Origin of the sequence: Chelativorans sp. YIM 93263 (assembly GCF_028767125.1) — a bacterium.
Taxonomy (GTDB): domain Bacteria; phylum Pseudomonadota; class Alphaproteobacteria; order Rhizobiales; family Rhizobiaceae; genus Chelativorans.
Window position 1 is genome coordinate 1 of record NZ_JAKCWP010000013.1, and the last position, 57,153, is coordinate 57,153.

Consider the following 57,153-nt stretch of genomic DNA (forward strand, 5'->3'; position numbering starts at 1 on the left):
TCGCCAGGCTCGGCCACACCTGCAATGGAACCGCTCTCGCCTGTCAGCGCCTTCGACGGCACAGCCGTGCCCGGCGTGGGGGTGACCACGCAGGCATCCGGATTGGCCGTGCAGTCGTCGGTCGCCGCGTTGCGGATCTCGCTCACCCCGGCGGGGATCGGGTTTGCCACCGTCACCTGATAGACAACAGCCACTGTGCCGTTCGCCGGCACCAAGATGTCGTCCCACACCAGCGGATCACTGCCCGCGGGCTCCCTCGCCGCGCCGGCGACACTCGCCGAACCGGCAACATAGGCGGTGTTGTCGTCGATATTGTCGGTGAGGTCGTAAAGCGCTGCCGCCGCGTCGCTGTTGGTCAGCATCACCGTATAGGTGAGCGTCTCGCCAGGCTCGGCCACACCTGCAATGGAACCGCTCTCGCCCGTCAGCGCCTTCGACGGTACAGCCGCCCCCGGCGTTGGCACCACCACGCAGCCGGCAGGCGGCGGCGTTACCGAGCAGTCCGGCTCCGGTTCGCCAACCTTGTAGGCCACGTTGCCGATCTCCGTCACACTGTCCGGTATCGTATCGGCCACCGTCACCTGGTATTCCACAGTGACAGAGCTGCTCGCGGGGATGGTGATGCCGCTCCAGATCAGGGGATCGCTGCCCGTGGGCTCCCCTGCCCCGGCCGTGCCGGCGGTCGAGCCGGCCACATAGCTGGTCAGGTCGTCGATATTGTCGGTGAGGTCATAAAGCGCCGGGCTGCCGCCATTGTTGGTGAGCGTCACCGTATAGGTGAGCGTCTCGCCGGGCTCGGCCACACCTGCAATGGACCCGCTCTCCGCCGTCAGTGCCTTTACTGGCGCGAAATCGTCGTTGGTGATCGTGCAGATGGCGTTCTGGCCATTGGCGAGCGTCAGTTCGTTGTGGGCCACGGGCGTGGCCGCCGCGCCGTCGATGGCGCAGCTGTAAAGGCTCGGCGCGTAACCCGGCAGAGTGTCCTCGCCAAGCGTGTAGGTGCCCGCCGGGATCGACGCGTTCGTCACCGCCGCATCGCCCATCGGGCCTTCGATCAGATCGGCGGGGGTGTCGTTATTGGTCGCGCGCAGCGTGAAGTCGGCGGCTACATTCGTCCCGCCATTGTCGTTCACAACCTGCTTGCGCAGCGTGATCTTCGGCTGGCAGATCGCATCCGTATTGATCTGCGCCATGAAGGCCTGGGCGCCCGGCCCGGACTTGATGTGCACAATGACCGTGTTGAGGCCGGCCTGCCAGTCGCCATTCATGGAGCCGTTGGCAACGCCCCCAGCCGAAAAGCCCGCATAAAAGTAAGGATCAGCGGTCCCGAAATTGGACTGAATGCCCTGAGGCTGGCCGTTCACCCAGACCTCGTAGACCGAGTTGTCCGCATAGAAGCTCATCTGCAGGTCGAGGCTGGAGGGATCGACCGCAGAATCGAGGTTGAACTGGTAGCGGTAGAAGATGTCGTAATTGACCGGAGTCGGATGCGTGGCCGTCGAGCTGTTCGATATCCAGCCCGCATTGCCGAAGGGCGATGAGATATATACGGCGGGCGGATTGGTGACGATTGTCGCACCACCCCAGGTCAGGCCCGCTGGCGGTGGGCCGTTAACCGGCGTCGGCGTCAGCGCCACCTGCCAGTAGTTGTCGAAGCCACTCGTCTTCCGGCCGCCAGCGCCATCATAAGCCGTGTTGAAATATGCGCCGGAGGTCGAACACGACATCGTGTCCGGCGGGTTCGGCGTATAGGGCGGCGCGGGCGTCGTCACCGAGCATTCGGTGCAGTCAGGCGGCACATCGCCACCGCTGATGCGGTTGGTGATTTCGGTGATGCCGAGCGGAATGGGAGCAGCCACCGTCAGGTCAATCTCGACCAGCGCCTCGCCGCCCACCGGCACCTCATCCACGGTGAGCTGAACCGTAGACGACCCTGCCACCGGGTTCGTGAAGCCGCTCGCGCCGTCGACGCGCGTCATGGTCGCGCCGTTCGGAATGTTCTCGATGAAATCGAAATCGTTAAAGGCAGAGCCGCCCTCGTGGGTGATCGTCACCCGGTAGGTGAGCACCTCGCCGGGCTCGGCGACATCATTGGTCGTGATGCTCTCGCCGATCAGCTCCTTCCGCACGCTCACAACCGGATCGGCCGGGGTGTCGGTGTCGGTGGCGGTGTTGTTGTCGGGAGTGGCGTCAACCACGCCGGCAGGCTCCGTGATCGTCGCCGTATTGACGAGATCGCCGGTAAAATCGGCCGGCACGCTCATGGTGAGCATGTAGGTGACGGAAGCGCCCGCTGGCAGGTCGGCCGTGGTCGCGATCGCGCCGGTCCCGCTCGCCGCGTCGCACACAGCGCCGCCCACCTCGCTGCCGCAGGTCCAGCTTGCCGTTGTGATGCCGGCCGGCAGCGGATCGCTGATCGCCGCATCGGTGACGTCGTCCGGACCGTTGTTCGTGGCAACGATGGTGTAGACCACATCCGTTCCCGGCGCATAGGTGGTCGCGCCGTCATCCTTGGTGATGGAAAGGTCGGCCGCGCGCTGTTCGTTGGTGAACACACACTGGATATCCGCCTCCGGCCTCACATTGGCGGCCGGAATGGTCGTGGCCGGCGAGGCGAAAGTGCCGATCACGGTCGGGTTGCCCGTACTGGCGGCGTTCTGATCGGTACAGACGGCAGTCCGGAGTGCCCAATCGGCCGGGACGACTTCGCTGAGCGTGACGTCCACCCGCGTGTCGCGTGCGAAGTACATGGGCGAGGACACGGCGGTGCCCGCCGCTGTCGTCGTCAGGGTCGTGCTGGGGACGGTGGCTCCGTCCGCCTGCACGAGATTTGTCATGTCGATCTGAAAGCTGCCAGTGCCGCCCTCGCTCACCTTCGAGATCGTCACGCAGGGTGGGCGGACGAAAAGCGAGTTGGCGATATTATCGCCACCGCTGACGTTGCTGGATGTAATGGTGATGGAAGTGACGGTGTCGGCGCTGGTTCCGTGCACGAAGCCCGACTGCCGGTACGGCCCACCCGGACTGTAGCGAACAGCACCGCCCGAATAGGTGAGATCGCCTGAGACGAGAGAGAAATCGGCTGTCGTAGCCGTGCTCCCGGCACCCAGGTCGACGGTGAAAACGGGCGGCACTGCATCGTAATCGGTTGTGCCGGTTTCATTGACATCAATGACGGCGAACTGGATCCAGTTCGCCGGAATGGGCTGCGAAAAGTTCCACTGGATCGTGTAGTTTCCACCGCCCTGCGTAGCCCAGGGTTGGTCGGTCTGCCATGCGCCGGCTGTCTTCTGAACCGTTCCAGTGACCGGGAAGGGAGCCAGTGTGAAGGTGTTGCCCGCTGTAACAACGCGCGGGGAGCACACGCCGGAGGTGGGCGGCGGCTCCATCGTGTCGGTGTCGCTGGCGGAATTGTTGGACGTGTCGGTGTCGGTGATGCCGTCCGGCGGCGCCACCGCCGCCGTGTTGGTGAGGTTGCCGCTGTAGCTACTCGGGATCCCCATAGTCAGCGTGTAGGTAACAGAGGCACCCGCAGGCAGGTCGGCCGTGGTGGCGATTCCGCCGCTGCCGCTCGTTGCCCCGCAGACGCCGCCACTGGTCTCTTCGCCGCAGGTCCAGCTTGCATTTGTGATGCCGGCGGGCAGCGGATCGGTGATCTCAGCACCCGTGGCGGGTTGGGGGCCGTTGTTAGTGACGGCGATCGTGTAGGTCGTATCTCCGCCCGGGATATAAGTCGCCTCGCCGTTATCCTTGGTGATCGAAAGATCGGCTTCGCAACCAGCAGTGTCGTAGGTGTATGAAGGCTCGAATTGTTCGGCGGTCCAGGATTTGCCGCCGGCATGATGAGTCTCGAGCCATAGTCCTACGACGATATCTCCGGCCTCAAGAGCAGCAGCCGATACATCTTCCGTAATGGTAAGGGTTTCCGTTGTTCCAACGGGAGTATAGCCGATGGAATACTCTGTGAGGGGTGTTGTGCTACCAGCAGAGAACAGAGCAAGGCGACCGACGTAGCCGGAACCGGCGGCCGGTCCGTTATTGGTTGCCTCAACAGTGACAGTGATAGAAGCCGTACCGCTGTCGCAAACTGGTCGGGGGGCCTGAAGGGCTGCCGCGACTCCTCTGTACAGCTGAGAACCGTCCCCGTCCGATGCGTCCGAGTCCACCGGAAAGTTCACGGAACCGCCCGTCCAAAGCGAACCACCGCCTCCCGCAAGTGGAACGTGCACCGCACTAAAATCAGGGGGCGTCGTTTCGGTTGCGGTTGGTGTGCCCGAAACCTGGGCCTGGGCGGCGCCGAGCCATGGGCCGAGTGCGGCAACGCAGAGCCAGAAGGCGACGGCACACGTAAGCGGATACCGCCTGCGAAACTTTCCACCATCAGAATTCGCGGGTCCACTCGTCGCGCGCACAAGATAGCTTAGTTGTCCGCGCACCATGTCGCGCAGCGAAATTGGCTTCCGCATGAGTGGCCCCCACAAAATGTCACCGTAGTGGAGGCTTATTCACCGCTTTTACCCCCACCCCGGCGTGTCCGAAAATGGACCGTACCGTGGCGAGAAGTAGACATAGCAGCGGAGGGCCTGTCTTTCAGGATCCGTTCGAGTTTTTCAGAATCCTATCGTTTTCGTCTTTTTTTTTGAGCACTAGAATTTTGCGCCGCTTTACGACGTTGCGCTTCAAATTTAGCGTTATCCAGAACCGGCCGTTTTCTGAGCGTAGAAATCCAGACGGTTTTCCAGACGCAGCGGCAAAAGCAGGACGCCATCGCATGCCCGTCCGAAGTAATGGTCAGGGAACCAGCGTTTTCGGCAGAGGGAAAGCCGCTATCCAACTGTCGTTTTTACAGAGTTCAGTGAGGCGTCCGTGGTCTTGACACAAGCGTTCGTCCCGGCGTTGCTCTGAAGCTGGCCTCGTTACTCGACTATCCCTGAAAGTTGCCGCCTTATCCAGTGCCGGAACGTTCTAAAAGCCGGGCTGTTCTTGCTGTCTGCCCAGCACAGGTAATAGTGGCGTGTACTCTGTGCTGGCCACCGGTCGTCGCTGAACAATTGCACCAAGCGCTCGCTGGCCAAATAAGGCGCAGCATAAACATGGGATAGCCATGCCACGCCATACCCATCTAGTGCCGCGACAAGCGTCAGCGCGCTAGGCAGCCTGGTAATCCGTGTGTGAGCTTGATGGGCTAAGCCATGATCATCGAACCAATTAGACATTTCAATGTCCCGGTCCTCATCCAGAATCCACGGTAGCTTGGTCAGATCCTGAGGTGTTTGAATGGAAACTGACTCCAGAACCGAAGGCGCCGCCACGACGACATCCCTACTTTCAAGAAGCCGTTCGCAGTTTATCCCTGGCCAGTGACCGTCACCATGCCGGACAGCGGCATCGAAGTCCCCTTGTGCAAGATCATGCACTTTCGCATCGGCATTGATGCGCAGATCTATTTCCGGGTGAAGCTGCAGAAACTCACGAAGGCGTGGCAGCAGCCAATATTGTGCGAAATGCGGCGTCACGGTGATATTGAGGATATTTTCGTCACGTCGAAATTGGTCGATATCAGCGGCAATCGCCCTGAAATTCCGGAGCAGATTGGCGGCCAAGTCTGCGGCTTCCGGCAACATGACCAGACGGTTGCCGGAACGGGTAAACAATTTGCGCTGCAAGCGGTCTTCCAAGCCTCGTAGATGCTGACTCACTGCGCCATGCGTCACCTTGAGCGTATCCGCAGCAGCACCGACAGAGCCGGTTTCATGGACCGCCGCGAAAGCACGAAGGGAATTCAGCGGCAACCAAGCGATATTTTTCCTTTCTGTCATGATAGAAGAACTAACAGTAACACAGCTTTTCTGACAAGCCTTAACCCCCATGAGCTGCTATGTTTTAGCGGTTGTATGAACGGAGGTAAAATCAGAATGGCATACATTTTTTCTAACAATTACGCTGAGAATATCTCCATCTGTCAGGTTCCTGCTTCCGGCATTGATCAGGAGGCAGTTCACCGAATTCGCCACCAGGGCCGGATCGAGCGGGCGAAAATTGTTCGTCAGTGCTTTGCAACACTCAAGCGCATTGCCACGGCAACTCACTCCGGCGGGGGCATCTCGTGACCCGTCCAACCAGCGACGTGCAAGCATTTGAAGCCCACGCAACTGACGCTGACCTCGACGATCTTCGCGCGCGATTGGCCGCTGCGCGGCTACCGGAGGCCGAGACGGTCTATCGCGCCGCGCCCGACCCTCGCCGATGGGAACAGGGCGTTCCTCTCGCCGACCTCGTCGATATCGTGAACTACTGGCGCACCGGGTATGATTGGCGCTCGTTCGAGGCGCGACTTAACCGGATCGGCCAGTTTCGCACGACCATCGACGATCTGGGAATCCATTTCCTGCACCGCCGATCCACCCGCGCAGACGCCACGCCTCTGATCCTGACACACGGCTGGCCAGGCAGCGTTGCCGAGTTCATCGATGTCATAGACGAACTGGCAGATCCGGAAAATCCGGACGCGCCAGCGTTCCACGTCGTGGTCCCGTCGCTGCCAGGCTTTGGTTACAGCGACAAGCCGGCCACCACTGGGTGGGGCATCGGAAAGATCGCGGCCGCTTGGGTGGAACTGATGGGAAAGCTCGGCTACAGCAAGTTCACAGCCCACGGCGGCGATTGGGGAGGTGTGATCACCACGACCCTCGGCGGCAGGTTTCCAAGTCACGTTCTCGGCATCCACACAACGCTCGCGCAGGCACCGCCAGGTTTGACAACGGAAGGGCTGACGGCTGTCGAGCGCAAATGGACCGAGGAAACCCGCGATTTCTGGCGTCAACGCGCAGCTTACGCGAAGCAGCAGGCGACCCGACCGCAGACTATCGGCTATTCGCTCGTCGACTCACCAGTCGGGCTTTTTGCCTGGATCCTCGACAAGTTCGCTGAGTGGACAGATACCGAAGATAGCCCGTTCGAGACGATTTCCAGAGATCGCGTTCTTGACAACGTCACCCTGTATTGGCTGACGCGAACCGGCGCATCGGCGGCCCGCATCTATTACGAAAGCCACGGCGGTGTTAACGCGCTCGACCCCGAGCTTCGTGTCGATGTCCCGTCAGCAATCAGTATCTATCCCCGCGACATCGAGAAGTGTCCCCGCGCCTGGGCACAGGAGCGGTACCGACAAATCGTCCGATGGAGGTCGCCTGAAACCGGAGGACATTTCCCGTCGCTGGAGGTTCCCGAGTTCTTCGTCAAGGATCTGCAAGAAGGCCTCGCGGCAGTACTGGCCGCTCGCGGTAGTCGGTCATAACATTGTCGACGCTGGCGTGGATGGCGAAGCGCCCTGGTGAGGCTGAGGACCCCAGGACATTTCTGCGGCCCACCAATGTGTCTCTTGAGTGCTCCAGTTTCGGTGAGTCGGCTGGTCTCAGGTGGTGCAACTTGGCAACGTGCCTGCAGGGAGCTCGCTTAGTGGAACGCACAACTGAAGGGTCCAAGGTAGGCAACAGCGGATTGGCTGCTTACCACTGACCTGGATTGGATCCGAACAGACCGCTATCGGCCCCGAGGCAAGACAGTTGTCAACGTGGGGATCGAGCCATAGGCAGAAGAGCTGTAACAGTCTGGGGGAAGCTACCGTTGTCACTACACACTCAACCGATGGAGTGAATCCTCGGTATCAGTGCGCCTTTTGCAATCTCTACCGTTGCCAGGCTCGCCGACAATTTGAAACGGCGCGGGCCAGCGCTGCCGGGGTTGAGATAAACGACGCCATCCAAAGTCTCGATGCTGGCACGATGAGAATGTCCCGATATGACAAGGCTTACGCCCGCTTCACTCGGCGGAAATCCGAGGTCTTTGCGATCGTGGATGATAAAGATCTTCTGATCGAACAACGTCACGTGGAGGGTCTCAGGATATGTCAGCGCCCATCCTTCAACATCGATATTTCCGCGGATCGCCGAAACTGGTGCGATCGCTTCCAGCCTTTCGATGATTGCTGGCCCCCCAATATCGCCCGCGTGGATGATGTGGTCGACACCATATAGCAGCTCGACGGCCTGATCGCGCAGGAGGCCGTGGGTGTCGGAGATAACGCCGATTGTATGCATCGCATTCTGGACTATCAGCTTTCGAGCGGTCGTGCGAGTGCGTTGCAGACGGACGGGCTGCGGCCCAAGACGGAAATCGATTTCCGCGTCACGATCAAGGCGTGGTGTCGGCCAGCTCAGGTGTTTGAAAGCCAGCCGGATCTCGCAAGTGAAATGCTCGCCAAGCCAGCCGGTGAAAGCGATCGGCTTGGCGGGCACGGGGCGTTTATCGAAGATAACCTGACTCGTTGGCCTCGGCGACTTCCTTCTTGAACTGCGTCAGCAGCCCGAGGGCGTCCTCGCCCAATTCCTTCTGGATGTGTTCCTCGAAAGGCGGCTGGGTGACCTCGCGCATCTGGTCGCGCTGCTCGGGCGTGAGCGCGGTTATTTCCATAGCATCGCCCAGACCAGCGACGCCGCGGTCCGATGCTTCTATTATGCGCGACAGTCCGCGTGAGGCGACGACGCAGGACTGCGCCGCATACCGCAGGATCTCCTGCTGACGCTCATCGAGGCCATCCCAGAACGCTTTCGATAGCAAGAAAATATAGGGCGAGAACAGGTGGTTCGTCAGGGTCATGTAGTCCTGGACCTCGCCGAAGTCCGAAAAGGAGATGATCGGAACCGGATTCATCTGTCCGTCGATCACGCCGGTCTGGAGGGCGGAATAGACCTCGCCCCAAGCCAAGGGATACGCCTGTGCGCCGAGCGCGTTGATGATCACCTGGTGTGATGGCACCGTCATTGTGCGCAGCCGAATGCCTTCAAAATCCGCAAGATCTTCGATCGCGCCTTTCGAATTGGTCACGGCGAAGAAGCCGCCGGTATCCGGGAAACCGAGCACCACCACATCGCCGAGGTCCTTTTCGATATCCTGCTTGAGCGCCTGCCCGAACGGGCCGTCGAAGACCTCGTAGGTCGCGGCGTTGTCGGTGAAGGCGAAGGGCAGGTTCAAGACGTCAATCTTGGGATAGTAGGATGCCAGGGCACCGGTCGAAGCGATCGTCGCCTGGATCACCCCGTCGCGCACCATCTGCACCTGCTCGGAGTTCGAGCCGAGCTGATCGTTTGGGTACATCTCGATCTCGATCGCACCGTTCGTATCGCTCTGGACGATGCTGGCGAAGACCTGCGCACAGGCGTGGCCCGGATTGTCGAACGGGTCGGGCGCGTTGTCGTGCGCCAGCTTGAGGACCTGCTCCTGCGCCGTAGCCGCAGTCGTCATGGCAAGCGCGCCGGCAAGGGCGTATGCGATTTTTCTTCTCATGTCGTGTTCCTCTCCTTCATTCTCGTTGTTGCAGGCAGTCGCCTTCAAATGTCCGCGTCAGGCGAAGCCGAGCCAGCGCGGGATCAACATCGCCATGTCCTCCCAGAAGGCGAACAGGATGAGGACGGCAACTTCGGCGATGAGGAAGGGCCAGAGCTTTAGCGCGATTTTTTCGAGCTTCTCTCCGGTGACGGAGGAAAGCACGAAGAGGCAGGCACCGACGGGCGGCGTCATCAGCGAGATATTGAGCGCGATGATGAAGATGAGCCCCGCGTGGATCGGCTCTAGGCCGATCTGCGCGCCGAGCGGCGCCAGCACCGGTGCCAGGATGATGAGGGTGGCTGTCACGTCCATGATCATGCCGATGGCGAGAAGAAGCCCGATGATCAGCAGAATGAGGACGTAGCGGTTTTCCGAGATCGACAACAGCGTTTCGGCGATGGCCTGCGGGACGCGGTTGAAGCTCATCCACCAGCCGAGCGTGCTGGCGAAGCCGATTATGACGAAGATCACGCCACTGATGATCGCCGTGCGAAGCAGCATGCGACAGAGCGCTGAAAAGCTGATGTTACGGTAGACAAAAAGTCCGAGCGCCAGGGCATAAGCAACGGCGACGGATGCCGCCTCCGTCGGCGTCACCACACCGCCGAGAATACCGCCGAGAATGATGACGGGCATCAAGAGGGCGGCGATCGACTTCGCGAAGGATCGTGCCAGGTCCATGAAGGAGGCGCGCGCCTCCGCCTTGGGAAGCTTGTTGCGGGCAGCACCGAGCGCGATAACCGCCATGCAGACAATGCAGATAAGCAGGCCGGGAAGAATGCCGGCGGCGAAGAGCCCTCCGATCGACACGCCCATGAGGGACCCGTAAACAACCATGATGCCCGATGGAGGGATCGTCGGCCCGATGATGGAGCCGGCGGCCGTGACAGCACAGGCATAGTCGCGCCTGTAGCCCTGGCGGACCATTTCCGGCACCAGCGTCTTGCCGAAGGCGGCAGCATCTGCGGTCGCCGCCCCCGTTAATCCCGCGAACATGATCGACGCAACCATGTTGGCGTGCGCCAGCCCGCCACGAAAGTGCCCAACCAGCACATGCGCGAAGCGCATGAGCTGCTGAGTGATGCCGACATGGTTCATGATCTCGCCGGCGAGAATGAAAAAGGGCATAGCCAGGAATGGGAAGATGTCCAGGCTGTTGAACATCCGGCTGGGACCCATGGCGAGGAACTGCCCGCCACCCATCTGCACGACCCCCACCATCCCGGCAATCCCGATCGAGAAGCCGATCGGCGTGCCTATGAGCAGAAGAATAACGAAAGCGAGTCCGACGAGCATGATCAGAGCTCCGCGTTTTCTTCGAGGTGATAGCCGCCGAGATCGCGGACCATGACCAGAGCCATTTGGAGCGCTGCGAGCCCTGCCGCCGCAGGAATCGCCGAATAGGCCGGCGCCAGCGTCATGCCGAAAATCATCGCCATGCGGGTAGAGCCGGACTGGGCAAAGCCGATTCCGAACCAGAAGAGATAGATGAATAGCAGCAGCGTGATGAAATCGGAAAGCATCAGCAGCGCACGGCGTGGCGTCTCCGGTAGCCGATCGGTGAGCATGGTGAGGCCGATATGCTCGCGACGGACGATACCGGTCGATATGGCGAGCAGCACGGTCCAGATCATCAGATAGCGGGCGAGCGGCTCGGGCCAGTTGAACTGCCAGTGAAAATAGTAGCGATCCATCACGCCGATCCATACGTCGATGACCAGCGCGGCCATGAGGACGATCAGGATGATCTCGACCAGCCGGTTCAATCGGTCGCTAATGATCGCCGCCACACGTCTCATCGGGCTGTTCCTCGTTGTTGCGGTCAGTCCACCCGCCCGCGTGCGGCCACCGGCACGCGTTCGACATGACAGTTGCCGCCGACGAAATGCACCTCGTCGAACAGGTTCGTGACGACGCAGGCATGGTTCGGAATGATCTCGATGCGATCGCCGATCGCAGGCCGTCTTCCGCAGGCGGAAACGTCGACAACGCCGTGCTCCTCGCTGAGCGAGATGATACGCGCTTCGGGGTAGGCCGGAATGTAACCGAACCCTTCGAGGCCGAGCGTGTCGCTGGAGAGCGTCTTGGAACCGGAATCGAGCACGACGCGGTCCGGCGCCGGCGCAGAGACCACGGTGGCCAGCACATGCAGCGCGCATTCGTCGAAAGTGCAGGCCTCACGCGCCACCTGCGACCGGTCCATGTAGATGTAGGTGCCGGGCCGGTATTCGGTGACGACACCTGCCTCGTGGGCGCGCCACATATCGGGCGTTCCGCCGCTGGTCACCACGGGTACGTCCAGCCCGGCTTCTTTTAGCTTGCGGGAAGCCTCGGCCAGCCACGTGGCCGCCTCTTCGGTTCTTCCGGCGGCGGGATACGTCATCAGCCCGCCGAAGCGAAGGCTTCGCGCGCCGTCGATCCGCCTTGCCAGCGCAAGTGCCTCGTCGATGCTCGGCACCCCGCAGCGCCCCATGCCGGTGTCGCATTCGACGAAGACGGTGAGCGGCGCATCTGCCCGGAATGTCTCTGCGTAGCCGTCGATCGTCTGGGTGCTGTCGGCGGTCACCGCCAACGTGACGCGTTCGGCGAGCGCCTTGAGGCGCTTCAGCTTTGCGGCGCCTACGATGTTGAAGGTCAGGAGGATGTCAGAGAGGCCGGCATCGGCCATGACCTCGGCCTCGCCCAGCTTCTGGCAGGTGATGCCGCAGGCGCCGAGTTCGATCTGTCGCGTGGCGAGGTGGGGCAGCTTGTGGGTCTTGATGTGCGGGCGCAGCTTCAGGCCGTGTTCGTCGGCGTAGGCCTGCGCCTTTTGCAGATTACGCTCGACGCGGTCGCGGTCGATCACGACGGCCGGGGTTTCGATATCGTCCAGGGTCAATTCGACGAACCTCCTAATCGCCTACCGGCCGGCCCGGGTCGCTCATGTTGAGGCCGGAGAGGCTGATGCGGATGCGGCGCAGACCTTCCAGGACGCTCGGCCCGATCATCTCCGCCGTGGTCATGGCGATCAGGTCGATGATGAAGAGCAGCGAGTAGCGGCCGGCGGTGGGCTTGTAGAGCTGGGTGTCGGGCGCGATGACGAAGGGAAGGCAGACTTCCGCCTCCTTCGCCAGATCGGATCCCGGGTTGGTGATGGCCACGGTGCGCGCGCCGTACTGGCGGGCGACGCGCACCGACTCAATGATCGAGGTCGCCTGTCCCGATGCGGAAATGGCAAAAACGAGGGATTTCTTGTCACAGACGGCCGACTGCATGCGTTGCATCTGCCCGTCAGTATGGGCGACGACCGACAGGCCGAGACGGAAGAGGCGGTTCTGCATCTCCACGGCACCAAGCGATGACACGCCGCCGGAGCCGAAGACGCAGATCTGGCCGGCGTTGACCGCCATCTCGGCGACGGCGTTGACGGTGCTCATGTCGGTGGTGTCGCGAGCACGCTGGATGGCTGCGGCCGCACCGTCGGCCACCGCATCGACGACACGCGCGTCGCGTTCGTCGCGCACCAGTGGCTCCGGGAAGAGATAGAGTCCCCCGATCGCCAGTACCTGGGCGAGCTTGAACTTGAACTCGCGCACACCCTCGCAGCCGAGGGAGCGGCAGAAGCGCGTGACCGTCGGTTCGCTAACGCCGGCGCGTAGGGCGAGATCAGCGATGGGTGCGCGCGAAGCGTACTCGATGTCGGACAGGATGATCTCGGCAAGGCGACGCTCGGCCTTGCTGCCGTCAGCCGCCCAGATACGCAGTCGATTGACGATATCCGTCGTGGTCAAGCGATGCTCCCGAAACTGTTCCCGTGGCGCCTTTGCGGCTGCTCATGAGGAAAGCTTGGCAGGCAAAATGTAAAAAAGCAACATAAAATTTTGTGGTTGTACCCTGCAGATGTGACGTTTAGAACAGATATGTAAGAAACTTAACTTCATAATTGACGGATGGCAAATGCCATATCTTTGCGAGAAAGGGTTCCTGAGATGACCAAGCAGACGTTCGGAAAGGCACATGTGCCACTGTCACCCGCAGTGCGTGCCGGCGACTTCGTTTTCATATCCGGGCAGGTGCCGGCGGACGCGAACGGCAGCATCGTCGTCGGCGGAATCGCGGAGCAGACGAAACAGGTGATGGAGAACGTGAAGGCGGCGCTCGCGCTTGCCGGCGCCGAGCTCTCGGACGTCGTGAAGACGACGGTCTGGTTGGAGGACGCCCGCGATTTCGGTGCCTTCAACAAGGTTTACGGGAGCTATTTCGAAAACGACCCGCCCGCGCGGACGACTGTGGAATCGCGGCTTATGGTCGACATCAAGATCGAGGTGGAAGCCGTCGCCTATAAACCCGCATAAGGCAGAAGGCCGAACCTGAACTGCAGCCCAGGAACACCAGATGACATTTGATCTCGTCCTCACCGGCGGCCGCGTGATCGATCCCTCGCAATCGATCGACGCCGTCACCGATGTCGGCTTTGCTGACGGCAAGGTGGTGGCCGTCGAGGACGGCCTCGCGCAGCGTACCAACACGATCCGGGACGTCACCGGGAAGATCGTTACGCCCGGCATCATTGACCTGCACACCCACGTCTATTGGGGCGGGACGTCGCTCGGCATCGATGCCGAGGAGTTCGCGCGCACCAGTGCGGTGACCACCAGCATCGACACCGGCAGCGCCGGGCCGGGCAATTTCGCCGGATTCCGCAAGCACGTGATAGAGCCGTGCGAGACGCGCATACTCGTCTACCTGCACGTGTCCTTCGCCGGCATCTACGGTTTCGATCCGGTGGTAATGGTGGGAGAAAGCCACGATTTCCGGCTTATGGCACCCAGCCATGCACGACGGGTAATCGAGGAAAACCGAGACGTCATCGTCGGCATCAAGGTGAGGATCGGGCGCCATGCCAGCGGACCGCAGGGCATTGCGCCTCTCGACGTGGCGCTCGGTCTGTCCGACGAGACCGGACTGCCGGTCATGTGCCACATCGACGAGCCGCCGCCGTCCTACGAAGCGGTCGTCTCCAAGCTGCGCAAGGGCGACGTGCTCACCCACTGCTACCGGCCGTTCCCGAATGCGCCGGTCAAGGGCGACGGGACGATCAAGGCCGAGGTGCTGGCGGCGCGCGAGCGAGGAGTCTATTTGGACATCGGACACGGCATGGGATCATTCTCCTACCGAACTGCCCGCGCCATGCTCGCCGGGGGCTTTCCGCCGGACACGATTTCTTCCGACGTCCATGCCTTCTGTCTGGAGGGCCCCGCCTACGACCAACTCACCACGATGAGCAAGTTTCTTGGCCTCGGCATGCCACTCGACGAGGTGATTGCACGCTCGACGGTGAAGGCCGCCGAGGCGATCAACCGGCCGGAACTCGGCACCTTGCGTAAGGGCGCGGTCGGTGACGCCTCCATCCTTTCGCTCGTTGAAGGCGAGGACCAACTTGAGGACGTGGAGGGCGAGGTGATGACGGTCAATGAGCGTCTGATGGCCGAAGGCGTCGTCGTTGGCGGAGAATGGTGGCACCCGAAATGATCTGGGACACGCTCACCACCACTGACTTTGCCGGCATCGACCGACGCACGCCCGTGATCCTGCCCATCGCAGCGGTCGAGCAGCACGGACCGCACCTGCCGCTTTCGGTGGACTGCGACATCGGCCGGCACTTTGTCCGCCAGGCGGAGACACAATTCGGTACGGAAATGCTTGTTCTGCCGCAGGTCCAGGTCGCCTGCTCGCAGCATCACATGGATTTCGCCGGAACGCTAACAGTTAGGCCGGAGACTTTCCTCACCTATGCGGCGGACCTGTTGGAATCGGTCATTGCTCATGGGTTCGACCGGATCGTGATCTTTAACAGCCATGGCGGCAATCAGGCGATCGGCCGAGTGCTGGCCGACAAGATGGGCACCAGTCACCGCCATTGTCATGTGGTCATGGCGACGTGGTGGACGCTCGCGGCAGCCGAGCTCACGCCACTCCAGGAGAGCGCGCGGGGCGGCATCAGCCATGCTTGCGAGTTCGAGACATCGGTGATGATGTTGGCGCATCCCGAAAAGGTCCGGACAGACCAGATCACCGGCATGTCGCACGTCACGACCCACGAATGGGCGCAGGAGGACATGCTGAACGGCGCGCGGGCCTCTCTCTTCCGCACCATGTACGAAAAGTCTGGCGGCACCGGCACGGTTGGCGACGCTTCTACGGCGAGCGCTAAGAAGGGCGAACGCATTACCGACGCCGTCGTCGGCGCGCTGGAGATTGTTGTCCGCGATCTGAAGTCAGCCGGGCCGCGTGTCGCGGCTGTGCCCGGAGGGCAGGCATGAGCGTGCCGGAGATCTTGCGCTGCACGACCTGCAGTGTGGAGACGTCGATTGCATCGGTGCCGTCCACCTGTCCGGAATGCCGCGGCATTCTTGATCTTCGCCTTGCCGCGCCGAAAGAGGGAATTACGGCCGAGGAGGCAGAAGGGATCTGGCGGTGGGCAAAGCATCTGCCCCATTGCGACCCGACGAACCGGGTTACGCTCGGTGAAGGCAAGTCGCCGCTGCTCTCCGCGCCGCGGATGGCAGAACAGACCGGGCTAACGGATCTCTGGATCAAGAACGACTCCATCATGCCGACGGGATCCTTCAAGGACCGCGCAATCGCCTTGGCGACATCGCTGGCGCGGCACTATGGAAGACCGGGACTGGTCCTTTCCTCCAGCGGCAATGCGGGTGCGTCGAGTGCAGCCTATGCAGCGCGCGCGGGCCTGCCGCTGGTTGTTTTCGTGCCGGCTACCGCGCCGGAGGCAAAACTGCGCCAGATCGCGGCGACCGGCGCGCGACTAGTTCCTATCGACGGCAACACCGCCGACTGCTGCCGCCTGGCCGACCGCCTTTCACGCGAAAAGGGATGGGTGAACCTGACGACCACCTATCACAATCCCTACGGCGTCGACGCCTATGCGACGATCGCCTATGAAATCGCAGAACTCGATCCGGACGTCATTCTTCTGCCGATCTCCAGCGGGCCGCTTCTCGCCGGCATCATGAAAGGCTATTGCCGGCTGATGGACGCCGGGAAGATTACGCGCATGCCGCGGCCGATAGCGGTTCAGGCCGAAGCCTGCGCCCCGATCGCCCGCGCATTCGCATGTAACGGCGACATTGAGCCTTGGCCACGCCGCCCGACGATCGCCTCCGCACTCAACGACACGCTGGAAGGATATGAGCGCGATGGCGACTATACGCTCTATTGGATTCGGCGCCACGACGGTGCGGCGTTCGCCGTAGACGACGATGCGATCCGCGCCGGCACCAGGCTACTCGCCACGACCGAGGGCATCCTCGTGGAACCAAGCGCCGCCGTTCCCGTGGCCGCCATCAGCCGATTGCTGGAACGCGGACTGATGCTGCCCGATGAGCGGGTTGTGGCTGTTACGACCGGCCATGGCTTGAAGGATATGTCCTGGGCGAACTTGTCTGCCGACCGAGCCGGCTTCCCCGCCGATGTCGATCTCGGCGCCATTGCGGATAAAGTACAGCTTGCCCGCTCTGACGGGTCTTACCAGTAGCGGCAGTTACTCTCTTCGTCCTGAAACCACAACGTCAGCTTTCGGCGCGTTTTAAAGGTTCATCACCGGCCGAGCCGGGTGGGTGAGGTGGAAATTCGGGCAGCCGGAGCCGGAAGCGCCGACTGCCTGTGTTCGTGCCGGCTCTGGCTTACCGGCGTCAGCGCGCAGCGGCGTCAGCGCCTTTCGCAGCTTGGTCGATGACGTCGGCAACCACCTTCGGCTGTGTCATGAAGACCGCGTGGCTGGCCTCGACTTCAGTGATCGTCGCGCCAATGCGCTCGGCCATACTGAATAGCATCTTTTGGTCGAACGCCTTGTCGTCGGTGGCGATGACCGCCCAGCTCGGCTTGGTCCGCCAGGCGGCGTGGCTGAGCTTGGTGGCGAAGACCCACATGTTGATCGGCACCTGCGAATCCCGCAGGAAGGCGGCGTCCGCATCGCTGGTATCGGCGGCAAAGCCGGCCTTAAATTGCTCCTGATTCACAAAGCCGAATCCGTCCTCCTGCGTCTCGATGACAAATTCAGGCGGGGTGGTGAACCCTTCATACTGTTCAGCCGTCGTCTCGCCGGCATCAGGCGAGAGTGCGGCGACATAGACGAGGCCCGCCACCTTCGGGTGGACGCCCGCCTCGGTGATGACGGTGCCACCCCAGGAATGGCCAACGAGGATGGTGGGACCGTCCTGGCGATCCAGAGCCCGGTTGGTCGCGGCGACATCGTCGGCGAGCGAGGTCAGCGGGTTCTGCACGATGCTGACGCGATATCCACGCTGAGTCAGCTCGTTATAGACCCCACGCCAGCCAGAGCCGTCGGCGAATGCGCCGTGCACCAGCACGACATTTCTGATGGCCTGCTCCTGAGGAATCCGATCGGCAGAATGCGCAAGCGTAGCGGCGGCGATGCCGGCGCTGGCAGCCGTTGCGGCCAGCAGGTTTCTCGTCTTCGTGTTCATGTGCGTCTCCTTTCAAATCGCGATAACCATTATCGCGATATATAATCGCTTACGCGAACTCTCGCCGCCTGTCCAGCATAATTTTTATCGCGATATTTATTTTTGCGATTTCACCGGCTATATGGGTGCCGAAGGAGATCGCCATGAAACGGAAACAAGAGAACAATCCCGTGCCGCTGGAGGACCAACTCTGCTACGCCATTTACTCGGCGGGCATCGCCATTCAGCGCGTCTACAAGCCATTGCTCGACGAATTGGAACTTACCTATCCGCAATATCTCGTGCTCAACGTGCTTTGGCGTGAGGACGAGCAGACGGTCGGCGGCATCGCCGAGAAGCTGGCGCTGGAATCGAGCACGCTCACGCCCTTGCTCAAACGGCTCGAAGCTGCCGGACTCCTGCGCCGCACGCGGAACCCGGAGAATGAACGGCAGGTGGTGGTCGCGTTGACCGGCCAGGGTCGTGAACTCAGGTCCAAAGCGGGCTGCCTCGGCGATGCATTGCTTTCCGCTTCCGGGCAAAGCCCTGCAAATTTAAGCGAACTGAATCGGGACGTCAGGACGCTTCGCGACAATATCTACAAACACATTGGAAGCTGGACCTCGCCGGACTGAACGCGCGGTTCCGGGCATGTGTAGCCTAGGCCGGCGCGATGGCCGCTGCATTGCGACTTCTCGGAGACCGGGCTACACAGTCGGAACGGTTCCGCCGTCGATTACATATTCCGTGCCGGTGATCGTCGCGGCGCGGTCGGAGGCGAGGAAAGCGACGAGATTGGCGACCTCGATGGGTTTTGATGGCCGGCCGATCGGAACGCCGCCGAGAGCATCCATGATGATCTTCTTGCCGCCCTCTATATCCGTTCCTGCTTCCTCCGCAAGCCGTTGCGCTAATTCGATGGACGATTCCGTTTCGATCCAGCCCGGCGAGACACGAACTACCCGCACACCCTTCGGCGACACCTCCTTTGACAGACTTTTGCTGTAGGCAGACAGCGCGGCCTTGGCCGCCGCGTAGGCAGTGGTCGCTTCCGGCAGCGGGAGCAATCTCTGGATCGAGGAGACGTGGATCACGACGCCGCTCCCCTGCGCGATCATGCCCGGCAGCAGCGCACGGTCGAGCCGGACCGCAGGCAACAAATTGAGGTCGATTTCCTTCCGCCATTCCTCATCCGTAAGCGCTGCGAAGCCACCGGCGGGAGCGGACGAGCCGCCGAGCATGTGAACGATGATGTCGACGCCGCCCAGCCGGTGGCGCGCAGCCTCGGCCACGGTCGTGCAGCCTTCGTCAAGAGTGAGATCGGCCGCAACGAAGAACTCTTCCGGCAGCATCTCCGGCGCTGACCGCGCCGTCGTCAGCACCTGCGCTCCAAGCTGACGGAACAGCTCTACCGTCGCGGCCCCGGCCCCCTTGGTGCCAGCGGTGATAAGGGCGCGCTTCCCTTTTAATGTGAAGAATTCGACCATCCTTGAATCCTCGGTTCGATGCTCGTTCAATGTTGTCTCCCCGACACTGTGGGGACTCCTCCGAATCCTATCAGGGCGCCCGGTCACGCGCGGATGTCCAGCTCCACGATCTGGCCATCCTCGAGCCGGAACGCGAAGGTGAGAGTGGCGGGACCTCCCGGGAATTGCCCGGTTACCCTGGCGCGGACTTTGGTGGCGCCCTCCTCCTCGGCCACCTCAAGTGGCTCGGCGACATGCTGGTATTTGGCTTTCACGTCGCGCCACCAGGCAACGATGGCCTGACGGCCGGTATGGGAGCGGCCCTCGTCGTTAACGACGGCATCGGGCGCGAAGGCACGGATCAGAGCCTCGCCGTCATTGCTCCTGTCTGCGTGGAAATAGCCCTGGATCGGTGAAGGCAGGTCCATAGCGCTGTTCCCTCTTTTTGGGTGTCGTTTCGTCCCTGCTATTTAGACGTGGACATCTGTTTCGATAAGCTGGATAAAGATGGATGAGGAATTGCGATAAGAGGGACAATGTACCGGCCAGCGCTGAACGACCTCGACGCGGTCATCGCCGTTGCGCGCAGGACTTCATTCCGAGTCGCGGCGCTCGATCTCGGCATGTCCACAACTGCGCTTAGCAACGCCATCGGGAGGCTTGAGGCGAGCCTTGGCGTCCGCCTGTTCAACCGCACGACGCGCAGCGTCTCGCTCACCGATGCCGGGCGCGTGTTTATCGAGCAGGTCGGCCCGGCATTGCAGGACATTCACGGCGCCATGGAGGCGGTACGGGCGCGGCAGGCAACGCCGTCAGGGACGCTCCGCATCAATGCATTTGCCACCGCGGCGCGCGAGATCCTTTCGCCGCTGGTGCTGGAGTTCCTGCGCCGCTACCCGCAGGTGCATATCGATCTCGTCACCGAGGGGCGGCTGGTCGATATCGTTGCCGAAGGATTCGACCTCGGCGTGCGTGTGGCCGACCTCGTGCCCAGCGATATGATCGCAATATCGCTGGGCCGACCGCAGCGATATGCGGTCGTCGGCTCGCCGGCCTATGTCGAGAAGCATGGCAGGCCGCACGCTCCGCCCGACCTCCTCCAGCATCAGTGCGTCCGCGTGCGTCTCCCGAATGGCGCGCTCTATCGCTGGCAGTTCGAGAAGGACGGCAAAACCGCCCAGATCGACGTAACCGGCCCGATTACCTTGGATGAGGCGAGCCTCGCGCGAACCGCCGTGCTGCAGGGCATCGGGCTGGGCTTCTTCATGGAACAGGACATACATGCCGACATCGAGGCGGGACGTCTCGTTCGCGTGCTGGACGACTGGACGCCGCCCTTTGCCGGCCTCTGCCTCTACTATCCCGGACGGCGCAACCCTTCCGCCGCCTTCAAGGCGTTTGTCGCTCTGGCGCGAGAACTCGGTGGAAGATCGGCAGCGTGATGACGTTCAAGGCGGCACTACTCTCCCGCGCTGCAATGTTATGTGCTGCTGCAACGAGATCGGAGCAATCGACTGCTTTCCCAAATGCCTCCCGATAGCGGTCGAGGTTACGGCCCAAGTCGAGCCATTTGAGAACCAGGGTAAGCAACAACGCCGGCCTTATCTGCCCACGTAAGGAGCCAGGTGCCTCGACAGTGTCGGCAATTCAGGTTGCTCAACTCTTTGGAGCAACCCCATGGTGGAACAGATTGTCGGGATCATAAGTGACCTTGACCTTCTGCAGCGCACATAGCTCCCGCCCCAGAAGGCTTGTACCCAATTCGCTTCAATGTAGTCGCTCTCGGAAATGTGATCCGCTGGGACGTGGACCTGAGCGCATTCATGGCCGAGGCCCCCTCCGCCTGACCTTCCGCCAGCGCCGCGTGTAATCCGGGCGCCTCTGGCGGGAATACGGCCGCATCGGCGGCGGCTGCTATGAGATGATCTCCTCGGTCGGCTTGACCCGGCTATTCCGCAGCAACTATTCGCTGCGTGGCATTAGGGGGTGTCGACCGCAGTGTCAGAACCCAGAAGGTCAGCGTCAATGCGCTGATGCCCGCTCCCATAACGGAGACACCATTCCAGCCGGCATAGGCATAGACCATCGTTGACGCCGATGAGCCGATCGCACTGCCGATGGAATAGAAAATCACATAGGCCGCGGTGAGGCGATTCTGTGCCTCTGGCCGCACTCGGTAGATCATGCCCTGGTTTGTCACGTGCGCCGCCTGCAACCCGAAATCAATGATGAACACGCCGGCGATCAGCCAAAGGATCGAGTGCGGCAGCATCGATATCGGCAGCCACGCAATAAGCATGAGAGTGAGCGCTATTCCGGTGGTACGCTGCCCGTGCCCCCGATCGGCCCACCGTCCGGAGCGCACAGCTCCGAGCGCGCCGGCAGCGCCAGCGAGGCCGAAGAGCCCGACCTGGGTATGAGACAGTGAAAAGGGCGGCGCGCTCAGCGGCAACACCAGGGGTGCAAGCAGTGTCGTGATGCGGGCGAAGATCAACATGGCGATCACGGCGCGAATGCGCAGCACAGGTTCCTCGATGAAGAGCATCAACAGGGAGCCGATCAGACGCGGATAGGAGAGTCTCGCCTTTGGCTTTTCCTGATGTGGGAGAGTTTTGCAAAGGAGCGCTGCAATCACGAGCGTCAAAACAGCGGAAAGGAGATAGACTGTTCGCCAACCTGAAAGGTCGGTTAGAAGTCCTGCGAACGTCCGCGCCAGCAGGATGCCGAGAACGATGCCGCTTGTGACGACGCCGACGATCTGTCCGCGTTCGGCGGGTTGAGCCAAGCTCGCGGCATATGCAACAAGCGCTTGCGTCACGACAGCCAACAGCCCGACCGCTGCCATCGAGACCAGTAACATCGCCGCGGTGAAGGAAAGTCCCACGCATCCGAGCGCTAAAACCGATAACAGTGACTGGCCGATGATAAGCTTGCGACGGTCGATGAGATCACCGAGCGGCACCAGCAGAACCAGACCGAACGCATAGCCCAACTGCGTCGCTCCGACGATCAGGCCCGCTATGGAGCGCTTAAGCCCAAGATCGTCAGCAATTACGTCAAGCAGCGGATGGGCGAAATAGGCGTTGGCCACCGCGAGACCGCTCGCGACAGCAAACAGCAGCATGACCGGCCGACTGAGCGCGGACGCCTGCGTTTCTGGGGAAACAGATGCTGTTCCGCTCTCACGGCTCTGCATGTGCCTTTCATTTGTGCACAAGGCACCGTTCGCAGCGCCACAAGGCGCTTCGCCTTTCATCGAATCCATTGCGGACTCCCGTAGAATTTGTTGTATTATGAAACCAAAAACGAGATATCTTGTTTGGTTTCGTTATGCAACCTTTTTCTATGCATTGGAGCTAGATCAATGGTCGGGAGAAAAAGCCTCAAAGGAGATTACTGCCCCAGCGCACGGTCGTTGGATGTTATCGGCGACTGGTGGTCGCTTTTGATCGTGCGTGACGCCTTCGAGGGCCTCACCCGCTTCAGCGAGTTCCAGAAGAGTCTCGGCATCGCCAAGAACATTCTTACGGATCGCCTCCGCACGCTCGTTTCGCGTGGCATCCTGGAGGCCGTGCCGGCCGGTGGGAGCGGCTCGCGCACGGAATACAAGCTGACAGCGATGGGACGGGATTTGTTTCCGGTGATGGTTGCGCTACGGCAATTCGGCGAACGCCACCTTTTTGGGCCGGGAGAGGAGCATTCCGTTCTGGTCGATCGTGAGAAGGGCTTGCCGGTTGCCCTCGATATCCGCACACAGGATGGCCGAACCATCGGGCCCGACGAAACCATGCTGTTGAAGATCCTTGAAGAGGAATAAGGTCCACCGGAATGCGGCGAAGCAGCACGACCTCCGACCGCAAATCGAGAAGACCGCACAAGGGCACAACCGATCTATAGATCCTAACACGAATATGCCATCGGCGCTGAGATCAGTGGTGAGGAGCCGGTCTTGATCGACATTGATTCTAAGGCGACCTCTATAGCCAACCCTGGACAGCCGCTTTGCGCCTCGACTCAGCCGTTTAGCGCAAACCCGGAGCTTCTCCGAAAGCTGAAATCGTCGCCGCGGCATGAGCAAGTCGTTGTAGAGCGATTTAGCAAACTAAGATTCGTTCATTTCGGCGTGTGCGTCGAGTGCACGCTCATAGCCGGCCCCCGCGGGCATGGGGTCTGCGGCGTATTGCGTGCGGTGCAGTCCCGCGAGTGGCCTCATTAGGACAATGCTCCTGTAACGATGCCTCTTCCAGGGGTGTTTCGGCACTCAATTGTAGAGACCGTCGATGCCGATGCCGATCGGCATCTCGCCGTCGAAACGTGTTCCCGTCGTTTTGCTTTCGAGCCGTTCGAGAGCCCTGTCGTAGGCCTGTGCGGAGAGCGGCATATAACCCGTAAAGTGTATCCACTTCTGCGCACCGCCGAGATAGCTTTTCAGAAACTCCTGCAAATCCGCCTTGCTCTCCAGAGAGGCTACGTTGACGTAGAGGAACAGCGGTCGCGCGAGCGGCTGATAGCGACCGGCCAGCACCTCACGCATCGCCGGAAGCACCGGTCCGCTGCCGGCGTCGATGGCGAGATCGTTCATTTCCTCCCAATGGCGAAAATAAGCGCCGACACCGAAGAAACCGAGCGCATCGGGGTTCACCGCGATTCCGGCGGCCAGCTGTTCCTCGTCCTCACTGGCGGTGTAATCGCTGCGGCTGGAGCGCGTCTCACCAACAATCGCGGTGGTGAAATAGTCGTAAGTCCCCGAATCCTGGCCGCGCCCGAACAGCTTGATCGGGCGATCTGGCCATTCTTCACGCACCTGCTGCCAAGTCGTAACGGTGCCCTCGGCCGCCGGCTCCCAGAGCTTGCGCAACTCCTCGATCGTAATGGATTTCGCCCAATCATTGGTCGCGTTGACGACCACGGCGAGTGCATCAAAGGCGATCGGCAATTCCACATAGTCCACGCCGGCCTCGGCACAGACCTCCATCTCTTCCGTGTTGATCGGTCGAGAAGCATTGCTGATGTCTGTCTCACCTGCGCAAAAGCGCCGGAACCCGGCTGTCGTTCCGGAGAAATTGACATCTATCTCGATGCCGGCGCGTCGCGCCGCTTCGACCGTGATAGGATAGACGGTACTCGATCCGTCAGCGATGATCTGCTGCGCCGAGGCTCCGGATGTCATGGCTGAACTCAGGCCCACGAAGGCGGCAAAGAGCAATGATTTCGTCTTCATCAGACTGCTTCCGTTTCCGGTGACCATGCTGGAATACCAGTTCATTTCGATTTGCCCCGCAACTCTGCCAAGACCTGCTGGAAGAAGGCCTTCACCTCCGTCCAGTTAACCTGCGCCTGCTCGAGGTGCAGTTCCAGCGAATCGACGGCCTCGTGCTGATCGCTCTGCTCGCGGCGCTCCAACTCGGCGCGAATCTCGCCGATGTGCCCTTCCGTTTCGTCCAGAACCCTTTTGAGGTCTTCCTTCGACAGACGGCTCAGATCATTCATGGCAATACCTCAGAACAAAACAGTGATGGCGATGAGCAGCAGCGGCACCACGATGAAGACACCCAGAACCCACACTGCAGCATAGATTTTGCGCTCGGATGCCAGTCCTGCAAGCCATTCGGCGCCCAAAATCGGCAGGTTCCGCAGGAACGGCAGGCCGAAAATCAGCGCCACAGCGAACACGTTGAAGAGCACGTGGACGATGGCGATCTCCAGGGCGTGTGCCGCCACGGCGCCCGTGACCGCGGTCGCGGCCAAAAGCGCCGTCACGGTGGTCCCGATATTTGCGCCCAGCATGAACGGGTAGATCTGTCTCAACGAGAAAGTCCCCGCCCCGGCCAGGGGCACCATGAGGCTGGTCGTCGTCGAGGAGGATTGCACGAAGATCGTGACCAGCGTGCCCGAGAAGATACCGGTCGCCGGCCCCTTCCCGATCGCGCTGTGCATGACCGCCTTGGCCTTGCCGACCATCAGCACCTTGAGAAGCTTGCCGATCCAGGTGATGGCCAGGAAGATAAGGGCAAGACCGATCACCACCATCGCAAGCCCCGCCAACATGCCCGGCAGCAGGCTGGAGACGCCTTCCAGTGTGCCGACGAGGGGTTTGGTGAGGATCTTCATGAAGTTCAGCCCGGACATGGAATAGTTGGCGTCACCAACCAACAGCCCCGCGACCGCTGCGGAGATCCGTTCCAGAAGCCCGAACATGATCTCCAGTGGTAAAAAGATGACGATCGCTATGAGGTTGAAGAAATCGTGCACCGTCGCCGCCGCGAAGGCGCGCCGGAACTCCTCCTTGTTGCGCACATGCCCGAGGCTGACCAGTGTATTGGTCAGGGTCGTGCCGACGTTTGACCCCATGATCATCGGAATGGCGATCGCCACCGGCAAGCCGCCGGCGACCATGCCGACGATCAGGGACGAAACGGTTGACGAGGACTGGATCAGCGCCGTGGCGACGATGCCGATCACGAGCCCGACATAGGGATTGGAGGCGAAGCTGAACAGTTCCTGCGCTTGCCCGCCGGTCGCGGCCTTGAAACCCGTACCGATCAGGCTGACCGCGCTGATGAGCACGTAGATCATGGTAACGACGGCCAGCCACTGCGGCAGTCTGCTACTGCTGCCAGGCGCCGATATCTTATCGAGTGTTTCTGTGTGCGACATCCGCCTCTCTCCGTTGACGGCAATCAGCTAGCACCGGTGGGTAACAGGTATGTGACTGCTGCTATGCCGGCGTTTGCCAAGCGAATGCACACCTCTTGCCTCTGCAATAAAACCGTTACGCCCGGGCGGTAGGTATTGATGGCAAACTGCGAAAAGCGGCAAATATCGTATGCGGAGACCCGAGATGGAGAAGAGCGAGACCAGGACGAACTCGGCGGATTGGCTGAAAGCCGAGTTGGAAGACACACTGGACGAGGACTACGAGCTCGAGATTTCGGAACCGGCTCTGTCGTTCGAGTTGGCCAGAATCTATAAGAAGGCGCATCCGGACACGATCGACCGCCGCACCTATTTTCGCGAACTCATCCGGTTGCAGTCCGAACTCATCAAGCTGCAGGACTGGGTAGCCCACCATAAGGAAAAAGTCGTCGTCATATTCGAGGGCCGAGACTCCGCCGGCAAGGGCGGCGTCATCAAACGCATCACACAGCGCCTCAACCCACGGATATGCCGCGTTGCAGCCCTGCCTGCGCCGAGTGACCGCGAAAAGACGCAATGGTATTTTCAGCGCTACGTGCCGCATTTGCCGGCCGGCGGAGAGATCGTGCTGTTCGACCGCTCCTGGTACAATCGCGCCGGGGTGGAACGGGTAATGGGCTTTGCCACGCAGCAGCAGGTAGAGGAGTTCTTCCGGGACGTGCCGGAGTTCGAGCGCATGCTGGTGCGCTCCGGCATCAGGCTCGTCAAGTACTGGTTCTCCATCACGGACGAGGAACAGCAATTACGCTTCCTGATGCGCATTCACGACCCGATGAAGCAGTGGAAGCTCTCGCCCATGGACCTGGAATCGCGGGTGCGGTGGGAAGACTATACCAAAGCCAAGGAGGAGATGTTCGCGCGCACCAACATTCCCGAGTCGCCGTGGTACATCGTCGAGGGCAACGAGAAAAAGAGAGCCCGCCTCAACTGCATTAATCACCTCCTGCAGCAGATCCCTTATGAGCCGGTGCCGCATCAGGAGATCGAGCTGCCCGATCGCGTGTTCAATCCGGAGTACGAACGCGCCGTCCTGCCGCCAGAGCTCTATGTGCCGCAAAAATATTGATAGGGAGCGGAAGACCGGCTGCCACTCTTTCGCATCCGCCTTTTCCCGCTCCTCTGGACACCAACCGGCACCTGGCGGTCCACCGTGAGACAGCCGCGCACATCGGCGAAACTGCCATTGATGATCAGTGTCCGAGGGAGGATTGGACGGAAGGTCTCGGCCACGTTCGAATCTCAACAGACCCTGCATCGTATGCCGGACCGACAGACCCGGTCGGAGTAGAAAGCGCGCATTGACGTATGGTTATACTTCGCCTTCGGAAGGGATGTCCGGTTCACCTTCCTGCGTGGACTGCGCCGGCTTCTTCTTTGGGGGTTTCGTGCGCCGGGGTCTTTTCGGCCCTTCCTCATCCGCGTCCTCATCCACATCCGTAGACAAGGGTTGAATGACTTTGATCGGCGCGGCGGGTGCGGAGCCTTTCTTGTCCTCGCCGAAATACAGCGTGACATGCGGAAACGGTATCTCGATGCCGGCCGCATCGAAGTGTTTTTTGATGATCGCGTTGTAGGCGCGCCCGATAGCCCACTGCTGGCCTGGCTGCGTTTTTATGCGTACGCGGACGTTCACGCTGGAATCTGCAAACGCCGTAACGCCATGCACCTCAAGATCGCCGATAATGTCGTCACCGTATTCGGGGTTGGCACGCAGTTCCTCAAAGGCCTGCTTCATCACCTCGATCACCTCATCGACATTCTCTCTGTAGGCGACCCCGTATTCGCCCACATGGTAGGAAAAGCCGCGCATGAAGTTCGACACTGTGTCGACAGAGGAGAACGGAATGAGGTGATAGGTACCTGAAAGGTCGCGAATCCCGACCGAGCGCACGGTCAGCTTCTCGACCACCCCTGTAATGCCGCCAGCCGTGACGACATCGCCGGTGTAGATGGCGTTTTCAAGCTGGATGAACACGCCCGTGATGACATCCTGTACGAGCTTTTGCGCCCCGAAACCGATTGCGAGGCCGAGCACGCCGGCACCGGCCAGCAGCGGCCCGATATCCAGGCCGAGCTCGGACAGAGTAATCATCACGGCCATAACCACGAGCGCGATTGTGAAGGCATTGCGGAAGATCGTCAGAAGTGTGTGCTGACGCGCTCTGGAGGCTGACATGACGCCGCCGGTTTGCTGGTTCAGGCGGTATTCGATCCAGGACGAAACGACGAGCCAGATGGCGAAAGCCGCAGCCAGAACAAAAGCGACGGTCACGATTCTGCCGATGACCTGCAGACCGGAATCCGAGCTTATCCAGGCGGAGAAGTCGAGGATCTGCCAGGCATCCAGCACAATAGCGGCCACAACGAGCCCGATAACGATCCGCACGACCTTCAGTGTCGCGGGCACGAAGGCATTCAGCCGCTCCTCGAGCATAGGGAACTGTGAGCGCGTCTCCGGCTGCAATCGAATGCCAAGAGCGATTGCCCTGCCGATCAGCGCCGACAGGAGAATGCCGGCCGCAAGCGCTACGATCGTCTGGACCGTAGCAGCAACCATCAAGGAGAACGCGGTCTTCGGATGAATGAGCAAGAGCAGCGCCAACACCGAAAAATAGGCGATGACAATGATATGCCAGATACGGGCAAGCGTACCCAGAAGCATGCTCGCAAAGCCGATTTGGGTTCTCTCGGCCATTGCCTGGAGCCGCATCCTCACTGGCTCGCGATTCTGGCGGATCACGATAACGGTGAGGACGAAGCCCACACCATAGACAAACGTTGCGATGGCCGATCCAACGATCGTACCGAGAGTGGAGCTGACGATCGGCACGACGACGAGAATTCCGTAGCCCACAAAGCTTATCAGGCGCGAAAGCCAGGTGTTCCAGTAGGCCGCGTCCTCGCCCCTGATCAGGAGCAGGCGCAATCCGTCATACCGCGTTGCGAAGAGAAAGCGGATCACCACTTTGGTAATCTCGATGACGAGAAACGCATTGAGGAAGAGCGATTGATTCGTATCCATGCGCCCGAACTCCTCACCGAGAGCGAAAAGTGCGACGGTGTGGCCAACAAACCAACCTATGGCGACGATGGCGAGATCGAGCAGACCGCAACCCAAGGCCGCAAGGCCGCGCCTTGTCCAAGAGTTTGGCCCGCCCCGTGCCAACACCCACTCGGACGCCCGTCGGTAAGCGGCACTCGCCAGGCTTCGCAAAAACCACAGGGTCCCGATAACAACGAGGATGACAACGCCGAGATCGAATGCGGCCCATGCGAGATTGATCATCCCCTGGGAAGAAAGCGACCCCATATCGAGGCCGAGTATGCGATCGTAGGCAGCAATGATCCGGGCCACGATGCCCTCGGCAAACGCGTTTGTGATATGCGCGATCTCCCGCGCCAGGGAGGCATCTTGTGCCGCCGGTGCAGCCGGCGCGGTTTCCCCGGCTGCGAGCCGTCGCAATTCCGCAATCAGCGCGTTCCGGGCCGCTTCGTCTTCGAGGATATCCGCCATCGCGCCATAGCCCGGTTGCGGATCGGCCCCGGCCGGCTCTTGCGCTGGAGGAGATGCTGATATCTGCGAGGCTGCGGGACTCGTAATGAGAAGAAGGGCGAGAAGCGGAAACAGGATATGCCGAAGAGCGCTGGGCACGTGATGGCCTCGATTCCGAAAATGCTTGTCAGACGCAGACAATGCCATGGTCGAGAATAGACACACGGCCTCTCATTTCAACCTAAGGGACTGGTTCTGACAATCCTCCGTGGCGCTCGCGCGCTCTGGTTCTGAATGTGGATTTCACCGGTCCGCGGCCCAGCTACTCGGACAGAGGCTGCCCATCTTCGAGTAACATCGCACCGATGGCATCGACCACTTCGGTACGCGCCCGGTAGGAATGCGTGCTGTTGTTTGCGGTAGCGGCGACCGTCTCCTCGCTCGGAGCTGGCGGTACTGCTTGCGTCACCTTATGCTTGCTTCGTTTCTCGTAGAACGCGTTGCCGCCGGCAACGAGCACGTAATGCATGTTCTTGTAGGGGAATGTGAGGCCCGCGGTATGGAAGAATTTGGCCTTCTGCACTCCGGGATGCCGCTCTCCGCTGAGCACCGCAGCGGCAGCATTCTGCACATCCGGCATGGCCTCCGAATTCATCGGTCGGGAAAGCACGCCAGGCGCGAACTGCCCCTTTTGCCCCACGACGCCGCAGACCGTGTCGGGAAACTGATCCGAATGAACCCGGTTCATGACCACCGTCCCTACGGCCAATAGCCCGTCATGGCTCGACCTGTTGGATTCAAAGAACATGGCGCGCTCCATGCAGGCCCGGTCCTTTTGCGTATAGGGATAGGATTTCGAACTGCTGGAAGATGTAGTGATGCTATCAAGGCTTTGGGAGCAGCCAGCAAGCGCCAGCATCGCGGTGGCAATGCCCGAAACAGACAACCTCTTCGGTCTTCCGGCAATCATGAAAATACCCCATCGCTATACCATCGGCGGCTTTTGCTTATGGTAAGCATGGGAAACTTAACGGCGAGAAAATGTCATCCCGGTATTCGGCTGATGACAAGCATTTTCAGGCAAAACGCTTTGCGCCTGCGACACAACAGACAACAAGAACCGTCACGCCGATCATTGTCAAAGACACGGGCTCGTGCAGCAGCAGGCCGGCAAGCATGAGACCGAAAAACGGTTGCAGCAGTTGCAACTGTCCAACGCCCGCGATCCCGCCAAGCGCAAGCCCCCGATACCAGAACACAAAGCCGACGAGCATGCTGAAAACGGAGACGTAGCCGAGGCTGAACCAGGCAGGCAGCGCGATCCCGGTCACGCTTTCAGGGCTCGTTGCCAGCGCAACCACCGCCATGCCCGGGAGCGAGAGCACCAAGGCCCAGGAAATCACCTGCCACCCGCCAAGCTTACGGGACAGGGCCGCCCCCTCGGCATAGCCGAGCCCGCAAACCAGAATTGCCGCAATCATCAGAAGATCGCCGGCCCATGATCCACTGCCACCCTGCGCCAGCGCATACCCCACCACCAGCAGACTTCCCATGCAGGAAAACAGCCAAAAGACGGGCCCGGGGCGCTCGCCGCCGCGCAGAACGCCGAAGATGGCGGTGGCAAGCGGCAGAAGGCCGATAAAGACAAACGAATGCGCCGAAGTAATGTGCTGAAGAGCAAACGCGGTCAACAACGGAAAGCCCACGACCACACCAAGCGCCACGACCGCCAAAGAGGCTAAGTCCGTGCGTTCAGGACGCGACTGCCGTAACAGGAACAGCAAAGCCGCCCCCAGCAGTGCCGCGATGACGGCCCGGATGGACGTTAAAAACAATGGGGTGAAACCCTCGACAGCCACCCGGGTCGCGGGCAGAGATCCGCTGAAGATGATCACGCCGAGCAGACCACTGCCCCATCCTGCCGTCGTCGGTTGCACCGCATTTTCCTTTTCAGACGACATCGATATACGGGAACAGGATCAGCGGAGACAGTTACAGAACAGCACAATTTTACAGAACTGTACTGGTTTTCAGACCCACACACTTGTAAGCTTTGATTTATGAGAGACCGTAAGAACACGCGCACCGGCATGGTCATGGAGGCAATTCGCCGGAAGATCGCGGGCCGTGCCCTGGCGCCTGGAGAGAAGCTGCCCTCGATCCGCAGCTTCGCAACGGCCATGGGCGTGTCGCCCTCGACGATCGTTGACGCGTATGATCGATTGACTGCTGAAGGCCTGATCCGCTCCCGTCCCGGATCCGGATTTTATGTTTCCGGCTCGGCGGCGCCGTTCACCCTGTCCGATGTCGAGCCCCGCCGCGACCGGGCCATCGATCCCCTTTGGGTTTCGCGGCAATCTCTGGACGCACGTTCCGGAGTACCGATGCCCGGATGCGGCTGGCTTCCTTCCGACTGGATGCCGAACGCCGCGATCCGCCGGGCAATCCGCAAGCTCGCTCGGGCGGAAGATGCGCTTTTGGTTGACTATGGAAACACCCGCGGCGCATCCAGTCTGCGCCGTATTCTCGCGCGCCAATTCGCCGAGGAAGGACTTACCGCCGGTCCCGAGCAGATCCTGCTCACCGGATCGGGCACCCAGGCGATCGACCTAATCTGCCGTTTCCTGCTTCGCCCTGACGATGTCGTGCTCCTCGACGACCCGTGTTATTTCAACTTTCAGGCGCTGCTGCGAGCCCACCAGGTAAAGATCGTCGGCGTGCCCTATACATCGAAAGGGCCGGATACCGCGCTCTTCGCGGACATTCTGGCGACGCAAAAGCCTCGCCTCTACATCACCAACTCCGCCCTTCACAACCCGACAGGAGCGACCATCTCGCCTCAGGTAGCACACCAGCTTCTCAACACGGCCGCGGAGCATGACCTGATCATCATCGAGGACGATATCTTCGCCGGATTCGAGCCGGAACCCTCACCGCGCCTCGCAACGCTGGACGGCCTCGAGCGTGTCATTCGGATCGGCAGCTTCTCCAAGACACTCTCCGCTTCGGTCCGCTGCGGCTATATCGCCGCCCGGTCGGACTGGATCGATGCGCTGGTCGATCTTCAGGTGGCGACCAACTTCGGTGGCCCCAGTCCTGTCGCCGTCGAGATCCTGTTCTCGACCTTGAGCGACGGCAGCTACCGCAAGCACATGGAGGCGACGCGCCAGCGCCTCGCGCGTGTGCGCCGCGAAACAGCGGCCAAGCTTGAGAAATTGGACATCCACCCCTGGCTGATGCCGCGCGGCGGTTTCTATCTCTGGTGCCGTCTCCCCGGCGAGCAGGACGCAGCGGCGGTGGCCCGTGCCGCGCTGCATGAAAATGTCATTCTCGCCCCGGGCAACGTATTCAGCGTCTCGCAATCCATGCCCAGCTTCTTGCGGTTCAATGTAAGCCAAATGGCCGAGCCACGAGTATTCGACGTGCTAGCGCGGGCGTTGTCGGCACGGGACACGCAGGACCGGATTTAGCGACACGATTCTCCAGCATTGGGACGTAACCCATGTGTTCTGCAGAGGCCTATGACCGACAACCCTTGGGTCATCGCCTGCGGCGCGTCTGCATGCACCGCAAAAAGGTCATGTTCGACCGTGCTCGCCGGTCAGAACTCGGATTGTAATTTGTTTCCGGGTCGTACAGGAAAACTGGCACTCCCAAGGGGACTCGAACCCCTGTTTCCGCCGTGAGAGGGCGGCGTCCTAGACCGCTAGACGATGGGAGCGTCTGTCGAGGCCGCGATATAGTCTCGAATTGCGACAATTGCAACAGGGTAGGTGCCCGATTCAGCCGTTCGCATCGGCGGGCTGCAGAAGGTCCCAGAGATTCCCGTAGAGATCGGCAAAAACGACGACCCTGCCGTAACGCTCCTGGCGGGGTTCTTCTTGGAACTCGACGCCGCGAGCCTGCATCATATGGTAATTCCGCCAGAAATCGTCCGTGTAAAGGAATAGAAAGACGCGTCCGCCGGTCTGGTTTCCGATGCTGCTTCCTGCGCTGTTCCACGAGCCTGAGCGAGCAGGAGACATGGTCCGTTTGAACCTTCTGGTCCCATCACGACCCAGCGCTTATTGCCCTCGAGCGACGTATCCTCGATCAATTCGAAGCCGAGCTTCTCACGATACCAGGCGATTGCCTCATCATAGGCGCGCACCACGATGGTGACCAGCGCGATGCGCTGTCTACGGCCGGGCGTCATTGCTCTTCCCGAAGAATTTCGATCTGTCCGAGCGACCGCCCCTGGTCGAGTCCGAAGATTTCGATCGCCTCGCTCCCATCCGAATTCCTGAGATAGATCGTCAGCCGGTTTCCGAAAAGACCGTGCGAGACCACCTCTGCGCCGCCCGGTAGAGCGATCTGGATATCAACGCTTCCCCCCGAAGCCACGGGTGAGGAGGATGCTTCCGTTCCCTCATTCGGCGTCAGGGACTTGTAGACAAACGCCAGAACCACGACCATAACCGCGGTGAATAAGATGGCGAGGTTGATCCCCATGAAGCGCACGAGCTTGCGCCGGACGCGCTCCGCGGCCGGGTCGAGCGGTTTTTCCTCTTCTAGGTCGTGCGGTGCGTTCGGCCCGGTCATAATCAATCCAATCCACAAGTGCGGCAAATGAGCGATCCTGATAGCGAAGCCGGCGGTGAATGGAAAGAGTTGCAGGCCGAGGCGGATGCAGAAGGCAAGCGGCTCGACCAATGGCTGGCCGCGGAAACGGCGCCGGATCTCTCCCGCAGCCGCGTCCAGGCCCTTATCCGCGCCGGAGCGGTCCTCCACGGGGGTAAGCCGATAACCGAGCCGAAGCGGAAGGTCTCGGCCGGTGAGCGCTTCACGATAGAACTGCCGGAACCGGAAGCGCCCGAGCCGGAAGGCGAGGCCATACCTCTCGACATTCTTTACGAGGACGATGCGCTTATCGTCATCAACAAGCCGGCCGGCCTTGTCGTGCATCCCGGCCCCGGCAACTGGAGCGGCACGCTCGTCAATGCGCTGATCCACCACTGCGGGACGAGCCTTTCGGGCATCGGCGGAGTTCGCCGTCCCGGTATCGTTCACCGGCTCGACCGGGAGACCAGCGGCGTCATGGTCGTCGCCAAAACCGATCGTGCGCACCGCGCTTTGGCCCAGGCATTTGCCGACCATGGTCGCGACGGCATGCTCGAGCGGGCCTATGTGGCGCTGGTCTGGGGCGCTCCGCAACGCGCTTCCGGTATAGTCGACGCTCCGCTCGGGCGCTCAACCCACGACCGCACCTTGCGGGCGGTCGTTTCGTCATCCCGGCCCGATGCCCGCGCGGCGGTAACGCACTATACCGTGCTCGCGCGCTATGGCCCGGGCACACCGGAAGAACGCATAGCATCGTTGATCGAATGCCGGCTTGCGACCGGCCGCACACACCAGATCCGCGTCCATATGGCGCATATTGGTCACCCGCTCGTCGGCGATCCGGCCTATGGCCGCGCCTTCCGCACCAAGGCAAACCGGCTCCCCTCGGATCTCGCCGAACAGGCCCGCGCTTTCCCGCGCCAGGCCCTGCACGCGAAGCTGCTGGCTTTCCGCCATCCCGAAACAGGAGAGACGTTGCGCTTCGAAGCGCCAATTCCGCACGATTTGGCGGAACTTATCGAGGGGTTTAATCGTCTATAGGATAACAAAAAGACAAAGCGAACCCGGCTGGTAACGTTTAGTTGACCAGGGATGGAAGGTTTTGTCTTTTGGTATCTCTTCCTATATATTGATGAGGGCGTGGTGCGTACACGGCGGCCACGTGGGGCGTCTGCCTGAAACAGGGGACGCGGAAACAAAAGGAGGGTGCTAGAATGGCCCAGACACTTCCGAGCATCGCTTCGGGCGAGGGCGGGCTTACCCGCTATCTTGAGGAAATCCGCAGATTTCCCATGTTGCAGCCCGAGCAGGAATACATGCTTGCGAAGCGCTATCGCGAGCATGGAGATCCCGACGCGGCGCACAAACTGGTCACCAGCCACCTGCGGCTCGTGGCGAAGATAGCCATGGGCTATCGTGGCTATGGACTGCCCATCGGCGAAGTCATTTCCGAGGGCAATGTCGGCCTTATGCAAGCCGTCAAGAAATTCGAGCCCGAGCGCGGCTTCCGTCTTGCCACCTACGCAATGTGGTGGATCAAGGCTTCAATTCAAGAGTACATCCTTCGTTCGTGGAGCCTCGTAAAGATGGGCACCACGGCGAACCAGAAACGGCTGTTCTTTAATCTGCGCAAGGTCAAGGGCAAGATCCAGGCGCTTGAAGAGGGCGATCTGAACCCCGAGCAGATTTCGCAGATTGCCGAGCGCCTGAATGTGAGCGAGGAAGAGGTGGTCTCGATGAACCGCCGCCTTTCCGGCGATGCCTCGCTCAATGCGCCGATACGCGCCACGGAAGGCGAGTCCGGCGAATGGCAGGACTGGCTCGTCGATGACAGCGAAAGCCAGGAGCAGATGCTTGTCCAGCAGGACGAGCTCGAATCGCGCCGCCGCATGCTGAGCGACGCGATGGATATCCTGAACGACCGTGAACGGCGTATCTTCGAGGCACGTCGGCTTTCAGACGAGCCGCTGACGCTGGAAGAACTGTCCGGTGAGTTCGATATCAGCCGCGAGCGCGTCCGGCAGATCGAGGTCCGTGCCTTCGAAAAGGTGCAGGCCGCTGTCACCTCGTCCGCCCGCCAGCAGGCGGCCGGCCAACGCCCCGGCGCCGAGGGTCAGGGCGTGTCGGCCTGATCGTCCAAACGGAACTCGAGATAAAGGTTGCGCTGGAGAAAGGAATGATTGTCGTCGGACAGGAGTGAGATCATCGTCTGCCCGTCGGCATTCTCCCAGATATCCAGCGCTTCCATATTGTCGACCTCGTAATCCATATCGGCCTGCATGAGGACGGTACCGTCGATGGCGGCGCCGGGCTTGATATCGTCCCCGTCGATCCGCCTCAGCCGCATGGCAACCCCGCCGTTAAAGAGCGAAAAGCGACGTTCCAGCAAGAGCAGGTCGCCATCGGGCAGAAACGCGCCGTCGGTGATATCGAACTCGTCGCTTCGGACGACGGTGAAGATCCCCTTGCGCGGCCCTGACAAGATCGCGGCAAAGATATTCTCCTGCAAGTCGATGCTGCGTTCCGTAATCGCAACGAGCGCTCCGGCAAGCGGGCTGTCCTCCGGCGCGTAGGCGATCGTTTCAAAACCCTGGTTCACACGCAACTCATATTCAGGGACGAGAAAATCGAGTTCCAGCTTGGCCGGTCCCATATCCGGTGGATCGAATTCGAATACCGCAATGCGATGCACGCGCTCGAAGCCCACCGCCACCTCGCCGCCGCGGACTGCAATCGCTTCGGCATCGGTCGTCCATTTATCGTCAACAATGTTCCCGTCCGGATCATGAATGGGAGCCATCGTAAAATCGGTGAAACCCGAAGGACGGCCTTCCCCATCGCGTTCGAGCCGGCCAAAAAACCAGAAACCCGTATCGGTAACGCCGATGAAGCGGTCACCTGGCGACAGAAACCGGAATGACGACAGCCCACCGAAACGCCTGTCCCGCGACCGCATTTCCAGTCCGCCGACGAACGTCAGCGGCCCGAAGCGCGTATCGCGCGAGCCGATTTCAAAATCGGTTATCCGGCTGCTGGAAACCGTGGTCGTTCCGTCTTCTTCCGGAACAGCGCTAGCAGAAAAGCCGAAGATGAAAACTAGGAAGAGACCGGCCACCCACGCGGCCGGAGCGGATATGTCAGCTCGCACGGCGCAGGCGCCCACGATCGCCGCCACGCCGGAGGCTCTCCTCCTCGAAAAGGGAAGCAAGCTGTTCCGTCATGGCTCCGGCGAGTTCTTCGGCATCGACGATGGTCACGGCCCGGCGATAATAGCGTGTGACGTCATGACCGATCCCGATAGCCAGAAGCTCCACGGGCGAGCGCGTCTCGACGAGTTCGATGATGCCGCGCAAATGTCTTTCCAGATAGTTGCCGGGATTGACCGACAGGGTGGAGTCATCCACCGGTGCGCCGTCGGAAATCATCATCATGATCTTGCGCTGTTCGGGGCGCATCATAAGCCGTTGGTGAGCCCACAGCAGCGCCTCCCCGTCGATATTCTCCTTCAGAAGCCCCTCGCGCATCATCAGACCGAGGTTGCGGCGTGAACGACGCCACGGCGCATCGGCGGACTTGTAGACGATGTGGCGCAAGTCATTCAGCCGGCCGGGATTGGCATTCTTACCTTCCTTGAGCCACGATTCGCGCGCCTGTCCGCCCTTCCAGGCGCGGGTGGTGAAGCCAAGAATCTCCACGCGCACACCGCACCGCTCCAGGGTACGCGCAAGAATATCGGCGCAGATCGCCGCCACCGAAATGGGGCGGCCCCGCATCGAGCCTGAATTGTCGAGAAGAAGTGTGACCACCGTGTCGCGGAAATTTGTATCGCGCTCCTGCTTGAAGGATAGCGGCTGCATGGGATCGATAATGAGGCGCGGCAGGCGTGCAGGATCGAGAACACCTTCCTCCAGGTCGAACTCCCAGGAGCGGTTCTGCTGAGCCATCAGCCGGCGCTGCAGGCGGTTGGCAAGCCGCCCCACCACGCCTTGAAGACTGGTGAGTTGCTTGTCGAGATAGGCGCGCAGCCGGTCCAGCTCTTCTTCGTCGCACAGGTCTTGCGCGCTCACCACCTCATCGAATTTGGTGGTGAAAACCCGGTAGTCGATCTCGCTTGCCGCCTGGTCGAATGCACTCTCGGGCTGGCGCGCCTCGCCCGGCGTCTCGTTTTCGAACTCGTCCTGATCAGTATCGTCTTCGGTCGTGCTTTCAGCGGCGTTGCTTTCGCCGGCTTCCTGCTCGTCGCCGGCGGTATCGGCTTCCTCTGCCTGGCTGCGTTCGCCTTCGGAATCCTCTTCGCCGCCTTCCTCCGAGGATTCCTCGCCCTTGGGCTGATCATCATCCTCGTCGCTGTCGTCGAACTGATCTTCCTCTTCGAACTCCTCGCCCATATCCATGGAGCCCAGGAGGTTGCGCACGCTGCGTGCGAAGGCGTCCTGATTTTCTATATTCGGCAGGAGAGTGTCGAAATCTGCACCGGCTTTTTCCTCGACCCACTCACGCCACAGCTCGGTGACCCGCTCTGCATTTTTCGGGGCAGCGCGGCCTGTCAGCTTCTCGCGCACCATCATCGCGACCGCCTCTTCCAGGGGCGCGTCGGCCTGATCGCTGACATCCGCCAGGTTGGCGCGAGCGAACTTATCGTCCAGCATCGCCGCCAGGTTGTCCGAAACGCCCTGCATGGAGCGCGCGCCGATGGCTTCGATGCGGGCCTGTTCAACCGCATCGAAGATGGCGCGCGCCTGCTTGCCCTGGGGTGCGAGCCGGTTGTGCACGCGCGCATCGTGGCAGGCCCGGCGCAGGGCCATGGAATCGCCCAGTCCACGGGTGACGCGCAAAGTCTCGGCGGTCGGTTTTTTCGGTGGATCCGGGAGGCGGATCCTGTTTCCCGTCAGCGCCGGCTTGTCCTTGGAAAAGGATACCTCCAGGTCATGATCGCCCGCGATGGCGCGCACGCAGCCCGTCACTGCCCGCTTGAAAGGATCAAGCGGCGCTTCCTGGGGCTGGCCGGGCTTACGGTTGGTCTGGCTCACTTCCTGGTGTCTCCAGCCGCTCAGCGCGAGCGACCATCAAATTGCTGCGTTTCCAGAGCATCCAAATCGACATCGTCCAGACAACGCACATTCACGGCTACCATCGCGGTGCCATCGGGCATGGCGCCACGGGCGAACGATTCCATCCCGCAGGACGAACAGAACAGATGCTCGATTTGCTTCGTGTTGAAGCGGTATTCCGTGAGGCTTTCCTCACCCTTTTCCAGCGTGAAGCTTTCTGCCGGCGTGAAAGCGAGAATGCTGCCGCGCTGCCGGCAATATGAGCAGTTGCAGGTGATCGGGCTCGACAGGTCGACATCGACCTCGAAGCGAACATTCCCGCAGTGACATCCACCCGCGTACTGCATTCCGGCCCCCTAGCTCAAAACCACGTTCGCCGCCGATTCCGGCAGGTCTTCACCAAACGCACGCTGATAGAATTCCGCCACCAGGGCGCGCTCCAGTTCGTCGCACTTGTTGAGGAAGGTAAGACGGAACGCAAAACCGACATCGCCAAAGATCTCCGCGTTCTCCGCCCACATGATGACCGTACGCGGACTCATGACGGTCGAGAGATCGCCGTTCATGAACGCAGAGCGCGTCATATCCGCTACACGCACCATGCGGTCGACGGTTTCCCGGCCTTGGTCTCCCTGATAATGCTTGACCTTGGCCTGGACGATCGCCGCTTCCTCGTCATGGGGCAGGTAGTTCAACGTCGTGACGATGGACCAGCGATCCATCTGCGCCTGGTTAATCTGCTGCGTGCCGTGATAAAGCCCGCTCGTGTCGCCCAGTCCAACCGTGTTTGCCGTAGCAAACAGGCGGAAGGCGGGATGCGGACGGACTACCCTGCTCTGGTCGAGCAGCGTCAGCCGGCCCGAGGATTCCAGCACGCGCTGAATGACGAACATCACATCCGGGCGGCCCGCATCGTATTCGTCGAAGACAAGCGCGACATTGTGCTGATACGCCCAGGGCAGAATGCCGTCCCGGAACTCGGTGACCTGCTTGCCCTCCTTTACCACGATGGCATCCTTGCCAACGAGGTCGATACGGCTGACATGACTGTCGAGATTGATCCGTACGCAAGGCCAGTTGAGCCGCGCCGCCACCTGCTCGATATGAGTGGATTTGCCCGTACCGTGATACCCCGATATCATCACGCGGCGATTATACGTAAAGCCGGCAAGGATCGCGAGTGTTGTCTGCTTGTCGAACAGATAGTCCGGATCCACATCCGGAACGTGTGAATCGGCTGCTGAGAACGCCGGCAGCACCATATCCGAATCAATGCCGAAAACCTCTTTCGCCGAGACGGTCGTATCGGGGAGATTGGCAATCTCGCGGTCAATCTTATTCATCATACCTCCAGCGCGCGCGGTACTCTCTCCGCGCCGCTCGTCTAGAAACGCTGCCTCTTAGCAGAGACCGGGACTAACAGAAACCCGCCTGCTTGAGGAGCCTGTAAGCTTTGATCACGTCACGCAGACGCTCTTCCGAGCCCCTGTCGCCGCCATTTGCGTCAGGATGGTGACGCTTGACCAGCGCTTTATAGCGCGCCCTTATATGGTCGCCAGTAGCATTCTCGTCCAGGCCCAGCGTTTCCAGCGCCTTGGCCTCAAGCGGCCTCAGCCGTTTCGCCTTCGGCGCCTGGGGCTCGGCCTGTTCTCCGCCAAACAGATTAAAGGGGTCGCCAATACGGCGGAAATAGGCCGCGTGACCGGATCGGAAAGGGGCAAAGTCGGCGGCCGCCTGGCCGCTATTAGCCGAGCCGACCTTCCAGGTCGGGCGATGACCTGTCATCGCCTCCTTCTGAAACCGCGCGATCTCGGTATCCTTTAGACCCGAAAAATAATTGTAGTTCTTGTTATAGTGCCGCACGTGTTCGAAACAGAAGCAGAAGTACTCGCCTTCACGCTCCCGCCCCACCGGCGCGCGATGATGGCCCGGCTCCTCACAGCCGTCCCATTGGCAGCGCGGCGCGTGCACATCGGTCTCGACCTTCGGATCCGGGCGAATGCGAATCTTCTCGAAATATTTCGAGTTCAGTTTCATACCTGACCTGAATACAGCAAATCAGTATGGAATTATGGCGCTTGTCCGCCACGAAACAAGAATTGACATTTTGTCGGAATTGCGCCTAGCGAACTGGTCCGAGCGCTCTCTAGGGATGCTGCTCCAATATGGTGTTGGGAGAAGGCCTTGTCCATACAGTCTACGATAGAAGCCCGGCTTAAAGAGATATTTGCGCCGGAACGGCTCGATGTTATCAACGAAAGCCATCTTCATGCCGGCCATCATCACACGGAGGCTGGCCATGTAGAGACCTTCGATGGAACGGGCGAGACTCATTTCCGCGTGCGAATCGTCTCCGCCATGTTCACCGGCATGAATCGCGTGGAGCGGCACCGCAAGGTGAACGAAGCGCTGGCGCACGAGCTTAAGAACGGCCTGCATGCGCTTGCCATAGAACCCGCAGCGCCTGGCGAGAAAACGCGGTGGTAAGACAGCTAAGGTTAGCGCCATAGGGCGAATTGGCTTTCACTCCTCCTTCGATACCGTCGGGGTCTCCTCCACCGCCGGTCGGATGCGCAGCTTGGTGATGCGGTTTTTTTCGCGCCGCATGACGATGAAGCGCTTGCCGAAGAAGGTGAAGGCCTGTTTTTCCTCGGGAATGGTCTGAGTCTCGTGGATGACGAGACCGGCAATCGTCGTCGCCTCCTCTTCAGGCAGTTCCCAGTCGAGGACACGATTCAGGTCACGGACGGGTACGGAACCATCCACCACGACCGAGCCGTCAGCCTCCTGCTTGACCCCCTGCATTTCGACGTCGTGTTCGTCGGCGATCTCTCCGACAATTTCCTCGATGATATCTTCGAGCGTGACGAGCCCTTCCACCTCGCCGTATTCGTCAACGACGATCGCCATGTGCGCCTTGCGGCGCAGGAAGGCGTTGAGCTGATCCTGGAGCGTCGTGGTATCCGGAACGAACCATGGCCTTGAGGCGACGTCCATGATGTCCACGCGCGAGGCGTCGTAACCGCCTTCGTGGAGCGCCCGCAAAAGATCCTTCGCATGGACGACCCCGACGATGTTTTCCGTGGAGCCGCGCCATAGCGGCATGCGCGTATAAGGGCTGCTCAGAATCTCACCGATCACCGTCTCGCGCGAATCGTCGGCATTGACCGAGCGCATACTCGTGCGGTGGATCATGACGTCCGAAACCTCCAACTCGTGAAGGTCCAGAAGGCCACCGACACGGTCCCGGTCCTGCTTTACCACCGCGCCCTCGCGATGAAGCACCTCGACCGTGCCGCGCAACTCCTCGTGCGCCGACAGCATGAAAGTATCGCGCGACAGGTTCACACCCAGAATCGAGAGCAGGAATCGCACAATCGCGTTCGCCATCGACGACAGCGCGCCGAACAGAAAAGTGACCAGCCGCGCGAAGGGCGAGACGGTCAACGCGAATTGCTCCGGCCGCGCGAGCGCCAGCGATTTCGGCAGGATCTCGGCGAAAATGACCAGCATTACCGTCATCATGATGGTGGCGTAGGCTACGCCGGCCTCGCCGAAGAGCGTCAGGAAAAGACTGGTGGCCAGGGCCGAAGCGAGAATATTGACGAGATTGTTTCCGATCAGGAGCGCACCGACCAGGCGGTTGCGACGCGTGACCAATGTCGCAACCACGCCGGCACGCTTGTCACCGCCCCGTTCGAGCGTATGCAGCCGCGCGCGTGAAACGGCGGTCATTCCCGTCTCCGTGCCCGAAAACAGGAACGACAGCGCAATAAGCACGAGAATAATGCCACCAGTGGTCAGGAGACTGGCCGTCATTGTTCAAGACACTCCTTCAGAAAAGCCTGGACCTCCGAAGCCGGAACATCGCTGGCGATGAACGACTGCCCGACACCGTGTGTGAGGATAAAGGTCAGCGCGCCACGGGATACCTTCTTGTCTTGCGCAATATAGGAAAGAAGCCGCTCCGCATCAGGGAGCCCGCCGGGAATGTGCTCCAGTCGGGTGGGCAGGCCGACGGTGCCCAGATGCGCCTCCACGCGGTCGGCATCGTCAGGACTGGCGAGATTCATGCGCGCGGAAAAACGGTGTGCCAGCGCCATGCCTATGGCAACACCTTCCCCATGCACCAGACGTTGGCTGTCGTATCCGGTAGCGGCCTCAAGCGCATGACCGAATGTATGTCCGAGATTCAGAAGCGCGCGATCGCCTGTTTCCCGCTCGTCGCGTTCAACGATCTCCGCCTTCGCCCGGCAGGACTCGGCAATCGCCTCGGCGCGCGCAGCACCGCCGGAAAAGACGTCCCGCCAATTCGCTTCCAGCCATCGAAAGAAGTCCGGCCGATTGATGAGCCCGTACTTGGCCATCTCCGCATACCCTGCGCGAAACTCGCGCGGCGGCAGCGTATCGAGGGTCGCCGTGTCGGCGAGCACCAGCTTTGGCTGATGAAAGACTCCGACGAGGTTTTTCCCGCGAGGCGTGTTGATACCGGTCTTGCCGCCAACCGAAGAATCGACCTGCGCCAGCAGGCTGGTGGGCATCTGGACGAAATGCATTCCCCGCCGAACGATCCCTGCCGCAAAGCCGGCGAGATCGCCCACCACACCGCCGCCAAGCGCGATGAGCGTGTCGGAGCGCTCCAGCCGGGCGGCGAGGATAGAATCCACTGTCTCTTGCAAAGCGTCGAAGCTTTTGCTGCGCTCGCCCGGCGGCAGTGCAATGACGTCGGCGCAATCAATGCCGGCCTCGTCAAGACCTGCCCTGAGAGTTTCGAGATGAGCGGCCGCGACATTCTCGTCCGTAACCACTGCAGCGCGCGTACCGGGAAGGCGCTCGGCAATTTCGGCCCCGGAACTGGCGATCAGGTTAGGGCCGATCAAAATATCATAAGCCCGCTCCCCGAGCCCGACCGACACGGTCACCCGGTCCCCGGCTTCATGGGTTATTGAGCCGGCTTCTTGCATTTTTCTTCCTCGATATAGGCGGTAAGGGCGGAGACGACCTCCCCAGCGATCACTTCTTTCGGCTCGTCGCGGGAGTGAACCGTCATATCCGCTTTGCCGTAAACAGGATAGCGCGTATCCATCAGACGTTGCATGGTGCCGCGCGGGTCTTGCGTGTTGAGCAGTGGACGGTTCTGCCGCTTGGCGACGCGGTGCATCAGTGTGTCCAGATCGGCTTTCAACCACACCGAAACGGCGTGTCGCACGATAGCACCCCGGGTTGCCGCGTTCATGAAGGCACCACCGCCCGTGGAGAGCACCTGAGGTCCATTCCTCAGCAGCCGCTTGATGACACGCCGTTCCAGTGCCCGAAATTCGTCCTCGCCGTATTTTTCGAAGAGTTCGGGCACTGACATGCGGGAGACAGCTTCAATCTCATGGTCGCTGTCGGTAAACGGCAGTCCCAGCACAGTCGCCACACGGCGTCCGATCACCGTCTTGCCCGCCCCCATGAGACCGACGAGGACAACGCTGCGCCGCCCGAGCCGCGAAAGCAGCGTGGCGATGTCGGTTGTATGTCTTTCGTCAGCCGGTGTCATGCAACAGGTTTCGACATCAAAAGCGCAAAGGCGTCAAGCGCCGCGCGCTTGCCTTGTTTGGGGCTGCGCTCCATAACATCGGCAGGAAACCTGTGCGGACATATCTCATGCCGACCCTTATACGGTTGTTAACCGTGATCGCCATATTAGTCGGTGTCGCCTATGGCGCGATGTTCGCGCTCGTCACCTTTGTCGAGCCGAACACGACCGAGATGACGATCACTATCCCGGACGAGAGATTTGCCGAACCTTGAGGCGCCAGTGATAACGAGTGCGGCGGGAATAGAAGCGTTTCTCGAGATGATGGCGGCCGAACGCGGCGCCAGCGACAACACTCTGGCTGCCTACCGCCATGATCTTGAAGACGCCGATGCATTTCTGAGCGTGGCTCATGAAGGCCTCGTTCCTGCCGATCGGGGGAGTATACGCGCCTATCTCGGAGATATGGCGGCGCGCAGCTTCACAGCGACAACGCAGGCACGCAAGCTCTCCTCCCTGCGCCAGTTTTATAAGTTTCTCTATGCGGAAGGCCTGCGCTCCGACGATCCGACTGGCGTTCTCGACAGCCCGAAGAAAGAGCGGCCGCTGCCAAAAACGCTCAGCGAAGAAGAGACGACACGTCTCCTGGAGCAGGCCGCAAAGGAGGCTCTAGCGGCTGAGCAAGGCACCGCGGAAGGCCTCTCCGCGCGGCGCCTGCACGCCCTTCTGGAGATTCTCTATGCCTCCGGCCTGCGGGTGTCAGAGCTTGTCGGTCTGCCCGTCACCGTGGCGCTGCGCGACGAGCGCTTTTTTTCTGTACGTGGAAAAGGCGGGAAGGAGCGGATCGCGCCGCTTTCGGACAAGGCGCGGGCAGCGGTCGCCTCCTGGCTCGCCGAGAGAAACAAACACCCGGCGCTGGCTGAAAGCCCGTGGCTCTTCCCAGCGAAATCGGATACCGGCTACCTACCCCGTCAGGTCTTTGCCCGCGAACTCAAGGGGCTCGCCGCACGCGCGGGGATCAGAACGTCCAAGATCTCGCCGCATGTGCTGCGTCATGCGTTCGCCAGCCATCTACTGCAAAATGGTGCCGACTTGCGGGCGGTGCAGCAGCTCCTGGGGCATTCAGACATCAGCACCACTCAGATATACACCCATGTTCTGGAAAAGCATCTGCAAGAACTGGTGCAGTTTCATCATCCGCTTGCCGACTAGGCTTGGGATCGTTATGTCAGGCTCTTAATCTTGGCGGTTTCTTAATGCCGACCGCGTGTTTCGTGTCCGATTTGGCGGGTTAATGTATAACTATCTCGATTTCGAAAAACCGGTTGCCGACCTCGAAGGCAAGATTCTCGAACTGAAGAAGCTGGCGGATAGCGGCGAGGCCGTCGACGTTGCCGATGAGATCGCCCGGCTGGAAAAACGTTCGAAAGATGCGCTTCGCGATATCTACACGGCGTTGACCCCTTGGCAGAAGGCGCAGATCGCGCGCCATCCCGACCGCCCGCATTGCATGGACTACGTCCACGCCTTGTTCACGGATTACACACCGCTTTCCGGCGATCGCGCATATGGTGAGGATCAGGCGGTCATCGCGGGTTTTGCCCGTTTCCGGGGTGAAGCCATCGCGATCGTTGGTCAGGAAAAAGGCAACGATACGCAGAGCCGCCTGAAGCGCAACTTCGGCATGGCCCGGCCGGAGGGATACCGCAAGGCAGTGCGCGTGATGGACCTTGCCGAGCGCTACGGCATACCGGTCGTGAGTCTCGTCGATACGGCCGGCGCTTATCCTGGCATCGGAGCGGAAGAACGGGGACAGGCGGAAGCGATCGCCCGCTCGACCTCCAAATGCCTCAGCCTGACGGTGCCCAATGTCTCCGTTATTATCGGTGAAGGGGGATCGGGCGGTGCCATAGCCATCGCGACCGCAAACCGGGTCCACATGCTGGAGCACTCGATCTATTCGGTGATTTCCCCCGAGGGGGCCGCTTCGATCCTGTGGCGTGACTCGACCCGCGCCAAGGACGCCGCCACGAACATGAAGATTACCGCACAGGACCTTCTTCAACTCAAGATCATAGACGGTATCGTCTCCGAACCGCTCGGCGGTGCGCATCGCAATCCGGATGCTGTAATCCGGGCGACGGGCGAAACAATTGAGAGCAGCTTCAGGGAACTGGGCGAAAGTAACCAGGATTACCGGGAGCAGCGGCGCGAGAAGTTCCTCGCCATCGGCCGCGATCTCTGAACCCTGCGGCTCTCGCGCACATCGAGCGGCGGCGGCTGCTGTTTTCTTGCTCCGCGCCGGCTTCAGTGCTACTCAATAGTGCGAAATTGTGTGTTTGTGGTAATGATTTATCAAGCCTAATGGGTCTTTACTCGGGGGAGACCCGGCTTCCGTCGCCGGAGAGGAAGTTTGGTAAGCTGACAGAGACCATTGCATGAACATCCGCCTTGCACATGCTGCCTTGTTGACTGCCATGTTGGCCCTGGCCGGCTGCAATGGGACGCTGAATGATATCGCGCCCAAGGCCGAACGCGAGTTGCCAACCCGTATTGTGCAGACGATGAAGGCAAAGGGCATGGCCAAGGATGCGCCCATCATGATGCGCATCTTCAAGGAAGAAGGTGAGCTCGAGGTCTGGAAGCAGAAGCACAACGGCCGCTACGATCTTGTTACCAGCTATGACATCTGCACGTGGTCCGGAAAGCTCGGACCGAAATTCGCCGAGGGGGACCGGCAAGCGCCGGAAGGTTTCTATACCATTCGTCCCAGCCAGATGAACCCTCAGTCGAGTTACCACCTGGCCTTCAACATCGGGTTTCCGAACACCTTTGATCGGGCCAACGGCCGCACGGGCAAGCACCTCATGGTGCACGGCGCCTGTTCTTCCTCCGGCTGTTACTCCATGACCGACGAACAGGTGGAAGAGATCTATGCGTTCGCGCGTGATGCATTCCGCGGCGGTCAGCAGGCGTTTCAGCTTCAGGCATTCCCCTTTCGCATGACTGCCAAAAACATGGCGCGCTATCGCAATGACCTCAACTTCGAGTTCTGGCAGACGTTGAAGGAGGGCTACGATCATTTTGAGGTGACCAGAAAGCCGCCGAAAGTGGATGTGTGCGAGAGGCGCTATGTCTTCAATCGCATTCCCGCCGAGGGACACAGTTTCGCACCCACCGAGGCTTGCCCGCCATCTTCACAACCTGAGGCATTGATGACGGCGTACCGCGCACATGTCGAGAAAGAGAAGAGTGTCTTCGACAAAGCTCTGAAAAGCGGCCCTACGAAGGAAGCTAAGCCAAGCATCCAGGGGCTGAAGGAGGCGCACCTCGTCGCCGATTGGAGCCAGCGCCGCGCTCGGGGGGAGAATGTGACGCCCCAACCGCCTTCCCTTGCGCCAACGGCTGTGGCCAACAATAATGAATCCGCCCCCATGTCGGTCCCTGTTTCGGCCTACGCAGCGCAGGACGGGCAGACGGAGGGTACCGCGGCCCCACCTCCCTCCCAGAATTCCCCGTCTGCCTCCGGTGCCGAATCCGAGGACGGCTCGGGCAATCGCGTCTGGAATCCACTCAGTCGGTTTAGGCGCTGAGTAAGCGTCGTATCCGAACCGGGGAATCTGCGACCTGTAGGAGTTCAACTGTCCCTTCCCGTGCTGAAGACGCGTAAGCGCCTTGCGAGGTGGTTCCAGGCCAAGCGATCGTGGGTGGAGACAATAGATCCCTAACCCTTATCGACATGCCTGCATTTGCATCCAGGAGCCGAACCCCTCCAACTAGCCGATCATCTCCGGCCTAGTCGAATGCGCGCGCAGCATGCGCTGGCGCTCCCTTCCTTTGCAACGGCTCATAAACACTCTTGCGCTAGACAAAGGCGGGAACTGGTAAAGCGGAGTGTATTGCGTGCGCTTTTCTGCAGCAGCTATGGCCGAGCGTATCCTGCCGGAACGGCCTGCTCCGCGCGCGCGACTCCTCACAAAACAGATTGGCGCGATCCTCCTCATCGTTAACATCGCATTGAATTGGATTCCTGTCTCCCTACTCGGGTTCCGGAGCGCCGCTGCGGCTTCAACGCTCACTGTCAGGCGCAGGCTCGGCATCTTCATGGTGGTTTTCTGGCCAGTGGTTTCAGAAATGGAGGCGGTCTGATGGTTGCTGTACCGTTGTTGGAGGAAACCGAGACCAGCGCTTCCGGCGCGATGATCAGCGATTTCGCCGGAGTTGCCGAGGCTCCGGCCTCAAATGCTGAACTGTCATTGGCCGCACATCCCGCAAGACGGCTCGCAGTCTATCCGGCATCGGCTGGCTTCGACCTGGTGGATGAACTCGATTATCTGAGTGCCCGCACCATTGAGCCCAATGTCTTTTTCAACCCCCGTTTTCTCGCCCCGGCCATGCCGCGGCTGGAGGATCGGGAGGTACGGCTCGCCGTCATCCGCGACGGTCATGAAGAAAAAAGCAGACTGCGCCTCCTCTTGCCGTACTCGATTGAGAAACCCCCGATTCCCTTGGGCGTGACGGTCTTGCGGGCGTGGTCACACCCCTTTGGCCCGCTCGGCACACCGCTGCTCGATTTCGACGATCCTGCCGGTGTTCTCGAGGATTTTTTCGCCATGCTGGCGCGACCGCACCTCGACATGCCGAAGGTCTTCGTCCTGCCGGAGAACCGTCTCGACGGACCTTTTGCCGCCGTACTGCGGGCCGTTGCCGAAAGCCGCAACCTGCCGCTGGTCGTGTCGGGCCAGATTGAACGCCCAATTTTGCGGAGCGATCTCGACGGTGACGCCTATCTCCGGCGGAACTTGCACTCCCGCCACTATAAGGAGTTCCGCCGGCTGAAGCGGCGTCTCGGCGAACTCGGCCATCTCGAACATGAGATTGCCCGGCAACCGGAAGAAATCCGCCATGCCGTTGAAAACTTCCTGACGCTGGAGGCTTCCGGCTGGAAGGGACGCGGGCGATCGGCAATGGTCGTGGACCGCTATCGCGCCGCCTTTGCGCGCGAGGCCGTATATCGCCTTTCCGAGCGGGATATGTGCCGCATCCACACGCTCAAGGTGGACGACAGGCCCATAGCCTGCCTCATCGTCTTCGTCGAATCAGGCATGGCCTACACCTGGAAGACGGCCTACGATGAAGGGTACGCCGCCTTCTCACCCGGCACCCTGCTGATGATCGAGGTCACGAAAAATCATCTCGAAGATCCCAACATCGACGCCACCGATTCCTGTGCCGTGCCCGACCATCCAGTCGTGAGCCGCATGTGGTCGGAGCGCCGCGATATGGGAACCTTTGTGATCGGCTTGACACCGGGAACCGAACGTCTCGCACACAAGGCCGCAGACCAGATTCATTTCCACCGCGAAGCGCGTAACAGAATGCGCCTCCTGCGCAATCGCGTGAAACGGCTGTTTGCTCGGTGATGGGAGACACTGCTTCGCGCCAACGGCAATACACGTGGCTGCGTCACGCCCCGCAAGGCGAAGCGTGGTGCCCCTGGCCGGCACATATTTTATTATCCCGGTCGTGCTACTGTTCTCAACAATGCGTGCGTATGCTTGCGTTCGCGCGAACTGAGAGATTTTGGACGTCCCCAAACATCAACATTCTACAGAACTCTAAAGGTGGATCGAAAGGTGGATCCTGATATAGGGGTGTTGAGGTTCTTACAGAGGTGGATGCCATGCGTGCCCTCAACAGACTTAGTGCCGTTTCCGTCAAGAAACTGGCGCCGGGAAAATATGCTGACGGAGGTGGCTTGTGGCTGCTCCGGCGTGAAGACGGCGGTGGTCAATGGTTCCTACGGTACACCATTCACGGCAGACGGCGGGAAATGGGCCTTGGCTCCACTGAAGTCAGCTTAAAGGATGCGCGTGAGAGCGCGGCGAAGTGGCGTGCGGTGGTGCGCGCCGGAAAAGACCCGATCAAGGAACGGGATCGTCAGAAGCGGGAGGCAGCGCGCAACCTGCATATCCTGGCCGACATTGCTGAAGATGCTTTTGATGCCCGGAAGGCGGAACTAAAAGGGGACGGAAAAAAAGCGGGCAGATGGTTCACGCCGCTGGAACTGCATGTGCTGCCAACGCTGGGAAGGTTGCCCGTTAGCGAAATCGATCAGCGGGACATACGCGATGCGCTTGCACCCATTTGGCACGCAAAAGCTGATACCGCACGCAAGGCGATGAACCGGTTGAATCTTTGCCTCAAGCATGCCGCCGCGTTGGGCTTGGAGGTGGATTTGCAGGCCACGGAAAAAGCAAGGGCACTGTTAGGCAAGCAGCGTCACACGCCAGAGAGCATCCCTGCCATGCCGTGGCGACACGTGCCCGACTTCTATGAGGCGCTGGTTGAGAAAGACAGCATCACAAATTTGGCCTTGCGGCTATTGATCCTCACCGGGATGAGATCGGCGCCGGTCAGGCACATCCACGAAAGTCAGATTGACGACGACGTGTGGATCATACCGGGTGAGGCGATGAAGGGCCGCAAAGACACCACCAAGGAATTCAGGGTGCCCCTATCAGAAGAAGCTGAGGCCGTAATTGAGAAGGCGGAGGAATATTCGCGTGACGGCTATCTGTTCGCCAATCCTAAGAAGGGTGTCATCAGCGACATGGCGATGAGTCAGCACATGAAGCGTGCGGGATTGAAGTATAGGCCTCATGGCTTCCGATCGTCACTGCGGGACTGGCTAGCGGAGACGACAGATGCACGGCATGAGGTAGCCGAAATGATGCTGGGCCATACCACCGGCTCAAGCGTTGAACGGGCGTACCGGCGCACTGACTTCCTAGAACCCAGGCGTGAACTTCTTGAGCGCTGGGCAAGGCATGTCACGAGTCGCGTTGGGAAGAAATACCGACGAAGGGTCAGGCTCTAGCTATAGGGTGGCGGTTGGCATGGGGAAGTCCATGGCGGCCTTTGTGCGATATGCGCACCAGCCCGCGCGCAAGACTTTTTCGCTGTGGTGACAATACGGGCCAGTTCTTGACTAGGCTAGAAAATTAGTCGGTTAAGGAAAGCCTGTTTCCGGCATTTCCTGTATGCGTATAACCCACTGAAATAATATTTATTCTCAGCAGAAAAGCCTCGCGCGCCAAGCTTCAACATCCAGAGACGTATAGTTCTATGTGTAAGCCACTCACAAAGGAGGTTGTCGTGGCCCTATACAAGCGCATACGTCTCGAAAAAAACCACACCCCCAAGCCCCGACGCAGAGAACGGGTAAGGCTCACTGAGTGGGACCGATTTCTCGATCCAGCTGAATGGAAGAAGCTTGATGCTTTGCGCCCGCTTCCGCTCAACTGGAAGCGGAGGCCCGGACTGATGTTCCCGTTGATGCTCAGGGCCAATCCTGAGTCGTTCTTTCTGACAACGAAGCAGGCAGCCGAATTCCTTGGGAAAAGCGACAAGACGTTGCACAATTGGCGGGCGCAAGGGATCGGTCCCAAGTTTGTCAAAGTGGAGCGCCGTACGGTGCACTACAACGTAGCTGACATGCTAAACTGGCTGGTTAAGCTGCGAGCCAAAAGAGAGACTCAACGATGACCATTGCCATTCAGGAATGGGATGGCCCAGGCACAGGCTTCAGCATCATCGACACGGTGTCCTATTTGGACACCGTGGAGGTGATTATCAGTTTTCCTTTGCCGGTCAGGCTGCTGAGTAAGCTGCGCAAGCGTGTGGGGAAGCGCATGGGCGTGCGTGATGCGACCCGACCCGACAAGGCCAACTTGGATAAGAAGCATGCGTATGGCAAGGTAATTGCCATTGCGCAGCCCACGAGCGAAGAACTGCGGCTCATCCTGGAAATGTGCGGATCCAACTGCCTTGTTCACCGGGTCGATGTGGCGTGCGATTTCCACCACCGCACGCTGGCGGAAGCGCAGAACTGTGGTGAATTCCTTCGTCGGCGGGGTTGTCAAAAATGGCGGGGGAATAGGCGGCGCAATGCCACTGAGAACATCACCTATTGGTCAGTCGATGCCGGCGTGTCCCGCAACATTGCCCTCTATGTAGACAAACCATCACGCAAAAATGGGAGGCCTTGTACACACTGGGAAATGCGTTTTGTAACCGCCGCATCGTGCCGAAGAGCCGGGCTGAGCGACTTGCGTATACTGCTGGGCGAGGTGGATGCCCTCAAGTTGCTCAAGCACGAAGCATGCCTTCGAACCCTCAGCCGACACCGCTACGAAAAATCGCTCGAGGAAATAGCACGATGCACCAAGCGTAGGTACCGGCGCAGTTTTGAGAAGAAGACGGTGGCGGACGTAGAGAAGCGTGTTCAGGGCCTGATATCTGCAGCCCTGCAAAACCGACAGTTCGACTACAACGAAGAAGCGATCCACCTTGTTCCTGCGCAAGAAGTTTACGATCGTGTTCCCTTGCTACGCAAAACGCTCGTCGAAGCGGGGAAGTGGGAAGAACTGGCACCAGTGATCAGGTGGTTAAGGTAGCACTCCTGCAATTTTCAAAATAACACCTTGATACCACACACAAAACGGCACCCACGACGAAGAGAAATTTCCATTGAAACGTAATACCTTTAGTTGGAGTTTATTCCCCTGACGCGATAGAACAAGAGACGAACAGGATATACCACGACAGCTGCTCAGCGGCCCCATGAAACTGCCAAACCATCGCCTGCCCAATGCTCTTGTTCCTGATTTAGACGGTGCCGCCTTCTTCTTCGTGGCAAGCTGAAAGCCCAGAACCTTCATCACGTGAAGAATGGTCAACAGCCCGCGATGAAGAAGGGACTTCTGAGCTATGGGAGCAGCGATGGTTGGCCTTGCTGCTTTATGGCGACATTTGCCCAGAGACACGCGATGTTGCCGATCAGGCTGGCAATCACCGTCAAAGCGTCGAACGGCCGTCAGCGGCAAAAAATACGTCCGCTGTGGCCTTACCCCACCGAACGAGGGACGGGGAGTGCGATTTGGGCAAAGGGGGGAGGTACCTTCTGCCGGCGCCCCGCCGATGTGCGGCACTGCCGCAATACTCGTTTCTTCATGGCTTGCCGCTTAGGCCGTTCACGGCCATGGCGCGCGTAGCCGACATTTGACCACTAAGCGGCAATACCGCCACGCCGCTACCCGAACCCTCGCCCAAACTAAGAATCACTCAGACACGCTTGCCTTTGGCGGACACGGGCATCTGGGGTCAACCGCGGGCTCTGCGCCAACCGGCTTGGCGGGCTTCAGCCTGAGAACGCGGCCAGAGTACCGCAGGCGCTATTCACCAACCACGGCTGCCTGTGCTGCCTTCATTTCTGTTTTGCCTTCACTCTCACGGGCTTCTTTGGTTTTTTCTATAATCTTTTGAAATTCAGTAGTGGCGGCCGATAGGCTTTTAAGGTGTGGCATCATGAGCTTAGCTAAAGGTGTCTCATCTGTTGGTCGTCGCGAGCCGAGGTTGCGGGAGATAAATTCTATTGCGTCCATAGCTTCTCTAAGACGCTTTCCAAAAACCGGTTCGTGATGAGCAAGACGATTTCTGGTCTGATATATGACCTCCAGATTGTCAGCAATCCGGGCCCGCGAATATGTCTTGTTTGGAAAAACCTTCTTCAATGACCGCTTCCAGAGCGTCTTCTCATAATTTTCTGAAAACAATCTCTTCCAGAAGTATATGGTTAGCTGTGCCACAACCTGTCCCTCGGAGACGGGTATTTCCCCTTGTCTGCGAATGGCTAGCCTGGAGCGCTTAATGTTCGCTGGCACTCCTTGAGGGAAGGCGAGCGCATCTAAAGCTAGTTTCTGTCCGTTGTTGAGCTTGGCATATGCAGCACGCCTCGCCATTGCCTCAGCCTTTACTATATTCCGCTGCTCAGGCTCTGCCCAACTGAAGTTCGATGGAGGGCTGCGCAAACAGTCTTGAACTCCCAGATCAGCTGAGATCCTTCGGCAAATAGCGTTTCGAAGGGAGACTTCTATTACACCGATAACCGCAGTAAGTGCACCCGATAGCCCCATGGCCGCCTGATGCAGCTCTATTGCGTCAAGATCTGCATCGGCAATCCTTTTGAAGGTGCCGAGCCGTTCAGCCGACATAAGCCCCCTGATGGCAGCAACATCTCCGTCGGTAAGCCTTCTTGACATTCCCCCCATCCCTCCTTATTTTTTTACTCGAAACGTCGGGATTTATGTCGGCAGCGCGCCTTGCTCGTGACGGACACCCGACGCCCTACAAAAAGGCCGCCCAACGCGGCCTTTTTCATTTTACCGACGCAGCCATTCAAAGCCAACCCTCGCATCGAATAAGTATTTGCCAGCCCATCCGCATCTTGCTCACCCTAAGACTGAGGCGAATTGGCGTTCGTCTCACTCCAAGTTCCGGGCCGGCGATCCGCTTCGCTCCCTAAACCGAATATTTATCGGGCCTGATTATCTGTCCCTGTGAGTAGGGAAGGGGCAGAAGATGCAGAACGCAATTACAGCTGTCGTTTTCTCCGTGGTCCTCGGTGCGATGGCTTGGGAGGGATACAAATACGTCGATCACCATTGGCCGACCTGTTCAATGCTTCACTCGGAGCAGCAGAAGCTGGAGCGCGAACTGGCAGAACGAAGACGGCTCGAAGAGGCAGGCCATATTCAACCCGGTCCCGATCGCAGAATACTTCAAGCGGTCCGCCAAGATCGAGAGCTGCCTACATACGAGGAATACAAGGAGGGGCAGGAGTGGAGGAGCGAAGCGACTGAGCGGCTTTTTGACCGCTGGGAGCGGGAGAAGGAATGTGGCCTAGTTTGATAGAACTTCGCTCTAGAAATCTCGGAGCTGCTTGTAGCATTTGAGTTCGCTTCACCTCGGAAATCGGTAATGATACGTCGCCTGTACTCCGCGCTATCAAAGCAGGGGTTTCATAGGCCCTAACCAGTTGTTTGGTGAATGCATCAACACGCGGATCTTCATCCATAGTGAGGCCTCCATCATCTTCGATGGAACTCCTGTTTGTCGTGCTTCTTCCCGGGCGTCGAATTTTGTCGCGCCAATATTTACTCAACTTCTTAATGGATTACCGCTGGGGCCGCTTAAAAGGCCATAACGCGCAGGCGACACTTGACCGCTGAGTGGCATTATCGCTCAAGCCGCACCCGACCCCACGCCCAAGGTTGCAAACGCCCATAAATGGGCTTTCGCTAAGCAAATGGTCAACGGTGGGCTCTGCGCCAACCGGCTTGCCGGGCATCAGCTTGAGAACAAAACCAGCGTTCACCGTGAATTGGTGAGACGCGGGTAGCGGAATAATACCGCTGGCCGGGGACGTGATAGATGCGCTCACCGGTTCCTACTGAAATGTTGCCCTTGATGTTGCAGCCGGAACCGGGAAGCATGGCGGTAATGGCATCAACGGGAAGACCACCAGTGGAAGCGCCTGCTCCCAGGGCCCCGCTCAACATCAAGACTACAGGCAGTGCGGGAAGCTTCTTGAACCAATGCGACTTGCCGGGAGCTTTTGCACGTGACCACGCCATGGAGGCGCCATACCAGACCCGGCTTACGATTCAGGAAAAGTGGTGCCTGCAATTTTAGGGAAATGCTGCACGAAAGTGAATACACTTGGCGGTGCGACATTTGCCCCCTAAGCGGCAATACCCTCAGCCCGCCCCTTGCTTCCACGCCAAACCTGCAAACGCCCGCAGGCGGCGTTGCCTTGGTCAGACAGGGCACGCGTAGTTGGTGTGGTATGAAGAACAGCGCGACGCGCCGCAGCTGAGCGCCAATGGCAGTTGCTCTGCTCCTGTACCAACGTGATTATTGGGGGTAGTGCTGGAATCGGCAAGGACTCTCGGGATCGCATCAGGCTTGGGCGAGGAAGTTGGTCTACAGCGACGAACGCGGTGCGCAGGATCAGGAACACAAAGAGATTGGCGCTACCCTGCGTTGATTGTGACGACAGTTAGGAAAGACGTAGTTTTGGGGGGGGAATATGGCGGTCATCCGCAAGATTGAAATCAGGAATTTCAGATCGATTAAGTCACTCGACTGGTGGCCAACTGACGGCGTGAACTGCCTGATAGGTGCCGGCGACTCCGGCAAGAGCAGCGTGCTGGACGCCATAGAATACTGCCTCACGACCCGCCGTTCCCTTTCTATCAGCGATTCTGACTTCCACAACCTCGACGTTGAACAGGACATTTCCATCACCTTGGTTCTGGGTCGCCTGGATGACAGTCTCAAAAGCTACGAGACATATGGCGACTTCCTGTCCGGTTTGCGCCGTGACAACGGTGCCATTGAGGAAGAACCCGGACACGGGCTGGAAACAGTGTTGAGAGTCAACTTCTCTGTCTCAGGAGATCTTGAACCCAAGTGGCGGTTATTGTCGAAGCGGGCAGAGGACAAAGGACTGGAGCGCGGCCTCAATTGGGGAGATCGTCTTGCATTGGCGCCAACACGACTCGGCGCTTGGACAGAGCACAACCTGGCGTGGCGGCGGGGCTCGGTTCTAAATCGGCTGAGTGACGAGAAG

The 57,153-nt window shown here is 60.1% G+C and carries 53 protein-coding genes, 1 tRNA gene and 2 pseudogenes (1 of these 56 only partly in view); 24 read left to right on the plus strand and 32 right to left on the minus strand.

Going from position 1 to position 57,153, the window contains the following annotated elements; genetic code table 11:
- Positions 1–4,466: prealbumin-like fold domain-containing protein (locus LY631_RS19400; RefSeq protein ID WP_445082920.1), on the minus strand; the 4,466-nt coding region annotated here is incomplete at its 3' end.
- A 450-nt stretch (positions 4,467–4,916) separates the two neighbouring features.
- Complete coding sequence (locus LY631_RS19405; RefSeq protein ID WP_274427252.1) at positions 4,917–5,819, minus strand: LysR substrate-binding domain-containing protein; 903 nt, start codon at positions 5,817–5,819, stop codon at positions 4,917–4,919.
- Between the two features lie 96 nt (positions 5,820–5,915).
- Here LY631_RS19405 and LY631_RS19410 point away from each other — a divergent pair, with 96 nt between their 5' ends.
- Together LY631_RS19410 and LY631_RS19415 are read left to right on the plus strand one after the other, a co-directional pair.
- Entirely contained in the window at positions 5,916–6,110 is a 195-nt protein-coding gene (locus LY631_RS19410) for a hypothetical protein (RefSeq protein ID WP_274427253.1), read from the plus strand.
- Positions 6,107–7,297: an epoxide hydrolase family protein gene (locus tag LY631_RS19415; RefSeq protein ID WP_274427254.1), complete on the plus strand. Its 1,191-nt coding sequence runs from the start codon at positions 6,107–6,109 to the stop codon at positions 7,295–7,297. Before LY631_RS19410 ends, LY631_RS19415 begins: the two co-directional genes overlap by 4 nt.
- Positions 7,298–7,640: 343 nt before the next feature.
- Here the strand turns inward: LY631_RS19415 and LY631_RS19420 are convergent, their stop codons facing one another.
- From LY631_RS19420 to LY631_RS19445, 6 genes are read right to left on the minus strand one after another with little or no spacing between them, the layout of a single operon-like run.
- Positions 7,641–8,297, minus strand: coding sequence for a metallophosphoesterase family protein (locus LY631_RS19420; protein WP_338000451.1), 657 nt, complete (start codon positions 8,295–8,297; stop codon positions 7,641–7,643).
- A 7-nt stretch (positions 8,298–8,304) separates the two neighbouring features.
- Positions 8,305–9,345 (minus strand): TRAP transporter substrate-binding protein, encoded by a 1,041-nt coding sequence (locus LY631_RS19425; protein ID WP_274427255.1) that lies wholly within the window; start codon positions 9,343–9,345, stop codon positions 8,305–8,307.
- A 57-nt stretch (positions 9,346–9,402) separates the two neighbouring features.
- A complete protein-coding gene (locus tag LY631_RS19430) occupies positions 9,403–10,683 on the minus strand; it encodes a TRAP transporter large permease (RefSeq protein WP_274427256.1) in 1,281 nt (426 codons plus the stop codon).
- Positions 10,684–10,685: 2 nt separating this feature from the next.
- A complete protein-coding gene (locus tag LY631_RS19435) occupies positions 10,686–11,186 on the minus strand; it encodes a TRAP transporter small permease (protein ID WP_274427257.1) in 501 nt (166 codons plus the stop codon).
- A gap of 23 nt (positions 11,187–11,209) precedes the next feature.
- The gene (locus LY631_RS19440) at positions 11,210–12,265 is read right to left on the minus strand and encodes a D-TA family PLP-dependent enzyme (protein ID WP_274427258.1); all 1,056 of its coding nucleotides are present in this window, start codon (positions 12,263–12,265) and stop codon (positions 11,210–11,212) included.
- A gap of 13 nt (positions 12,266–12,278) precedes the next feature.
- Positions 12,279–13,157, minus strand: coding sequence for a MurR/RpiR family transcriptional regulator (locus LY631_RS19445; RefSeq protein WP_274427259.1), 879 nt, complete (start codon positions 13,155–13,157; stop codon positions 12,279–12,281).
- 198 nt (positions 13,158–13,355) lie between these two features.
- Between LY631_RS19445 and LY631_RS19450 the strand changes: the two genes are divergently transcribed.
- Genes LY631_RS19450 through LY631_RS19465 form a run of 4 tightly spaced genes read left to right on the plus strand, consistent with a single transcriptional unit; the run spans position 13,356 to position 16,921 of the window.
- Positions 13,356–13,721, plus strand: coding sequence for a RidA family protein (locus tag LY631_RS19450; protein ID WP_274427260.1), 366 nt, complete (start codon positions 13,356–13,358; stop codon positions 13,719–13,721).
- A 40-nt stretch (positions 13,722–13,761) separates the two neighbouring features.
- Positions 13,762–14,898, plus strand: a complete 1,137-nt coding sequence (locus LY631_RS19455) for an amidohydrolase/deacetylase family metallohydrolase (protein WP_274427261.1) — start codon at positions 13,762–13,764, stop codon at positions 14,896–14,898.
- A complete protein-coding gene (locus tag LY631_RS19460; RefSeq protein WP_274427262.1) occupies positions 14,880–15,689 on the plus strand; it encodes a creatininase family protein in 810 nt (269 codons plus the stop codon). Before LY631_RS19455 ends, LY631_RS19460 begins: the two co-directional genes overlap by 19 nt.
- Complete coding sequence (locus LY631_RS19465; protein WP_274427263.1) at positions 15,686–16,921, plus strand: pyridoxal-phosphate dependent enzyme; 1,236 nt, start codon at positions 15,686–15,688, stop codon at positions 16,919–16,921. Before LY631_RS19460 ends, LY631_RS19465 begins: the two co-directional genes overlap by 4 nt.
- Positions 16,922–17,078: 157 nt before the next feature.
- Here the strand turns inward: LY631_RS19465 and LY631_RS19470 are convergent, their stop codons facing one another.
- Positions 17,079–17,873 (minus strand): alpha/beta fold hydrolase, encoded by a 795-nt coding sequence (locus tag LY631_RS19470; RefSeq protein WP_274427264.1) that lies wholly within the window; start codon positions 17,871–17,873, stop codon positions 17,079–17,081.
- Between the two features lie 143 nt (positions 17,874–18,016).
- On the opposite strand from LY631_RS19470, the gene LY631_RS19475 reads away from it, so the two are divergent.
- Positions 18,017–18,487 (plus strand): MarR family winged helix-turn-helix transcriptional regulator, encoded by a 471-nt coding sequence (locus tag LY631_RS19475; protein ID WP_274427265.1) that lies wholly within the window; start codon positions 18,017–18,019, stop codon positions 18,485–18,487.
- A 72-nt stretch (positions 18,488–18,559) separates the two neighbouring features.
- On the opposite strand, the gene LY631_RS19480 is transcribed toward LY631_RS19475, so the two are convergent.
- Positions 18,560–19,339, minus strand: coding sequence for an SDR family oxidoreductase (locus LY631_RS19480; RefSeq protein WP_274427317.1), 780 nt, complete (start codon positions 19,337–19,339; stop codon positions 18,560–18,562).
- An 83-nt stretch (positions 19,340–19,422) separates the two neighbouring features.
- Complete coding sequence (locus tag LY631_RS19485) at positions 19,423–19,746, minus strand: nuclear transport factor 2 family protein (RefSeq protein WP_274427266.1); 324 nt, start codon at positions 19,744–19,746, stop codon at positions 19,423–19,425.
- Between the two features lie 108 nt (positions 19,747–19,854).
- On the opposite strand from LY631_RS19485, the gene LY631_RS19490 reads away from it, so the two are divergent.
- Complete coding sequence (locus tag LY631_RS19490) at positions 19,855–20,760, plus strand: LysR family transcriptional regulator (protein WP_274427267.1); 906 nt, start codon at positions 19,855–19,857, stop codon at positions 20,758–20,760.
- Positions 20,761–20,974: 214 nt separating this feature from the next.
- Here LY631_RS19490 and LY631_RS20545 read toward each other — a convergent pair whose 3' ends face one another.
- Positions 20,975–21,079 carry a BBE domain-containing protein gene (locus tag LY631_RS20545; RefSeq protein ID WP_445082921.1) on the minus strand — a complete coding sequence of 35 codons (105 nt, stop codon included), beginning with the start codon at positions 21,077–21,079 and terminating at the stop codon, positions 20,975–20,977.
- Positions 21,080–21,266: 187 nt separating this feature from the next.
- Entirely contained in the window at positions 21,267–22,514 is a 1,248-nt protein-coding gene (locus LY631_RS19495) for an MFS transporter (RefSeq protein WP_274427268.1), read from the minus strand.
- Positions 22,515–22,682: 168 nt separating this feature from the next.
- Here LY631_RS19495 and LY631_RS19500 point away from each other — a divergent pair, with 168 nt between their 5' ends.
- Positions 22,683–23,135, plus strand: coding sequence for a winged helix-turn-helix transcriptional regulator (locus tag LY631_RS19500; RefSeq protein WP_274427269.1), 453 nt, complete (start codon positions 22,683–22,685; stop codon positions 23,133–23,135).
- A gap of 444 nt (positions 23,136–23,579) precedes the next feature.
- Here the strand turns inward: LY631_RS19500 and LY631_RS19505 are convergent, their stop codons facing one another.
- From LY631_RS19505 to LY631_RS19515, 3 genes are read right to left on the minus strand one after another with little or no spacing between them, the layout of a single operon-like run.
- Positions 23,580–24,539 (minus strand): PstS family phosphate ABC transporter substrate-binding protein, encoded by a 960-nt coding sequence (locus LY631_RS19505; protein WP_274427270.1) that lies wholly within the window; start codon positions 24,537–24,539, stop codon positions 23,580–23,582.
- A 41-nt stretch (positions 24,540–24,580) separates the two neighbouring features.
- Complete coding sequence (locus LY631_RS19510; RefSeq protein WP_274427271.1) at positions 24,581–24,808, minus strand: hypothetical protein; 228 nt, start codon at positions 24,806–24,808, stop codon at positions 24,581–24,583.
- Positions 24,809–24,817: 9 nt separating this feature from the next.
- A complete protein-coding gene (locus LY631_RS19515) occupies positions 24,818–25,975 on the minus strand; it encodes a Na/Pi symporter (RefSeq protein WP_274427272.1) in 1,158 nt (385 codons plus the stop codon).
- A gap of 184 nt (positions 25,976–26,159) precedes the next feature.
- Between LY631_RS19515 and ppk2 the strand changes: the two genes are divergently transcribed.
- Complete coding sequence (ppk2, locus tag LY631_RS19520; RefSeq protein ID WP_274427273.1) at positions 26,160–27,080, plus strand: polyphosphate kinase 2; 921 nt, start codon at positions 26,160–26,162, stop codon at positions 27,078–27,080.
- A 243-nt stretch (positions 27,081–27,323) separates the two neighbouring features.
- On the opposite strand, the gene LY631_RS19525 is transcribed toward ppk2, so the two are convergent.
- The 3 genes and pseudogenes from LY631_RS19525 to LY631_RS19535 form a co-directional block, all read right to left on the minus strand.
- Positions 27,324–29,666 carry a mechanosensitive ion channel domain-containing protein gene (locus LY631_RS19525; RefSeq protein ID WP_274427274.1) on the minus strand — a complete coding sequence of 781 codons (2,343 nt, stop codon included), beginning with the start codon at positions 29,664–29,666 and terminating at the stop codon, positions 27,324–27,326.
- 277 nt (positions 29,667–29,943) lie between these two features.
- A pseudogene (locus tag LY631_RS19530) lies at positions 29,944–30,477 on the minus strand (cell wall hydrolase); the annotation flags it as partial.
- A 106-nt stretch (positions 30,478–30,583) separates the two neighbouring features.
- Positions 30,584–31,444, minus strand: a complete 861-nt coding sequence (locus LY631_RS19535; protein WP_274427275.1) for a DMT family transporter — start codon at positions 31,442–31,444, stop codon at positions 30,584–30,586.
- Between the two features lie 123 nt (positions 31,445–31,567).
- Here LY631_RS19535 and LY631_RS19540 point away from each other — a divergent pair, with 123 nt between their 5' ends.
- A complete protein-coding gene (locus LY631_RS19540; protein ID WP_274427276.1) occupies positions 31,568–32,977 on the plus strand; it encodes an aminotransferase-like domain-containing protein in 1,410 nt (469 codons plus the stop codon).
- A 175-nt stretch (positions 32,978–33,152) separates the two neighbouring features.
- Here the strand turns inward: LY631_RS19540 and LY631_RS19545 are convergent.
- From LY631_RS19545 to LY631_RS19555, 3 genes and pseudogenes are all read right to left on the minus strand, one after another.
- A tRNA-Glu gene (locus LY631_RS19545) sits at positions 33,153–33,228 on the minus strand.
- A gap of 61 nt (positions 33,229–33,289) precedes the next feature.
- Positions 33,290–33,702, minus strand: a pseudogene (locus tag LY631_RS19550) (VOC family protein).
- Complete coding sequence (locus tag LY631_RS19555; protein ID WP_274427277.1) at positions 33,699–34,088, minus strand: fimbrial protein; 390 nt, start codon at positions 34,086–34,088, stop codon at positions 33,699–33,701. The pseudogene LY631_RS19550 and the gene LY631_RS19555 overlap by 4 nt, the downstream one beginning before the upstream one ends.
- A gap of 27 nt (positions 34,089–34,115) precedes the next feature.
- Between LY631_RS19555 and LY631_RS19560 the strand changes: the two genes are divergently transcribed.
- Together LY631_RS19560 and rpoH are read left to right on the plus strand one after the other, a co-directional pair.
- A complete protein-coding gene (locus LY631_RS19560) occupies positions 34,116–35,147 on the plus strand; it encodes an RluA family pseudouridine synthase (RefSeq protein ID WP_274427278.1) in 1,032 nt (343 codons plus the stop codon).
- 173 nt (positions 35,148–35,320) lie between these two features.
- Complete coding sequence (rpoH, locus tag LY631_RS19565; RefSeq protein ID WP_274427279.1) at positions 35,321–36,238, plus strand: RNA polymerase sigma factor RpoH; 918 nt, start codon at positions 35,321–35,323, stop codon at positions 36,236–36,238.
- On the opposite strand, the gene LY631_RS19570 is transcribed toward rpoH, so the two are convergent.
- The 5 genes from LY631_RS19570 to LY631_RS19590 form a co-directional block, all read right to left on the minus strand.
- On the minus strand, positions 36,220–37,281 hold the full coding sequence (locus LY631_RS19570; protein WP_274427280.1) for an esterase-like activity of phytase family protein: 1,062 nt from the start codon (positions 37,279–37,281) through the stop codon (positions 36,220–36,222). The two genes, rpoH and LY631_RS19570, sit on opposite strands and share 19 nt — an antisense overlap.
- Complete coding sequence (gene cobT / locus LY631_RS19575; RefSeq protein ID WP_274427281.1) at positions 37,244–39,136, minus strand: cobaltochelatase subunit CobT; 1,893 nt, start codon at positions 39,134–39,136, stop codon at positions 37,244–37,246. The genes LY631_RS19570 and cobT overlap by 38 nt, the downstream gene beginning before the upstream one ends.
- 20 nt (positions 39,137–39,156) lie before the next feature.
- The gene (locus tag LY631_RS19580) at positions 39,157–39,504 is read right to left on the minus strand and encodes a GFA family protein (protein WP_274427282.1); all 348 of its coding nucleotides are present in this window, start codon (positions 39,502–39,504) and stop codon (positions 39,157–39,159) included.
- A 9-nt stretch (positions 39,505–39,513) separates the two neighbouring features.
- Positions 39,514–40,500 (minus strand): cobaltochelatase subunit CobS, encoded by a 987-nt coding sequence (gene cobS, locus LY631_RS19585; RefSeq protein ID WP_274427283.1) that lies wholly within the window; start codon positions 40,498–40,500, stop codon positions 39,514–39,516.
- Positions 40,501–40,573: 73 nt separating this feature from the next.
- Positions 40,574–41,194, minus strand: coding sequence for a J domain-containing protein (locus LY631_RS19590; RefSeq protein WP_274427284.1), 621 nt, complete (start codon positions 41,192–41,194; stop codon positions 40,574–40,576).
- A gap of 147 nt (positions 41,195–41,341) precedes the next feature.
- Here LY631_RS19590 and LY631_RS19595 point away from each other — a divergent pair, with 147 nt between their 5' ends.
- The gene (locus LY631_RS19595) at positions 41,342–41,644 is read left to right on the plus strand and encodes a BolA family protein (protein WP_274427285.1); all 303 of its coding nucleotides are present in this window, start codon (positions 41,342–41,344) and stop codon (positions 41,642–41,644) included.
- A 36-nt stretch (positions 41,645–41,680) separates the two neighbouring features.
- On the opposite strand, the gene LY631_RS19600 is transcribed toward LY631_RS19595, so the two are convergent.
- From LY631_RS19600 to LY631_RS19610, 3 genes are read right to left on the minus strand one after another with little or no spacing between them, the layout of a single operon-like run.
- Positions 41,681–42,976 carry an HlyC/CorC family transporter gene (locus LY631_RS19600; protein WP_274427286.1) on the minus strand — a complete coding sequence of 432 codons (1,296 nt, stop codon included), beginning with the start codon at positions 42,974–42,976 and terminating at the stop codon, positions 41,681–41,683.
- Complete coding sequence (aroB, locus tag LY631_RS19605; RefSeq protein WP_274427287.1) at positions 42,973–44,121, minus strand: 3-dehydroquinate synthase; 1,149 nt, start codon at positions 44,119–44,121, stop codon at positions 42,973–42,975. Before aroB ends, LY631_RS19600 begins: the two co-directional genes overlap by 4 nt.
- On the minus strand, positions 44,100–44,699 hold the full coding sequence (locus LY631_RS19610) for a shikimate kinase (RefSeq protein ID WP_274427288.1): 600 nt from the start codon (positions 44,697–44,699) through the stop codon (positions 44,100–44,102). Before LY631_RS19610 ends, aroB begins: the two co-directional genes overlap by 22 nt.
- 107 nt (positions 44,700–44,806) lie before the next feature.
- Here LY631_RS19610 and LY631_RS19615 point away from each other — a divergent pair, with 107 nt between their 5' ends.
- The 8 genes from LY631_RS19615 to LY631_RS19650 all read left to right on the plus strand — a co-directional run bounded on the left by LY631_RS19615 (position 44,807) and on the right by LY631_RS19650 (position 53,137).
- On the plus strand, positions 44,807–44,953 hold the full coding sequence (locus LY631_RS19615) for a histidine kinase (RefSeq protein WP_274427289.1): 147 nt from the start codon (positions 44,807–44,809) through the stop codon (positions 44,951–44,953).
- Between the two features lie 10 nt (positions 44,954–44,963).
- Positions 44,964–45,890: a site-specific tyrosine recombinase XerD gene (locus LY631_RS19620; RefSeq protein WP_274427318.1), complete on the plus strand. Its 927-nt coding sequence runs from the start codon at positions 44,964–44,966 to the stop codon at positions 45,888–45,890.
- A gap of 82 nt (positions 45,891–45,972) precedes the next feature.
- Complete coding sequence (locus LY631_RS19625; RefSeq protein WP_274427290.1) at positions 45,973–46,923, plus strand: acetyl-CoA carboxylase carboxyltransferase subunit alpha; 951 nt, start codon at positions 45,973–45,975, stop codon at positions 46,921–46,923.
- Between the two features lie 193 nt (positions 46,924–47,116).
- Positions 47,117–48,271 carry a L,D-transpeptidase family protein gene (locus LY631_RS19630; protein ID WP_274427291.1) on the plus strand — a complete coding sequence of 385 codons (1,155 nt, stop codon included), beginning with the start codon at positions 47,117–47,119 and terminating at the stop codon, positions 48,269–48,271.
- Between the two features lie 555 nt (positions 48,272–48,826).
- Positions 48,827–50,101: a GNAT family N-acetyltransferase gene (locus LY631_RS19635; RefSeq protein ID WP_274427292.1), complete on the plus strand. Its 1,275-nt coding sequence runs from the start codon at positions 48,827–48,829 to the stop codon at positions 50,099–50,101.
- Positions 50,102–50,361: 260 nt separating this feature from the next.
- Positions 50,362–51,558 carry a tyrosine-type recombinase/integrase gene (locus LY631_RS19640; RefSeq protein ID WP_274427293.1) on the plus strand — a complete coding sequence of 399 codons (1,197 nt, stop codon included), beginning with the start codon at positions 50,362–50,364 and terminating at the stop codon, positions 51,556–51,558.
- A gap of 278 nt (positions 51,559–51,836) precedes the next feature.
- A complete protein-coding gene (locus tag LY631_RS19645) occupies positions 51,837–52,226 on the plus strand; it encodes a helix-turn-helix transcriptional regulator (RefSeq protein ID WP_274427294.1) in 390 nt (129 codons plus the stop codon).
- Positions 52,223–53,137 carry a hypothetical protein gene (locus LY631_RS19650; protein ID WP_274427295.1) on the plus strand — a complete coding sequence of 305 codons (915 nt, stop codon included), beginning with the start codon at positions 52,223–52,225 and terminating at the stop codon, positions 53,135–53,137. The genes LY631_RS19645 and LY631_RS19650 overlap by 4 nt, the downstream gene beginning before the upstream one ends.
- 777 nt (positions 53,138–53,914) lie before the next feature.
- Here the strand turns inward: LY631_RS19650 and LY631_RS19655 are convergent.
- On the minus strand, positions 53,915–54,781 hold the full coding sequence (locus LY631_RS19655; protein ID WP_274427296.1) for a hypothetical protein: 867 nt from the start codon (positions 54,779–54,781) through the stop codon (positions 53,915–53,917).
- A 319-nt stretch (positions 54,782–55,100) separates the two neighbouring features.
- Between LY631_RS19655 and LY631_RS19660 the strand changes: the two genes are divergently transcribed.
- Positions 55,101–55,430 carry a hypothetical protein gene (locus tag LY631_RS19660; protein WP_274427297.1) on the plus strand — a complete coding sequence of 110 codons (330 nt, stop codon included), beginning with the start codon at positions 55,101–55,103 and terminating at the stop codon, positions 55,428–55,430.
- Positions 55,431–55,831: 401 nt separating this feature from the next.
- On the opposite strand, the gene LY631_RS19665 is transcribed toward LY631_RS19660, so the two are convergent.
- Positions 55,832–56,155, minus strand: coding sequence for a sunset domain-containing protein (locus LY631_RS19665; RefSeq protein ID WP_445082922.1), 324 nt, complete (start codon positions 56,153–56,155; stop codon positions 55,832–55,834).
- A 455-nt stretch (positions 56,156–56,610) separates the two neighbouring features.
- Here LY631_RS19665 and LY631_RS19670 point away from each other — a divergent pair, with 455 nt between their 5' ends.
- Positions 56,611–57,153, plus strand: the 5' portion of a protein-coding gene (locus LY631_RS19670; RefSeq protein ID WP_274427298.1) for an ATP-dependent nuclease. It continues 1,191 nt past the right edge of the window; only the first 543 of its 1,734 coding nucleotides appear in the window; its start codon is at positions 56,611–56,613; its stop codon lies beyond the right edge, outside the window.

Bases quoted from the DNA above. Each gene is read 5' to 3' on its own strand.
- LY631_RS19625 (WP_274427290.1), top strand. From the start codon at position 45,973: ATGTATAACTATCTCGATTTCGAAAAACCGGTTGCCGACCTCGAAGGC.
- LY631_RS19555 (WP_274427277.1), bottom strand. From the start codon at position 34,088: ATGACCGGGCCGAACGCACCGCACGACCTAGAAGAGGAAAAACCGCTC.
- LY631_RS19495 (WP_274427268.1), bottom strand. From the start codon at position 22,514: ATGCAGAGCCGTGAGAGCGGAACAGCATCTGTTTCCCCAGAAACGCAG.
- LY631_RS19655 (WP_274427296.1), bottom strand. From the start codon at position 54,781: ATGTCAAGAAGGCTTACCGACGGAGATGTTGCTGCCATCAGGGGGCTT.
- LY631_RS19430 (WP_274427256.1), bottom strand. From the start codon at position 10,683: ATGCTCGTCGGACTCGCTTTCGTTATTCTTCTGCTCATAGGCACGCCG.
- LY631_RS19485 (WP_274427266.1), bottom strand. From the start codon at position 19,746: ATGGACCTGCCTTCACCGATCCAGGGCTATTTCCACGCAGACAGGAGC.
- LY631_RS19455 (WP_274427261.1), top strand. From the start codon at position 13,762: ATGACATTTGATCTCGTCCTCACCGGCGGCCGCGTGATCGATCCCTCG.
- LY631_RS19435 (WP_274427257.1), bottom strand. From the start codon at position 11,186: ATGAGACGTGTGGCGGCGATCATTAGCGACCGATTGAACCGGCTGGTC.
- LY631_RS19640 (WP_274427293.1), top strand. From the start codon at position 50,362: ATGCGTGCCCTCAACAGACTTAGTGCCGTTTCCGTCAAGAAACTGGCG.
- rpoH (WP_274427279.1), top strand. From the start codon at position 35,321: ATGGCCCAGACACTTCCGAGCATCGCTTCGGGCGAGGGCGGGCTTACC.
- LY631_RS19460 (WP_274427262.1), top strand. From the start codon at position 14,880: ATGGTGGCACCCGAAATGATCTGGGACACGCTCACCACCACTGACTTT.
- LY631_RS19480 (WP_274427317.1), bottom strand. From the start codon at position 19,339: ATGGTCGAATTCTTCACATTAAAAGGGAAGCGCGCCCTTATCACCGCT.
- LY631_RS19510 (WP_274427271.1), bottom strand. From the start codon at position 24,808: ATGAATGATCTGAGCCGTCTGTCGAAGGAAGACCTCAAAAGGGTTCTG.
- LY631_RS19490 (WP_274427267.1), top strand. From the start codon at position 19,855: ATGTACCGGCCAGCGCTGAACGACCTCGACGCGGTCATCGCCGTTGCG.
- LY631_RS19665 (WP_445082922.1), bottom strand. From the start codon at position 56,155: ATGGCGTGGTCACGTGCAAAAGCTCCCGGCAAGTCGCATTGGTTCAAG.
- LY631_RS19540 (WP_274427276.1), top strand. From the start codon at position 31,568: ATGAGAGACCGTAAGAACACGCGCACCGGCATGGTCATGGAGGCAATT.
- LY631_RS19465 (WP_274427263.1), top strand. From the start codon at position 15,686: ATGAGCGTGCCGGAGATCTTGCGCTGCACGACCTGCAGTGTGGAGACG.
- LY631_RS19560 (WP_274427278.1), top strand. From the start codon at position 34,116: ATGAGCGATCCTGATAGCGAAGCCGGCGGTGAATGGAAAGAGTTGCAG.
- LY631_RS19475 (WP_274427265.1), top strand. From the start codon at position 18,017: ATGAAACGGAAACAAGAGAACAATCCCGTGCCGCTGGAGGACCAACTC.
- LY631_RS19505 (WP_274427270.1), bottom strand. From the start codon at position 24,539: ATGAAGACGAAATCATTGCTCTTTGCCGCCTTCGTGGGCCTGAGTTCA.
- LY631_RS19470 (WP_274427264.1), bottom strand. From the start codon at position 17,873: ATGAACACGAAGACGAGAAACCTGCTGGCCGCAACGGCTGCCAGCGCC.
- LY631_RS19635 (WP_274427292.1), top strand. From the start codon at position 48,827: ATGGTTGCTGTACCGTTGTTGGAGGAAACCGAGACCAGCGCTTCCGGC.
- LY631_RS19450 (WP_274427260.1), top strand. From the start codon at position 13,356: ATGACCAAGCAGACGTTCGGAAAGGCACATGTGCCACTGTCACCCGCA.
- LY631_RS19590 (WP_274427284.1), bottom strand. From the start codon at position 41,194: ATGAAACTGAACTCGAAATATTTCGAGAAGATTCGCATTCGCCCGGAT.
- aroB (WP_274427287.1), bottom strand. From the start codon at position 44,121: ATGCAAGAAGCCGGCTCAATAACCCATGAAGCCGGGGACCGGGTGACC.
- LY631_RS19405 (WP_274427252.1), bottom strand. From the start codon at position 5,819: ATGACAGAAAGGAAAAATATCGCTTGGTTGCCGCTGAATTCCCTTCGT.
- LY631_RS19500 (WP_274427269.1), top strand. From the start codon at position 22,683: ATGGTCGGGAGAAAAAGCCTCAAAGGAGATTACTGCCCCAGCGCACGG.
- cobS (WP_274427283.1), bottom strand. From the start codon at position 40,500: ATGAATAAGATTGACCGCGAGATTGCCAATCTCCCCGATACGACCGTC.
- LY631_RS19650 (WP_274427295.1), top strand. From the start codon at position 52,223: ATGACCATTGCCATTCAGGAATGGGATGGCCCAGGCACAGGCTTCAGC.
- LY631_RS19660 (WP_274427297.1), top strand. From the start codon at position 55,101: ATGCAGAACGCAATTACAGCTGTCGTTTTCTCCGTGGTCCTCGGTGCG.
- LY631_RS19580 (WP_274427282.1), bottom strand. From the start codon at position 39,504: ATGCAGTACGCGGGTGGATGTCACTGCGGGAATGTTCGCTTCGAGGTC.
- LY631_RS19615 (WP_274427289.1), top strand. From the start codon at position 44,807: ATGCCGACCCTTATACGGTTGTTAACCGTGATCGCCATATTAGTCGGT.
- LY631_RS19425 (WP_274427255.1), bottom strand. From the start codon at position 9,345: ATGAGAAGAAAAATCGCATACGCCCTTGCCGGCGCGCTTGCCATGACG.
- ppk2 (WP_274427273.1), top strand. From the start codon at position 26,160: ATGGAGAAGAGCGAGACCAGGACGAACTCGGCGGATTGGCTGAAAGCC.
- LY631_RS19600 (WP_274427286.1), bottom strand. From the start codon at position 42,976: ATGACGGCCAGTCTCCTGACCACTGGTGGCATTATTCTCGTGCTTATT.
- LY631_RS19515 (WP_274427272.1), bottom strand. From the start codon at position 25,975: ATGTCGCACACAGAAACACTCGATAAGATATCGGCGCCTGGCAGCAGT.
- LY631_RS19610 (WP_274427288.1), bottom strand. From the start codon at position 44,699: ATGACACCGGCTGACGAAAGACATACAACCGACATCGCCACGCTGCTT.
- LY631_RS19410 (WP_274427253.1), top strand. From the start codon at position 5,916: ATGGCATACATTTTTTCTAACAATTACGCTGAGAATATCTCCATCTGT.
- LY631_RS19630 (WP_274427291.1), top strand. From the start codon at position 47,117: ATGAACATCCGCCTTGCACATGCTGCCTTGTTGACTGCCATGTTGGCC.